Below are 54,583 nucleotides of genomic sequence, written 5' to 3'. Positions count from 1 at the left end.
GGGCCGGTGCGGTGGGTGCGTTTTGCGCCGAACAGCCGGTGTTGCTGGACCTGGTAGTCGAGGATCAGGACGTCGGCCTCAAGCGCATGCGCGCCGGTGAGGTTGCGGCTTGCCTGTGTGGCAGCGAGCGCCCGGTGGCCGGCGCGCGCAGCCAGCCACTGGGCGCCATGCGCTATCGCGCCTTGGCAAGCCCGGCATTCATGGCCCGGCATTTCCCGCAGGGCTTCGACGCCAGCCGGCTGGCGCGGACCCCGGCGATCGTGTTCGGCCCGGATGACTTCCTCCAGCACCGTTATCTCGCATCGCTAGGCATTGCCGATGGTTTTTTGCATCACCTGTGCCCGTCCTCGGAGGGCTTTCTGCGCATGACCGAAGCCGGCCTGGGCTGGGGCCTGGTGCCGGAGCGGCAGGTGACTGCGCAGCTGCAGTGTGGCGAACTGGTGGAAATCTGCGCCGATACTCCCATCGATGTGCCGCTGTACTGGCATCATTGGCGCAATGGCGGGCAACTGCTCGCCCAATTGACCGAGCACCTGCGCCAAATGGCGCCAGGTTGGCTAGTGCCGTTGTAGCCGGCCGCGACGTCAACTGCATCTGAAATCTGGCAAGGCGGAGTGTTACATGCGAATTCTGGTCACCGGCGCGAGCGGCTTTATCGGCGGGCGCTTTGCGCGTTTTGCCCTGGAGCAGGGTCTTGAGGTCCGGGTCAACGGGCGGCGTGCCGAAGGCGTGGAGCATTTGGTCAAGCGCGGCGCGCAGTTCATCCCGGGTGACCTCGGTGATGCCGAGCTGGCCCGGCGTCTGTGCCAGGGCGTCGATGCCGTGGTGCATTGCGCGGGCATGACCGGCGCCTGGGGGCGCTACCAGGATTTCCATCAGGGCAATGTGGTGGTCACCGAAAACGTCGTTGAAGGCTGCCTCAAGGAACATGTGCGCCGGCTGGTACACCTGTCGTCGCCGTCGATCTACTTCAATGGCCGCTCCCGCCTGAATGTGCAGGAACAGCAGCTGCCCCGGCGCATGCATGACCATTACGCCACGACCAAATTTCTCGCCGAGCAGAAGGTCTTCGGCGCGCAGGAGTTCGGCCTCGAAGTGCTCGCCCTGCGCCCACGGCTGGTCACCGGGGCCGGCGATGCGAACATCTTCCCGCGCTTGCTGCAGATGCAGCGCAAGCGCCGCCTGGCGATCATCGGCAACGGCCTGAACATGGCCGACTTCACCAGTGTGCACAACCTCAACGAAGCGTTGCTCAGCGCACTCTTTGCAGATGATGAGGCGCTCGGCCAGGCCTATAACATCAGTAACGGCCAGCCGCTGCCGCTGTGGGATGTGGTCAATTACGTCATGCGTCAGATGCAGTTGCCGCAGGTCACCCGCTACCGCTCCTACGGCCTGGGTTACAGCCTGGCAGCACTCAACGAAGCGGCGTGCATGCTCTGGCCTGGCCGCCCGCAGCCAACCTTGTCACGCCTGGGTATGCAGGTCATGAGCAAGGACTTCACCCTCGACATCAGTCGGGCCCGGCAGCATCTGGATTACCGACCTCAGGTCAGCCTGTGGAGCGCGCTCGACGAGTTCTGCGGCTGGTGGAAGAACGTCCCGCACAACCGCTGAAGCGCGCGCCTTGATGATGGTCATCAACGTAACGCGCTGGCGGTTTATACTGTGTCTCTTTGCTATGACTGTGGTTGAAAGCCCCCATGCGTAACGATCTTCGCGACGACTTCGACGACGTGCCAACATTGCGTGCCGGCACCCGAGATGACGATGAACTGCTCCCCGAGCACGTGGCGCGCAGCCGCCAGAAAGCCGCACGGCCGACCAACACCGCGCCGCTCTGGGCTTTGCTGGTGGCCTCGTTCATCGCCCTGGCCGGGCTCGGCTGGTGGAGCTTCCAGCAGATTTCGCTGATGGAGCAGCAACTGGTTGCGACCCAGGAGAGCTTTGCCCGCATCAGCGAGGAAGCCGCCGGCCGGCTGCAAGCGATCAGCGGCAAGGTCGAAGCCAGCGATGCCAGCGTCAACACCGGCAGCGAAGCCTTGAAACTGCAGATTCGCCAGTTGCAGGCCAGCCTGGCCGAGCAGGGCAAGCAGCAGCAGGGCGTGGCCGGTCAGGCCGGCGACCTCGGCAAGCGTCTGGAACAGGTGCTGGCCGATACCCGCGAGCAGCAAAAAGCTGTAACTGAATTGCAGACCCAATTGCAGGCGCAGTTGAAGGCGGTGAATGCCGAGTTGGCGGCGCTGAAGGCGGGCCAGCTGGATGGCGGCAAGCTCGACAACGAGCTCAAGAGCCTGAACAGCGAGATTGCCGCGCTGAAGAAGCAGGGCAACCCGAGCGCGGCGATCAGCAGTCTGGAGCAGGACGTGCTGGTGCTGAAGAGCCAGATCGACAATCGCCCCGCAGCAGCGGCCAGCAGCGGCGCCTCGGTGCAGGAATTCGACGCTTTCAGGGGGCAGACCACGCGCAGCCTGAACACCCTGCAGAACCAGGTGCAGAACCTGCAACAGCAGATCAACGCCCGGCCATAGCCGTAATGCTATGGGGGCCGCGCAAGGCGGCCCCATTCATCTGTTTACAGCCGTGGATAGTCGATGTAGCCCACCGCGCCACCGCCATAGAACCCCTCCGGCCGCGCCTCGTTCAACGGCGCATCGGCGGCCAAACGTGCTGGCAGGTCCGGGTTGGCAATGAACGGCACGCCAAACGCCACGGCATCGGCCAGGCCGCTGCCAAGGGCAGCGTTGGCGCTGGCCTTGTCGAAGCGTTCGTTGACGATGTACGGCCCGCCGAATGCTTGCTTGATCTGCGCGCCGAGGCTGTCGTCGGCGAGTTTTTCCCGCGAGCAGATAAACGCGATACCGCGTTTGCCCAGTTCGCGGGCGACGTAGGTGAAGGTCTCGGCGCGGTCAGCATCGCCCATGTCATGGGCATCGGCGCGTGGCGCCAGGTGCATGCCGACGCGCTGGGCGCCCCACACTTCGATCACCGCATCGGTCACCTCCAGCAGCAGCCGGGCACGATTCTCCAGTGAACCGCCGTAGTTGTCGTTGCGCTGGTTGGTGCTGCTTTGCAGAAACTGATCCAGCAGGTAGCCGTTGGCGCCATGAATCTCGACGCCATCAAAGCCCGCCGCCTTGGCGTTCTCGGCACCGATCCGATAGGCCTCGACAATGTCGGCGATCTCTTCGCTTTCCAGTGCCCGCGGGGTTGGGTAGTCGGCCAGCGGACGCACCAGGCTGACATGGCCCTTGGGCTGGATCGCGCTGGGCGCAACCGGCAGTTCACCGTTGAGGTAGCTGGGGTGGGAGATGCGCCCGACGTGCCACAGCTGCAGGAAGATCCGCCCGCCGGCAGCATGCACTGCCTTGGTCAGGCTGTGCCAGCCGCGCACCTGGTCGTTGGACCAGATGCCGGGGGTGTCCGGGTAGCCAACGCCCATTGGCGTCACCGAAGTCGCCTCACTGAGAATCAGCCCGGCGCTGGCGCGCTGCACGTAGTACTCGGTCATCAGCGCATTGGGCACGCGGCCTTCGTCGGCGCGGCAGCGGGTCAGCGGCGCCATGATGATGCGGTTGGGCAACTGCAGGTCACCCAGCAGCAGTGGATCGAATAGCGTAGTCATCGGTTCAGCCTCGCAAAGGTTCAGTTGCCAGCGGTGGCCAGCTCGGCATCGTTGCCGCGCTGGTTGAAAGTGATGAGGGTGACGATCAGGGCCAACAGCGCCAGGGCTGCGGCGGCCAGTGGTACGCGGGTCAGGCCCAGACCATGGGCGATCACGCTACCGCCGACCCAGGCGCCGAGGGCGTTGCCCAGGTTGAAGGCGCCGATGTTCAAGGTCGACACCAGGTTCGGTGCAGCCTTGCCGTAGGTGACCACGTTGACCTGTAGTGCCGGCACGGCGGCAAAGGCAGCTGTGGCCCACAGGAACAGGGTGATTTCAGCGGGGATCACGGCGCTGCTGGTCCAGCTGAACAACGTCGAGATCACCGCCATGGCCACAAACACGCCAATCAGAGTTGCGCCCAGACGGCGGTCGGCGAGCTTGCCGCCGATGATGTTGCCCAGGGTGAGGCCAAGGCCGATCAGCAGCAAGGTCCAGGTCACGCCGCTGGGCGAAACCCCGGTGACATCACCCAACAGCGGCGCGACGTAAGTGAACAGGGCGAACATCGAGGCCGAGAACAGCACGGTCATGCTCAGCGACAACCAGATACCGGCCCCTTTCAGCGCGGCCAGTTCAGCGCGCATGTCGACCGCCTCTTCGTCACCTTGCAGCGGCAGGTAGCGGATCAGGCCGATCAGCGCGATCACACCGATCACGGTCACTGCCCAGAAGGTCGAACGCCAGCCGGTGACCTGGCCCAGCGCAGTCCCCAGCGGCACGCCGAGCACGTTGGCCAGGGTCAGGCCGGTGAACATCAAGGCTACGGCGGAGGCACGACGATTGGCCGGTACCAGGCTGGCGGCGACCACGGAACCGATGCCGAAGAAGGCCCCATGGCACAGCGCGGTGACTACACGGGCGAACATCAACAGGTTGTAGTCAGCGGCGACGGCGCACAACAGGTTGCCGACGATGAACACGCCCATCAGCGTGACCAGCGCGGCCTTGCGTGGCAGGCGCGCGGTGGCCAGGGCCATGAACGGTGCGCCGATGGCGACGCCCAGGGCATAGCCGGTAACCAGCCAGCCAGCACCAGGGATGGACACGCCGAGGTCGCTCGCCACTTCGGGCAGCAGGCCCATGATGACGAATTCGGTGGTGCCGATGGCGAAGGCGCTCAGCGCCAGCATCAAGAGTGGAAGGGGCATCGCTGAATCCTCGTCAGAGCGTTTCGCTCAGTTGCTTTAGAAACGCCTGGATCGCGTCCTCGTTGCGTTTGAAAAAGTGCCACTGGCCGATTTTCTGGCTGCTGATCAGGCCTGCGCGTTGCAGGGTGGCCAGGTGGGCCGACACGGTGGATTGCGAGAGGTCGCAGCGTTGGTCGATCTGGCCGGCGCAGACACCGTGCTCGATGCTGTGCTGTTGATCGGGGAACTGGGTGGCCGGGTCCTTGAGCCAGCCGAGGATTTCGCGGCGGACTGGGTGGGACAGGGCTTTGATGGTTTCGTCGAGGTCCAGGGGCATGGGGGAGGCTCTTGGGGTAGGGCGCTATATCGCGATAGGACGAAATATAAATCGGTATTTCGCGATATACAAATATGATGTTGGTCTTAGCTCGGGTCGAATCGCTATATCGGGTTATAACGATATTGGTGGTCAGTAAAACACCACAAAAACCAGATAAGCCCGCAGCCAGCTATCCATCATCCCAAGCCGACCCACCCGCAGAAACCCTATACTGCCCCCATGAACTACCTAGCCCACCTCCACCTAGGCGGCCAACAGCCGCAACAACTACTCGGCAGCCTATACGGCGATTTCGTCAAAGGCACCCTGCACGGCCGTTTCCCGCCCACCCTGGAAGCTGCCATCCAGCTCCACCGCTGGATCGACAGCTACACCGACAGCCACCCCATAGTGCTAGCCGCACTGGCCCGTTTCCCGCAGGAGCGGCGGCGCTACGCCGGAATCGTGCTCGACGTATTTTTCGACCATTGCCTGGCGCACCACTGGCACGACTACGCCGCCCAGCCGCTGACCGAGTTTACCCAGCGCTTTTACCAGGTCCTGCTCGCCGAGCCCGAGCTGCCAGGCCGGCTCGCGCATATCGCTCCGATGATGGCCGCGGACGACTGGCTGTCCGCGTACGGCGATTTCGCTACGCTGGAGTACGTATTCCGAGGCATAGGCCGGCGCCTGTCGCGCCCCGAAGGCTTGGCGGGAGTAATGCCCGAACTGGAGGCGCTGTACCAGCCGTTGCTGGAAGACTTCAGAGCGTTTTATCCACAGCTGCAGGCGTTCGCCAGCGCCCGCTGGCCCCGCTGATCAAGCCGCTCGCGCTTGCCGGCGTGGGGCCAACTCGGCTTGCTCGTGGCCGAACAGGGCGCCATGAATGGCTTGTTGTGCCTGAAACGCCAGCTGCGCGCGCTCCTTGCCGACGCTGCTGATCGGCGCCAGCAACTGAATGCGTACCTGCCCACGCGGTTGGGCAAACAAGCGCAGCAGGTGTGAAACCAGGTCGTCATCGCCAACGAAAGGTGCAATTGGATCAACCTCACCACTGCGCCAGTACTGAATCGCCACCGGTTGCAGTGGGGTAGCGCCATCGATGGCGCCGGCCAGCAGGCGGCCGTGGAAGGTGCGCAGGCTGCGGCCATCGGTAGTGGTGCCTTCCGGGAAGATCAACAGCGGCAGGGCGTCGCCCAATTGCTGGCTGATCTGCTCGCGCAGGCCTTGGGCGTCACCGCCACCGCGGCGGATGAACAGCGTCCCGGCCTGCTCGGCAAGCCAGCCGGCCAGCGGCCAGTGACGGACTTCGGCCTTGGACAGAAACGATAGCGGGGTGAGCATGCCGAGCAGCGGAATGTCGGTCCATGACACATGATTGCCGACCCACAGCATCGGCCGCTGCGGCAGCTCGCCGAGCACCTCGACCTGAAATGGCAGCGCGCCGACCAGGCGCTGCATGTACCAGCGGCTCCAGCGCTGGCGCAGAGCCAGCGACACCGGCACACGCAGACGCTGGCCAAGCGCGGTAACGCTGGCCATGGTCACGCCGATCAGCAGCACCCACAGCAAACGTGCCAGGCGGGCGGCGACCCGCAGCCTCAGCATCACACCGCTGCCTTGAAGTGGCGGGCGTAGCGCGGGCAGAGGTCGTCGCGTTTGAGCAGGATGAACACGTCGGCGACCTGGAAGTCCTCGTCCCAGCACGGTTCGCCGCAGATCTTCGCGCCCAGGCGCATGTAGGCCTTGAGCAGCGGGGGCATTTCGGCAATCACGTTGTTCGGCAGGGCCAGAGTCGGCAGCGGTTTTTTCGGCTCGGCGCGCAGGTTTTCGGTGCACAGGTAGCGTTCACGCAGGCGCTGCATGATCGCGTGGGCCTGCACGCCGCCATCCTGCATGGGGATGCTCGCGCAGCCCATCAGGTAGCTGTAGCTGCCTTCGTTGAGCACCTCGGCCAGCTCGCCCCAGAGCACGGCGATGGTGCCGCCGTTGCGATAGGCCGGGTCGACGCAGGTGCGGCCCAGTTCAAGGATCGGCCCCTGCAATTGCAGCAGGCCGTGCAGGCTGAACTCTTCTTCGCTGTAGAAACGCCCGAGGCTGCTCGCGGCTTGGTGGTCGAGCAAGCGGGTGGTGGCAACCAGGCGGCCAGTGCTCAGGTCACGCACGCCGATATGGCGGCAGTGGATATCGAAATCGTCCATGTCCAGGCCCTGTTCGGCGCCCTTGAGCTTGGCCATGAGTTCACCGCTGAACACCTTGAAACGCAGGGCCTGAGCTTCTTGCAGGGCCGCAGCGCCTAGCAGGCGCTCGGCTTGCAGACGGCGTTCAGTGCTGGTGTCGCCTGAGCGAGCGATCTGGGTCATTGCGAGTCTCCATTGGCCAACCATGTGCGGGGCTGCCGGTCGGCTTTGTTGTGCAGGGTCAGCCTAGGTAGGGGGGGTGTCACCTCGGTGAATCTTTGGTGATGCTTGCGTGACAGCCACCGCTGGCCGTACCTGAGGGGCCGCGAGACTGCTGCTTGCTGCACCGAAGGCGGGCGGGTAATGTTCACGGCTTTGTTTCACGGAATTTCCCATGCCCATGCTTGCCCGTCTGCTTCCCGCCCTGTTCCTGGCGTTGTGCCTGCCCGCTCATGCCAATTGGCACCTGGACGGTGAGTCTTCGCGCTTGTCGTTCGTCACCGGCAAAAACGGCGAGATCACCGAAGTGCATCGCTTTCTGGTGCTGCACGGCAGCGTCGATCGCAAGGGCGCAGCCGGCCTGCGGATCGAGATGGATTCGGTCAGCAGTGGTATCCCGCTGCGTGACGAGCGCATGCGCGATGGCCTGTTCGAGGTCGACCAGTTCCCCGAAGCCAAGGTCAAGGCGCAGATCGACCTGCGCCCGATCGACAACCTCGCCAACGGCGCGCAGATCGAATTGCGCCTGCCGCTGACCGTCACCCTGCACGGCCACTCGCACAGCTACAACGCATTGCTGATGGCCACGCGCCTGGACGAGCGGCGCTTTCAGGTGGTTACCCTTGAACCGTTGATCCTGCGCGCCGCTGACTATGGCTTGCTGCCTGGGCTCGAGAGCCTGCGCAAGTTCGCCAAGCTGAAGTCCATCAACCCCTCGGTACCGGTCAATGCGGTGCTGATCTTCAACGCCCGCTGATATGCCAGGGCCGGTCTTTCCTTGGCGCGACGGTAATCATTTCGAGCTGCTGATCGACGGCCCCGATTTCTTCCCGCGGATGTTGCACCTGATTGCCGAGGCCGAGCGCCAGGTCGATCTGGAGCTGTATCTGGTCGAGGCCGGCACGTGCGCCGAGGCAGTGGTCACTGTGCTGGAGCAGGCCGCCCGGCGCGGTGTGCAGGTGCGCTGCCTGTTTGATGACTACGGCTCGCTGGCCTTCACCACGGCGCTGCGCCAGCGCTTGCTTGGCGCCGGTGTGCAGTTGAGCTGGTACAACCGCCTGCACTGGCGCCGCGGCGTGCGCAATCTGTACCGCGATCACCGCAAGATTCTCCTGGTCGACAGCCGCTGGGCGGTAGTCGGCGGCACGGGCGTCACCGATGAGTTCTGGCAGCCGCAGGCCGAGCGCAGCGAATGGCATGAAGTGATGGTGCAGATCCAGGGACCGGTGGTCAGCGACTGGCAGCTGTTGTTCGATCGCCAATGGCATGCCAATGACCGTCGCACCGCCTGGCGACCGCCAGCTGGGTTCGGTCTGCCACGCCTGCCCAAAGTGCCGGTGCAAGGGCAGGGCATGGGCCGGGTGGCTTACGCCGATGCCCGGCAACACCGCGACATCCTGCATTCGCTGGTGCGTGCCCTGAACAGCGGGCAGCAGCGCATCTGGCTGGCGACGCCGTATTTTTTGCCGACCTGGAGTGTGCGCCGTTCTCTGCGTCGGGCTGCTTCGCGCGGCATCGACGTGCGCCTGCTGCTGACCGGGCCGCGCACCGACCACCCCTCGGTGCGCTACGCCGGGCACCGCTATTACCCACGCTTGCTGCGCGCTGGCGTGCGCATCTTTGAATACCAGCCGTGCTTCCTGCACCTGAAGATGGTCGTGGTCGATGACTGGGTCAGCGTCGGTTCGTGCAACTTCGACCACTGGAACCTGCGCTTCAACCTGGAGGCCAACATCGAAGCGCTCGACCCCAGCCTGACCGCAGCAGTCAGCGCCAGTTTCGAGCGCGACTTTGCCCTCAGCGAAGAGGTCGATCTGGCCCACTGGAACGCGCGGCCGTTGTGGCGGCGAGTCAAGCAACGGATCTGGGGCTGGATGGACCGGCTGGTGGCCAACCTGCTGGATCGGCGCAATTGAGATGAACGGCGCATATCGGTAAGCGCCGAAGCGGTCTATCGTGCTCTGATTGATTCCAGGCTAGGCAAGGAGCGGTGGCGATGACAGGCAAGAAGATTCTAATGCTGGTGGGCGACTATGTCGAAGACTACGAAGCGATGGTGCCGTTCCAGGCGCTGAGCATGGTCGGCCACACCGTGCATGCGGTGTGCCCGGAGAAAATCGCGGGGCAGACGGTGCGTACCGCTATCCACGACTTCGAAGGCGAGCAGACCTACAGCGAAAAACCCGGGCACAACTTTGCCCTCAACTTCGACTTCGTCCAGGCCCGCGCCGAAAGCTACGACGCCTTGCTGATCCCGGGCGGCCGCGCACCTGAGTACCTGCGCCTGAACGAGCAGGTGCTGGCGCTGGTGCGGGCTTTCGACGAGGCGCGCAAGCCGATTGCCGCGGTGTGCCATGGCGCCCAGCTGCTGGCAGCGGCAGGCGTGCTGCGTGGCCGCGAGTGCAGCGCGTACCCTGCCTGCGCGCCGGAAGTGCGTCTGGCCGGAGGTACTTTCATCGATATCGCGGTGGATCAGGCCCACGTCGAGGGCAACTTGATTACCGCACCGGCATGGCCGGCGCATCCCGCCTGGCTGGCAGCGTTTCTGAAAGTGCTGGGCACTCGGATTTCTTGAATCGGCCGCTGTGCAGGGGGCGAGGCTGACAGCAAAAAGCGGCAGTTATGTAGGAAATATCCTTTTAGCAGTGGCTATTGTCCGCAAAACCCAGCGCCTGGCGTATCATTAGCCCCCTAACGGCAACCCCAAAACCAGGACCGCTCGCGCATGCTCGCCCTTCTTATCCAGACGCTGAACATCACTGCACCGGTGTTCGCCATGCTGTTCATGGGCGTATTGCTCAAACGTTTGCACCTGATCGACGACAACTTCACCAAGGTTGCCTCGACGCTGGTGTTCAACGTGTGCATGCCGGCGCTGCTGTTCCTTGGCATCTACCATGCCGATCTGGATGCAGCGATCAAACCCGGTGTGCTGGTCTACTTCACCGCAATTACCCTGATCGGCTTCGCCTTGTCCTGGGGCCTGGCGATCTGGCGCGCGCCGCTGGCCGAGCGCGGCATCTACACCCAGGGGGCTTTTCGCGGCAACAACGGCGTTATTGGCCTGGCCCTGGCGGCCAGCCTTTACGGTGATTACGGCATTTCGCTGGGCGCGGTGCTCGCCGGCCTGGTGATCCTCCTGTACAACTCGCTGTCGGCGGTGGTGCTGGCGGTGTACAGCCCGGACCTCAAGTCCGATCCGTGGAGCATCTGCAAAAGTGTTTTCAGCAACCCGCTGATCATCAGCGTGCTGCTCGCCACACCCATGGCCTACGCCCAGGTGCCGCTGCCGAACTGGCTGCTGACCTCGGGCGACTATCTGGCGCAGATGACCCTGCCACTGGCGCTGATCTGCATTGGCGGCACCTTGTCGCTGGCGGCGCTGCGCGACAGCGGCAAGCTGGCGGTGGATGTCAGCCTGGTGAAGATGGTCTGGTTGCCGCTGGTCGGCACCCTCGGCGCCTGGCTATGTGGTTTCCGCGGTGCCGAGCTGGGCATCCTGTTCCTGTACATCGGCAGCCCTACCGCTGCCGCCAGCTATGTCATGGCCCGCGCGGCCAATGCCAATCATCAGTTAGCGGCGGCGATCATCGTCATCACGACCCTGATGGCGGCGATTACCACCAATATCGGCATCTTCATCTTGCAGTGGGGCGGCTGGATCTAGATCCTTGCTGCCTGAACAGAACAACAACAGCAACAACGCTGCCACCTGACCTAAGGACACTCCATGCAAGACCAGAACTCGCCCGAGCGGTTACAGCGCGGCCTGAAAAATCGCCATATCCAGCTGATCGCGCTGGGCGGGGCCATCGGCACCGGGCTGTTCCTGGGCATTGCCCAGACCATCCAGATGGCCGGCCCATCGGTGTTGCTCGGTTATGCCATTGCCGGCCTGATGGCCTTCCTGATCATGCGTCAGCTTGGCGAAATGGTGGTGGAAGAGCCGGTTGCCGGCAGCTTCAGCCACTTCGCCCACAAATACTGGAGCGAGTTCGCCGGCTTTGTCTCGGGTTGGAACTACTGGGTGGTCTATGTGCTGGTAGGCATGGCCGAGCTGACCGCAGTCGGCATCTATGTGCAGTACTGGTGGCCGGACTTCCCGACCTGGGCCACGGCAGCGATCTTCTTTGTGGTGATCAACCTGATCAACCTGACTCAGGTCAAAGTCTACGGCGAGATGGAGTTCTGGTTCGCTCTGGTCAAAATAGTGGCGATTGTCAGCATGATCGGCTTTGGCGCCTGGTTGCTCACCAGCGGCCAGGGTGGCCCGGATGCCAGCGTCGCCAACCTGTGGCAATACGGTGGCTTCTTCCCCAATGGCGTCGGCGGTTTGATCATGGCTCTGGCGGTGATCATGTTCTCGTTCGGCGGCCTGGAGCTGGTCGGTATCACCGCCGCCGAGGCGGAAAACCCGCGGGTGAGCATTCCCAAGGCGACCAACCAGGTGGTGTACCGCATCCTGATCTTCTACATCGGTGCGCTGGCGATCTTGCTGTCGCTGTACCCGTGGCAGAAGGTGGTGCAGGGCGGCAGCCCGTTCGTGATGATCTTCCATGAGCTGGACAGCAACCTGGTCGCGACCATCCTCAACGTAGTGGTACTGACCGCCGCGCTGTCGGTCTACAACAGCTGCGTTTACGCCAACAGCCGCATGCTGTTCGGCCTGGCCAGCCAGGGCGATGCACCGCGTCAATTGCTAAAGGTCAGCCGTCGCGGCGTGCCGCTGACCGCGCTGGGTGTGTCGGCTACGGCCACCGGCCTGTGCGTGGTGATCAACTACCTGATGCCGGGCGAAGCCTTCGGCCTGTTGATGGCGCTGGCGGTATCAGCGCTGGTGATCAACTGGGCAAGCATCAGCATCACCCACCTGAAATTCCGCAAGGCCAAGATCGCTGCCGGCGAAACGCCGTTCTACCGCAGCTGGGGTCATCCGATCACCAACTACCTGTGCCTGGCGTTCATCGTGCTGATCCTGGTGGTGATGTACCTGACTCCGCCGATCCGCATCTCGGTGATGCTGATCCCGCTGTGGATTGCCGCACTGGGCATTGCGTTCAAGCTCAAGAAGCAGCGCCAGGCCAAGCGCTGAGGTGTTTGCTGCAAGGCCTGCGCGGCTAAACCTGCGCAGGCCTCAGTGCTGGCGCCGCCAGGCGCGCACGGTGGTGTAGAGCAGCGTCAGGGCGAGCAGCGGCAGCACGTAGAACAGCATCAGTTTCTCCAGCTTGCCCGCCAACGGCATGCCGGTGGTGAAGGTCACCACATGCAGGCCGTAGGCCAGGTACAGGCAGAGAAATACCAGTCCCTCGGCGCGGGTGACGCGGTAGCCGGAGTAGAACACCGGCAGGCTCAGGCAGGCGACGCCGAGCATTACCGGCAAATCAAAGGCCAACGCATTCGGTGAGATCGACAGCGGGGCAGGGGTGACCAGCGCGGTCGCACCCAGCACCGCCAGCAAATTGAACAGGTTGCTGCCGATCACCGTACCTACCGCCACTTCGCGCTCACCGCGCAGCGCCGCAACCAGCGCAGCGGCAAGCTCCGGCAACGAGGTGCAGACGGCGACTACGGTCAGCCCAATGATCCGTTCCGACAGGCCAAGGTCAGTGGCCACTTCCACTGCGGCTTCCAGCAGCAGATGGCCGCCAATGCTGAGCAATACCAGGCCCAACGCGGTCTGCCCCACAGCACCGCTCCAGAAGCGCAGGCGGCTGACCTCGAGGGCATTCGGTGCCGGATAAGTACGCGCGTAGTGGCGCGATTGGTGCCAGAGGATCAACAGATAACCGAGCAGCCCGAGCAGTAACAGCGCGCCTTCGAAGCGGCCCAGCTGGCCGTTGGCCGCGAGCAGGTAGACCAAGGCGCTGGCGGCCACCATCAACGGGATGTCCAGACGCACCAGTTGGCGCGACACGCGCAGCGGGATGATCAGCGCGGTAAAGCCGAGAATCACCAGCACATTGAAGATGTTGCTGCCGATCACGCTGCCGACAGCGACGTCAGGCGCACCTTGATAGGCCGCTTGCAGGCTGACAGTCAATTGCGGCGCGGTACTGCCGAAGGCAACCAGGCTCAAACCGATTATCAGCGGCCGCACATGCAGGCGCGTGGCCAGGCGCAGGGCGGCGCGCACCAGCAGTTCGGCGCCGAGCACCAGCAGAACAAGGCCCACAGCCAATTGCAGTAGGCTGAAGGTGGGTAGGGTGGCGAGGTCGAAAATGGTCAGGCTCCCGTTGGCTCAGTCGCTCAGACCTTGTACCCGCACTCGCGCGGTTCCGCTACGGATCATGCCGATTTTTTCTGCGGCCGCGCGGGACAGATCGATCAAACGGCCACGGCTGTGTGGTCCGCGGTCATTGATGCGCACCACGACGCTGCGCTGGTTGGCCAGGTTGGTGACCAGCACCCGGCTGCCAAAAGCGAGGCTGCGGTGGGCGGCGGTAAGGCCGTGCTGGTTGAAGGGCTCGCCACTGGCGGTCCGTTTGCCATGGTGGCGCGAACCGTAATAGGAGGCGGTGCCGGTCTTGTCGTAACCGCTAGGGTCGATATCGTGACTGGCGCAGCCGGCCAGCAGGGAGATAAGCGCAAGTGCGCCAAGGGTATGCCGCATGCTCGCGTACGCTCCGCAAAGAATGAGTTGCGCGGTGCACGGCCATGGCTGGCCGCGCACCGCGCAGGGCTTAGCCTTCGAGCTTGGCCTTGAGCAGTTGGTTCACCTGCCCCGGGTTGGCCTTGCCTTTGGAGGCTTTCATCGCCTGGCCGACGAAGAAGCCGAACATCTTGCCGCGCTTGGCTTCATCGGCAGCGCGGTACTGTTCGACCTGCTCGGCATTGGCTGCCAGCATTTCGTCGAGCATGGTCTCGATTGCACCACTGTCGGTGACCTGCTTGAGGCCCTTGCTGTCGATGATGCTGTCGGCGTCGCCTTCGCCTGCGGCCATCGCTTCGAACACGGTCTTGGCAATCTTGCCGCTGATGGTGTTGTCGCGAATACGCAGGAGCATGCCGCCCAGTTGCTCGGCGCTGACCGGCGCCTGGTCGATCTCGACACCGAGCTTGTTGAGCAGGCTGCCCAGCTCGACCATGACCCAGTTGGCGGCGAGCTTGGCGTCGCCACCAATGCGCACCACGGCCTCGAAGTAGTCGGCCTGTTCGCGGCTGGCGGCCAGCACGTTGGCGTCGTAGGCCGACAGGCCGTACTGGCTCTGGAAGCGTTCGACCTTTTGCGGTGGCAGCTCTGGCAGGCTGGCGCGGATGCTCTCGAGCAGGCTGCTCTCGATCACCACCGGCAGCAGGTCAGGGTCGGGGAAGTAACGGTAGTCGTTGGCTTCCTCCTTGCTGCGCATGGAGCGGGTCTCATCCTTGTTCGGGTCGTACAGGCGGGTTTCCTGGATGACCCGGCCGCCGTCTTCGATCAGCTCGATCTGGCGCTGGATTTCGCTGTTGATGGCGCGCTCGATGAAGCGGAACGAGTTGACGTTCTTGATCTCGCAGCGAGTGCCGAACTCGACCTGTCCCTTCGGCCGGATCGACACGTTGCAGTCGCAACGCAGCGAACCTTCGGCCATGTTGCCGTCGCAGATGCCCAGGTAACGCACCAGCGCGTGGATCGCCTTGACGTAGGCCACGGCTTCCTTGGCACTGCGCATGTCCGGCTCGGAGACGATCTCCAGCAGCGGCGTGCCGGCTCGGTTGAGGTCGATGCCGCTGGCGCCATTGAAGTCTTCGTGCAGGCTTTTGCCGGCGTCTTCTTCAAGGTGCGCACGGGTGATGCCGACGCGCTTGATGGTGCCGTCTTCAAGGGCGATGTCGAGGTGCCCCTTGCCGACGATCGGCAGGTCCATCTGGCTGATCTGATAGCCCTTGGGCAGGTCAGGGTAGAAGTAGTTCTTGCGCGCGAACACGTTGCGCGGGCCGATCTCGGCTTCGATGGCCAGGCCGAACATGCACGCCATGCGCACGGCTTCCTGGTTGAGCACCGGCAGTACGCCAGGCATGCCCAGGTCGATCAGGCTGGCCTGGGTGTTCGGCTCGGAGCCGAAGGTGGTAGCGCTGCCGGAGAAAATCTTCGACTGGGTGGCGAGCTGGGTATGAATCTCCAGCCCGATCACAACTTCCCATTGCATGTGTGAATTCCTCAGAAGCCGGTAGGGGCGCGGGTGTGCCAGTCGGTGACTTGCTGGTAGCGGTGCGCGACGTTGAGCAGGCGGCCTTCCTGGAAGTACGGCGCCAGCAGTTGCACGCCGACGGGCAGGCCGTCGACGAAACCGGCTGGCATCGACAAGCCGGGCAGGCCGGCCAGGTTGGCGGTGATCGTGTAGACGTCTTCGAGGTAGGCGGAGACCGGGTCGTTGCTCTTGGCGCCAAGTTTCCAGGCCGGGTTGGGCGTGGTTGGGCCGAGAATCAGGTCGACGTCTTCGAACGCTGCCATGAAGTCGTTCTTGATCAGGCGGCGAATCTTCTGCGCCTGCAGGTAGTAGGCGTCGTAGTAACCGGCCGACAGCGCGTAGGCGCCAACCATGATCCGGCGCTGTACTTCAACGCCGAAACCTTCACCGCGCGAGCGCTTGTAGAGGTCGGTGAGATCCTTCGGATCTTCGCAGCGATAGCCAAAGCGCACGCCATCAAAACGCGACAGGTTGGACGAGGCTTCAGCGGGGGCGATCACGTAGTACGCCGGGATGGCGTGTTGCATGTTCGGCAGGCTGATCTGCTTGACCACCGCGCCGAGCTGCTCCAGTTCCTTGACGCTGGCATGCACCAGGTCGGCGATGCGCGAGTCGAGGCCGGCACCGAAGTACTCCTTCGGCAGGCCGATGCGCAGGCCTTGCAGCGGCGCGTTGAGGTTGGCGCTGTAATCAGGCACTGGCTCGTCGATGCAGGTCGAGTCCTTGGCGTCGAAGCCCGCCATGCCTTGCAGGAGCAGGGCGCAGTCTTCGGCAGTACGGGCCATCGGGCCGCCCTGATCGAGGCTCGATGCATAGGCGATCATGCCCCAGCGCGAAACACGACCGTAGGTCGGTTTCAGGCCAGTCAGGTTGGTCAGCGCCGCCGGCTGGCGGATCGAGCCGCCGGTGTCGGTGCCGGTTGCCACCGGCAGCAGGCGTGCCGCCACGGCTGCCGCCGAACCACCGGACGAACCGCCCGGCACGTGTTCGAGGTTCCACGGGTTCTTCACCGGGCCGTAGTGGCTGGATTCGTTGGCTGAACCCATGGCGAATTCGTCCATGTTGGTCTTGCCCAGAGTGACCATGCCGGCCTCGGCCAGCTTGCTGACCACGGTGGCGTCATACGGCGCGGTGAAGTTGTCGAGCATCTTCGAGCCGCAGCTGGTGCGTACGCCCTGGGTGCAGAACAGGTCCTTGTGGGCGATCGGCGCGCCCAGCAGAGGGCCGGTTTCGCCAGCGGCGCGACGGGCGTCGGCAGCGCGCGCCTGATCCAGCGCGCGTTCTTCGGTGACGCTGATGAAGCTGTTCAGTTGCGGATCGAGTTGCTTGATCCGGCCCAGCAGGCTCTGGGTCAGCTCTTCGGATGAAAACGACTTGTCGGCGAGTCCGCGGGCGATCTCGGCCAGGGTCAATTGATGCATGGCAGGTGCTTTCCCTTACTCGATGACTTTTGGAACCAGGTACAGACCGTTCTCGGTCGACGGGGCGATGGCTTGATACGCGTCGCGCTGGTTGCTTTCGGTAACCTGGTCGGGGCGCAGACGTTGGCTGGCCTCCAGGGGGTGGGCGAGCGGTTCGATACCGCTGGTGTCGACAGCTTGCATCTGGTCGACCAACCCGAGGATGCTGTTCAAGGCATCGGTGATGCGCGGCAGTTCGCCTTCATTCAGCCCCAGTCGGGCCAGATGGGCGATCTTTTCCACGTCGGAGCGTTGCAGCGCCATGGGGAATCTCCAGAAAAACCAAACGGAATTAGTTCCGCGATGAGGAACATGCCGGCATTTTGGCGGTCATACAGCCGCGATCATCTGCAGGCTTGCTCGGAAAAACTGCCAATTTAACATATTGGCTCCTTGCCCAAAATCCCTGCCATTGTTAGAGTTTGCCGCACTTTTTTACCCACGCTTTCCCCAGGGTCACTTTCCCATGTTCAAGAAACTGCGTGGCATGTTTTCCAGCGATCTGTCTATCGACCTGGGTACTGCCAACACCCTTATTTACGTGCGTGAGCGCGGTATCGTCCTGAATGAGCCCTCGGTTGTTGCCATCCGTACCCACGGCAACCAGAAAAGCGTCGTCGCCGTCGGGACTGAAGCCAAACGTATGCTGGGCCGAACGCCCGGCAACATTGCAGCCATTCGTCCGATGAAAGACGGCGTCATCGCCGACTTCAGCGTTTGTGAAAAAATGTTGCAGTACTTCATCAACAAGGTTCACGAAAACAGCTTCCTGCAGCCCAGCCCACGTGTGCTGATCTGCGTGCCGTGCAAATCGACCCAGGTCGAGCGCCGCGCCATCCGTGAATCGGCGCTGGGCGCCGGTGCACGTGAAGTGTTCCTGATCGAGGAGCCAATGGCTGCGGCCATCGGTGCCGGCCTGCCGGTCGAAGAAGCGCGTGGCTCGATGGTCGTCGATATCGGTGGTGGTACCACTGAAATCGCGCTGATCTCGCTCAACGGTGTGGTCTACGCCGAATCGGTACGGGTTGGCGGCGATCGCTTCGACGAAGCTATCGTTACCTACGTGCGCCGCAACTACGGCAGCCTGATCGGTGAATCCACTGCCGAGCGCATCAAACAGGAAATCGGCACCGCCTACCCAGGTGGTGAAGTACGTGAAGTCGACGTACGTGGCCGTAACCTGGCCGAGGGCGTGCCGCGTGCCTTTACCCTGAACTCCAACGAAGTGCTCGAAGCGCTGCAGGAATCCCTGGCGACCATCGTCCAGGCGGTCAAGAGCGCCCTTGAGCAGTCGCCGCCGGAACTGGCCTCGGACATCGCTGAGCGCGGTCTGGTGCTGACCGGTGGTGGCGCGCTGCTGCGCGACCTCGACAAGCTGCTGGCGCAGGAAACCGGCCTGCCGGTGATCGTCGCCGAAGACCCGCTGACCTGTGTGGCTCGTGGCGGTGGTCGTGCGTTGGAAATGATGGACAAACACGCAATGGATCTGCTCTCGAGCGAGTGATTCACGGCGCTATTCAACGTCCGGTAATGATCGCCTGGTTTACAGGTAGCACTCGCAGTGCTACCTGTATGCGCTGGGTTGGCGTCCGTGGGGCGCTGTTTCCGTCAATTCGCAGCAGGCCGGTGCTCCGCTTCATGTCCAGTCACCTCCTGAATCGTCGTCCACGAGGAACGGCCCATTAAACCGCTTTTCTCCAAGGGCCCTTCGCTGGGCGTTCGTCTGCTGGTACTGGTGGTGCTCTCGGTTGCCTTGATGGTGGTCGACTCGCGCTTCGCCCTGCTCAAACCAGTGCGTAGCCAGATGGGCCTGGTGCTGATGGAGTCGTATTGGCTCACAGACCTCCCGCAGCGCGTATTTCAGGGTGTCGCCAGCCAGTTCGGCAGCCGCACCGAGCTTGCCGCCGAGAACGAAAAACTCAAGACCGAAGCCCTGCTGTTGCAGGGGCGCCTGCAGAAGCTGGCGGCCCTGACCGAGCAGAACGTGCGCCTGCGCGAGTTGCTCAACTCGTCGGCGCTGGTCAACGAGAAGGTTGAAGTGGCCGAGCTGATCGGCGTCGACCCCAATCCGTTCACCCACCGTATCCTGATCAACAAGGGCGAGCGCGACGGCGTCTTCCTCGGCCAGCCGGTGCTCGATGCCCGCGGCCTGATGGGCCAGGTGGTCGAGCTGATGCCTTACACCTCGCGGGTACTGCTGCTCACCGACTCCACCCACAGCATTCCGGTGCAGGTCAACCGCAACGGCTTGCGCGCCATCGCCAGTGGTACCGGTAACCCGGAGCGGCTTGAGCTGCGCCATGTTGCCGACACTGCCGATGTCAAAGAGGGCGACTTGCTGGTGAGCTCGGGCATGGGTCAGCGCTTCCCGGCCGGTTACCCGGTGGCCACGGTCAATGAAGTGATCCACGATTCCGGTCAGCCGTTCGCGATCGTGCGCGCCATCCCTACTGCGGCGCTCAACCGCAGCCGCTATATGCTGCTTGTGTTCAGCGACCGCCGCACCCCGGAGCAGCGTGCGACCGAGGCAGCCATGGCCCAGGAGGAAGCTGATCGGCAGGGTACGGCGCAGCCGCCAGCCGCAGCTGCTACCGAGCAAGCCACGCCTGCTGCCAGCGCGCCAGCAAGCACTGTGCCCGCCACCCCGGCTGCTCCTGCGGCAACGCCAGCGGCACCCGTCAATCCGGCTGCGACGCCTGCTGCGTCGCCCAGCCAACCGCGGAGGCAATGATGGCCAGTTCGCGCAGTAGAAACGGTTGGGTCATCTGGCTCAGCTTCGCCATCGGCCTGTTGCTCAGCGTCTCGCCGATGCCGCAGTTCATGGAAGTGTTCCGGCCGATGTGGCTGGCCCTGCTGGTGTCATTCTGGGTACTCAACGTACCGAACAAGGTCGGCATGACCACCGCCTTCGTGCTGGGCCTGGCAGAGGATGTGCTGTACGGCACCCTGCTGGGGCAGAACGCGCTGATCCTGACCCTGATCGCCTTCCTGGTGCTGTCGTTGCAGCAGCGCCTGCGCATGTTCCCGCTGTGGCAGCAGAGCCTGGTGATCCTGGTGATCTTCGGCATCGCTCAGTTGATCCAGTTGTGGCTCAGTGCCCTGACCGGCAATCGCCTGCCGACCCTGGCGCTGGTGTGGTCGGCAGTCATCAGTGCGCTGCTCTGGCCGTGGATCAGCTTTGCCTTGCGCGACCTGCGCCGCCGCCTGCACATCAACTGACCGGCATCGCCGCGCCTGACAGGGATATGTCCACATGAAGCCACTCTATCTCGCCTCTGGCTCGCCGCGTCGTCGTGAACTGTTGACCCAGATTGGCGTGCCGTTCACCACCGTCAGCGCACCCATCGATGAAACCCCGCTTGCCGAGGAAAACGCCGAGGCTTATGTCGAGCGCCTGGCTCGCGCCAAGGCAGCTGCCGGACTGGCCCATGTCACGGGTGCTGGTGTGGTACTCGGCGCCGATACTGCGGTGGTGCTTGATGGGCGCATTCTCGGCAAGCCTGAAAACCGCGAACACGGCCTGGCTATGCTCGCTGAGCTGGCTGGGCGCGAGCATCAGGTACTTACCGCAGTTGCTCTGGATGATGGCCAGCAGGTCCGCAGCCTGTGCGTCGCCAGCACCGTACGTTTTCGCTCGATCGGCCCTGACGAGGCCAGCCGCTATTGGGCCAGCGGAGAGCCGCTGGACAAAGCCGGCGGCTATGCCATCCAGGGTTTGGCCGCGATTTTTGTCACCGCACTGAGCGGCAGCTATTCGGCCGTGGTCGGCCTGCCGCTCAGCGAAACCGCCGATTTGCTCGGCCAGTTCGGCATCCCCTGCTGGCAACTGCCAGCAGCTCAGGCAGAGGGTTGAACGCAGCGCTAGCCAGGGATCGGTCAGCGATCCATCATAACCCCAGACCTTTGATGAGAACCTGCCATGAGTGAAGAGATCCTGATCAACATCACGCCGATGGAATCGCGCGTGGCAGTGGTTGAAAACGGTGTTCTGCAGGAGGTGCATGTCGAGCGCACCCTGCGCCGCGGTATCGTTGGCAATATCTACAAAGGCAAGGTGGTGCGGGTTCTGCCGGGCATGCAGGCAGCCTTCGTCGATATCGGCCTGGACCGCGCGGCGTTCATTCATGCCTCGGAGATTTCCCAGCGCGAAGGCTCGGCGGTCGAGACCATCACTGCGCTGGTGCATGAAGGCCAGTCACTGGTGGTGCAGGTCACCAAGGATCCGATCGGCACCAAGGGCGCGCGGCTGACTACTCAGCTGTCGATTCCGTCGCGCTATCTGGTGTACATGCCGCGTAGCAGTCACGTCGGTATTTCGCTGAAGATCGAGGACGAAGCCGAACGCGAGCGCCTCAAGCAGGTGGTCAACAGCTGCATCGAGCAGGAAAACGTCAAGGACGCCGGCGGCTTCATCCTGCGTACCGCTGCCGAAGGCGCTCGCCAGGACGACATCCTCCAGGACATCCGCTACCTGCGCCGGCTGTGGGAGCAGATCGCCAGCCAGATCCAGACCTGCGGTGCACCGACAGTCATTTACGAAGACCTCGGCCTGGCGCTGCGGACCTTGCGTGACCTGGTCAACCACAAGATCGAGAAAATCCGCATCGACTCGCGGGAAACCTTCCAGAAAACCACGCAGTTCGTCGGTGAACTGATGCCGGAGATTGCCGACCGCCTCGAACACTATCCGGGCGAGCGGCCGATCTTCGACCTGTATGGTGTCGAAGACGAAATCCAGCGTGCGCTCGAGCGCAAGGTGCCGCTCAAGTCTGGTGGCTACCTGGTGGTCGATCCGGCCGAGGCGATGACCACCATCGACGTCAATACTGGCGCCTTCGTCGGCCATCGCAACCTCGAAGAAACCATCTTCAAGACCAACCTCGAGGCGGCCACGGCGATCGCCCGCCAGCTGCGCCTGCGCAACATCGGCGGGATCATCATCATCGACTTCATCGACATGGAAGACCAGGAGCACCAACGCCAGGTGCTGCGCACCCTGGAAAAACAGCTCGAACGTGATCACGCCAAGACCAACATCATCGGCATCACCGAGCTGGGTCTGGTGCAGATGACCCGCAAGCGCACCCGCGAGAGCCTTGAGCAAGTCTTGTGCGAGCCGTGCGCCGGCTGCCAGGGCCGCGGCAAGCTGAAAACCGCCGAAACCATCTGCTACGAAATCTTCCGCGAGATCCTCCGTGAAGCGCGGGCTTATCAGGCCGAGGGCTACCGTGTGCTGGCCAACCAGAAGGTGGTCGATCGTCTGCTCGATGAAGAGTCCGGTAACGTTGCTGAGCTGGAAGCGTTCATCGGCCGCACCATCCGCTTCCAGGTCGAGACCATGTACTCCCAGGAACAATACGATGTGGTGCTCCTCTGACGCGTCCTGAAAACCATCGCCGGTTGGCGAAAGTCGCGCTTGCAGCCATAGTTAAAGCACGTTTTGGAGGGCCATGGCCATGGAGCGTCTGACCCGCGTTCTGAGCGCCTTGACCCGTTGGGGGCTGGGCTTGTGTGCCTTGCTGGCGGTGCTGGTGGCGCTGTATGTGAGCATCGGCCGGCAACTGGTGCCGCTGGTGGCAGAGTATCGCGCCGACGTTGAGAGCAAGGCTGAGCAGGCCCTCGGCCTGCCGGTACATATCGGCGCACTGGAAGGCCGCTGGAGTGGCCTGGCACCGGTGCTGCGTGTGCGTGATCTGCAGCTGGGCGAGGGCGCCGATGCGCTGCGCCTGGATGACGTCAAGGCCGTGCCTGATCTGTGGGGCAGCCTCAAGGCCCGCGAAGTGCGCCTGGCGCGCATCCAGCTGGGCGGCCTGCAGTTGATTCTGCGCGAGGACGAGCAGGGCTCCTGGGCGCTGGAAGGCCTGCCCAAGCAGGACGACACCCCGCTCGACCCGGTGCAGTTGCTGCAGCGCTTGCAGCAGCTGGGGCGGATCGACGTATTCGATAGCCAGGTCACACTGCACCCCTGGCAGCGCGATCCCCTGACCCTGACTTACGTCAGCGTTGGCTTGCAGGCCGGCGCCTCGCGCCAGGCGCTGGATGCACGGGCGACCCTGCCCGATGGGCAGCCACTGGCGCTCAATCTGCGTAGCCGGGCCACGGCTGATAACTGGCGCGATGGCTCCCTGGACGGCTACCTGAGCCTGCCGCAAAGCGACTGGTCGCACTGGCTGCCACCCAAGCTGCTTGGCCAGTGGCGCGCCGAAGCACTGCGCGCGGGCGGCGAATTCTGGGTAGGTGTGCGCAAGGGCCAGTTGCAGCACGCAAGCGTGCGCCTCAACGCGCCGCACCTGCGCGGTGCCTACAGCAGCCGCAAGCCCGTCAGCCTGGATGACCTTGCCTTGTCCGCCTGGCTGCAGCGTGGTGAGGACGGTTACCAGCTAGTGCTCGACTCGCTGGCGGCCAGCATCGGCAAGCAGCGTTGGGAAACCCACCTGCAAGCCCGACAGCACAGCGCTTCGACACCTCTCGAAGAATCCTGGCAGGTCCAGGCCGACACCCTCGACCTGACCCCTCTGACCCCCTTGATCAATGCTTTGGCGCCGTTGCCGGACAACCTCATGGCGGTGGTCGACGGGCTCAAGGTGACCGGCGCGCTGCATAACGTGAAGCTGGATATCCGGCCCAAGGCCGAAGGTGATCAGCGCCTGCAGTTTGCCGCCAACCTGGACCGCGTCGGCTTCAACGCCTACCACGGTGCGCCGGCGGCGGGGAACGTCAGCGGCAGCATCAGCGGCGACCTCGGTCATGGCGAATTGCGCCTGGATACCGATGCGTTCATGCTGCATCTGTATCCGATCTTCGCCAAACCCTGGCATTACCAGAAAGCCAATGCTTTGCTCACCTGGCGCCTGGATCAGGAGGGCTTCACCCTGATCGCACCGTACCTCAAGGTACTTGGCGAAGAAGGCAAGATCGCCGGCGACTTCCTGATCCGCCTGCTGTTCGAGGAAGGCCGCGAAGACTACATGGACCTTCGCGTCGGCCTGACCGAAGGCGATGGTCGCTACACCGCCAAATATCTGCCCGAAGTCCTTAGCCCGGCCCTCGATGAATGGCTGCGCAGTGCCATCGTCAAGGGCACTGTGGATGAGGGCTACTTCCAGTATCAGGGTTCGCTGAACCACGATGCCACCCCCGAAGCGCGCAGTATCAGCCTGTTCTTCAAGGTGCGTGACGCGGCGCTGGACTTCCAGCCCGGCTGGCCTCAGGTGCAGCAGGTGGCCGGCGATGTGCTGATCGAAGACAGCGGCGTGCGCATCAAGGCCCGGCAAGGCCTGTTGCTCGACACCAAGGTCAGCGATGTCACGGTGAACATCCCCCACGTTGACGCTGGCCAGGACAGCCATCTGTACCTGACCGGCAACTTCGCCGGCCCGCTCGGCGATGGCCTGAAGATCCTCCAAGAGGCGCCGATCGGCACTGCTGATATTTTCGCTGGCTGGGAAGGTGAAGGCCCGCTCAACGGCAAGCTCAACCTCGATATCCCAATGGCACACCGCAAGCTACCCAAGGTCAAGGTCGACTTCAGCACCGCTGATGCGCGCCTCAAGGTCGAGCCGCCGGAGCTGCAACTGAGCAAGCTCAAGGGCGATTTCACCTTCGACCTGGACAAGGGCCTGAGCGGCAACAACATCAGCCTGCAGGCCTTTGGCAAACCGGTCACCGCGCAAATCGTCGCCGAGGGCCAGCCCGGTCAGATGCAGACCCGCATCAATGCCTCTGGCCAGGTCGCGTTGAAGACCTTGACCGACTGGCTGCAGGTCAAGCAGGCCTTGCCTGCCAGCGGCGAGATTCCCTATCAGCTGCAGCTGAGCCTGGGCAGCCGGGACAATCGCCTGACCGTCGATTCTTCGCTCAAAGGCCTCAGCATCGACTTGCCGGCGCCCTTTGCCAAGGCTGCCCAGGATACCCGTGACAGCCGCTTCAGCATGACCCTGCAAGGTAACGAGCGACGCTTCGATGCCCGTTATGGGGACAGCACACGCTTCGCCTACGCAGCGCCCGGCGGCAAGCTTGACCAAGGCCTCGGCGAGCTGCTGCTGGGCGCGGGCGAGCCACAGCTGCCTGGTGGCAAGGGCCTGCGCGTGCGTGGCCGGCTCGACACGCTCGATCTTGAAGCGTGGCAGCAGCAGGCACAGCGCCTGGCCGGCGATGACCCCGGTGGCAGTGCCCGGCAGACCCTGCAAAGCGTCGATCTGAGCATCGGCCAGATACAAGCTTTCGGCACCCAACTGAACCAGGCCGTGGTCCGCCTGGCCCGTGTCGCCAGTGCCTGGGACCTGCGCCTGGACAGCCGCGAGGTGATCGGCAACGCACGCATTCCGGATGCCAAGGCGCAGCCCATGGTGGTCAAACTGCAGAGCCTGCGCCTGCCACCGGCCGATCCAGCGCAAGCGCAGGACGACAATGCCCCCGACCCGCTGGCCAGTTTCGACCCGCGCAAGGTCCCTGCGCTGGACCTGAGCATCGACAAGCTGTATCGCGGTGATGACCTGTTCGGTTCGGTAGCGCTGAAATTGCGACCGACCCCGCGCGGCGTGTCTTTCAATGGCGTCGACCTGCTGATCAAGGGCCTGCACATCGACGGTAATGGCGCCTGGGAAGGTCCGCCGGGCAGCACTGCGAGCTGGTACAAGGGCCGCCTGGATGGCAAGAACCTGGCCGATGTGCTGCAGGGCTTTGGCTTTGCGCCAACGGTAACCAGCCGCGACTTCCATCTGGATGTCGATGGCCGCTGGCCTGGCTCGCCGGCCTGGATCGACACCAAGCGCTTCTCCGGCAGCCTCGATGCGTCGTTGCGCAGTGGTCAGTTCGTCGAGGTCGAGGGCGGCGCCCAGGCGTTGCGCGTGTTCGGTCTACTCAACTTCAACTCGATCGGTCGGCGCCTGCGCCTGGACTTCTCCGACCTGTTCGAGAAGGGTCTTGGCTATGACCGGGTCAAGGGCCTGCTGGTGGCTAGTGAAGGCGTTTACGTGACCCGTGAGCCGATTACCGTCACCGGGCCGTCCAGCAACTTCGAGCTCGATGGCACCATGGACATGGTGCGTGATCGCATCGCTGCCAACCTCCAGGTCACCCTGCCGGTCACCAACAACCTGCCGTTGGCGGCGTTGATCGTCGGCGCGCCGGCCATTGGTGGTGCGCTGTTTCTGGTCGATCAATTGATTGGTGATCGAATTTCGCGCTTTGCCAGCGTGCACTATCGCGTCGATGGCTCGTGGAAAGAGCCTAAGATCACCTTTGTGAAACCTTTCGAAAAGTCTCGCTAGGAGTGCCGATGAAAGCAGCGGTGATTCAGATGGTCAGCCAGGACGATGTGATGGCCAACCTGCAGCGGGCCGGTGTATTGCTCGAGCAAGCCGCTGCCGCCGGCGCTCGGCTCGCGGTGCTGCCGGAAAACTTCGCTGCCATGGGCCGGCGCGATGCCGCTGCGATCGGCCTGGCCGAGGCGCGTGGCGAAGGGCCGATCCTGCCATGGTTGAAACGCACCGCTCGCGCCCTCAAGTTATGGATAGTTGCCGGCACCTTGCCGTTGCCCCCGCTCGGCCAGCCGGACGCCAAGGCGCATGCCTGTTCGCTGCTGATCGACGAGCACGGTGAGGTGGTCGCACGCTACGACAAGCTGCACCTGTTCGATGTCGATGTGGCCGACAACCGCGGTCGTTACCGTGAATCGGATGACTATGCCCACGGCAGCCAGGTGGTGGTGGCCGACACGCCGCTGGGCAAGGTAGGCCTGTCGGTCTGTTATGACCTGCGCTTCCCTGAACTGTACAGTGCACTGAGGGCGGCCGGCGCGGAGTTGATCACGGCCCCCGCAGCATTTACTGCGGTGACCGGTGCGGCGCATTGGGAGGTACTGATTCGCGCCCGAGCCATCGAAACCCAATGCTATCTGTTGGCGGCGGCCCAGGGCGGAATCCACCCCGGCCCCCGCGAAACCCACGGTCAGGCGGCGATCGTCGACCCCTGGGGGCGCATCATCGCCCAGCAGGCTCGCGGTGAAGCGGTGCTGCTGGCCGAGCGCGACATAGATCAACAAGCGTCCATCCGGGCGCGGATGCCGGTGATTACGCACCGGCGCTTTTTCTCGCAGGACGCTTTGCGGCCTGCGCACACCTCGGAGTGACTATGAGCCAGATGTTAACCACCGTCAGCGACCAGCTGCTTGCCCCGGGCGGACTGACCCTGGACAGCCTGCAGGCTGTACTGGGCGAGTTGGCCGGGCCCGGCATCGATGCTGCCGATCTGTACTTCCAGGGCCAGATTTCTGAAACCTGGGCGCTGGAAGACGGCATCGTCAAAGAAGGCAGCTTCAACCTCGACCAAGGCGTTGGCGTGCGCGCCCTGTCTGGTGAGAAAACCGGCTTCGCCTACAGCAATGCGATCAACCTCGAAGCCCTGACCTCGGCCGCACGCGCCGCCCGGTCGATCTCGCGTGCCGGCCAGAACGGCACGGTGCAGGCGTTTCGCAGCCAGGATGTGACCCAGCTGTACACCCCGAACAACCCGCTGGATGTGCTCAGCCGTGCCGACAAGGTCGAACTGCTCAAGCGCGTCGACGTCGCCACGCGGGCCCTTGACCCGCGCATCCAGCAGGTCAGCGTGAGCATGGCCGGGGTCTGGGAGCGGATTCTGGTGGCCGCTGCCGATGGCGGCCTGGCTGCCGACGTGCGTCCGCTGGTGCGCTTCAATGTCAGTGTGATCGTCGAGAAGGACGGCCGCCGTGAACGTGGCGGGCAGGGCGGTGGTGGGCGGACCGACTACCGCTTCTTCACCGAGGAGCGGGTCATGGGCTATGCCCGTGAAGCCCTGCGCCAGGCGCTGGTCAACCTCGAAGCCAAGCCGGCGCCGGCCGGCACCTTGCCAGTGGTGCTTGGCCCGGGCTGGTCCGGCGTGCTTCTGCACGAGGCGGTCGGCCATGGCCTGGAAGGCGATTTCAACCGCAAGGGCAGTTCCGCCTACAGCGGGCAGATCGGCCAGAAGGTTGCCTCCAGCCTGTGCACCATCGTCGATGACGGCACTCTGCAGGATCGTCGCGGCTCGCTCAGCGTCGACGACGAAGGTACGCCAACCGAGTGCACCACGCTGATCGAGAACGGCATCCTCAAAGGCTACATGCAGGACAAGCTCAACGCGCGCCTGATGGGCATGGCAGTGACCGGTAACGGCCGCCGCGAATCTTACGCGCACCTGCCGATGCCGCGTATGACCAACACCTACATGCGCGCAGGCGAGAGCGATCCCGAAGAGATCATCGCTTCGGTCAAGAAGGGCATCTACTGTGCCAACCTGGGCGGTGGCCAGGTCGATATCACCAGCGGCAAGTTCGTCTTCTCCACCAGTGAGGCGTATCTGATCGAAGACGGCAAGATCACCGCGCCGGTCAAGGGGGCGACGTTGATTGGCAATGGGCCGGAGGCGATGAGCCGGGTATCGATGGTCGGTAACGACCTGGCGCTGGACAGCGGCGTCGGTACCTGTGGCAAGGATGGTCAGTCGGTGCCGGTGGGCGTTGGCCAGCCGACCCTGAAGCTGGATGCGATCACCGTCGGCGGTACCGGCGGGTGAGCGTAGTGCGCAGCAAGCGCGCCTCCACCACGGTGGGGGCGGGCTTGCCGCGCACGAGGCATTACCTAGCGCAGGCCGCGCTGAGCTTCGTCAAGTTCGCGGATGTACTTGAACACCTTGCGCGCAGCAGCCGGCGGCTTGTCCCGGGCTTTTTCGTGCTGGGCATGGCGGATCAACGAGCGCAGTTGCTGACGGTCGGTTTCAGGGTATTCCTGAACAAACCGCTCAAGGTCCTCGTCGTTGCCGTCGACCAGCCGATCGCGCCAGCGCTCAAGGCCGTGAAAGCGTTCGTTGTACTGGCGGGTAGAGCTGTCGAGTTGCTCGATCACCGCAAGAATTGCGTCGGTGTCCTGGTCGCGCATCAGCTTGCCGACGAACGACATATGGCGTTTGCGGGCGATGTGCGCGGTGTGCTTGCTGGCATCGGCCAAGGCCTTGCGCAGCGGGTCGGTCAAGGGCAGGCGCGCCAGGGTGTCAGGCTTGAGCGTCGTCAGGCGCTCGCCGAGTTCAACCAGTGCATGTAGCTCGCGCTTGATCTGGGTTTTGCTTTTTTCGCCATCGAAGGCGTCGTCGTATGAATCAACCATGGTGGCCGTCCGCTAGAAATCGCCGCCATGATAACCAGTCGGGGGCCAATTGTCCGGCCCGGTCGTAGAATGACCCTAGCCGTAAGCAGAATTTGAGTGGAGAAGACCATGAGTGCAGTCCAGAGCATAGGCCCGAAGGACCTGCCGGCCTTGCAGGAGCAAGTCGAGGCGATTGTTGCCGAAGCGCGCCGCCAGGGTGCCAGCGCCTGCGAGGTGGCGGTGTCGCTGGAGCAGGGTTTGTCGACCACGGTGCGTCAGCGCGAGGTCGAGACGGTCGAGTTCAACCGTGACCAGGGCTTTGGCATCACCCTCTATGTCGGCCAGCGCAAGGGCTCGGCGAGTACCTCGGCCAGCGGCCATGAGGCCATTCGCGAAACCGTTGCTGCAGCCCTGGCGATTGCCAAGCACACCTCGGAAGACGAATGCGCCGGGCTGGCCGATGCCGCCCTGATGGCCCGCGATATCCCTGAGCTTGACCTGTATCACGATTGGGACATCAGCCCCGAGCAGGCCATCGAGCAGGCACTGGCCTGTGAGGCCGCTGCTTTTGATGCCGATCCGCGGATCAAGAATGCCGACGGCACCACCCTCAACACCCATCAGGGCTGCCGTGTTTACGGCAACAGCCATGGCTTTATCGGCGGCTATGCCTCGACCCGGCACAGCCTCAGTTGCGTGATGATTGCCGAAGCCGACGGGCAGATGCAGCGCGACTACTGGTATGACGTCAACCGCCAGGGCGAACTGCTGGCCGACCCGCGCAGCATTGGCCTGCGTGCAGCGCAACGTGCTGCAAGCCGCCTGGGTGCGCGCCCGGTGCCGACCTGCGAAGTGCCGGTACTGTTCTCTGCCGAGCTTGCCGGTGGCCTGTTCGGCAGCTTCCTTGGGGCGATCTCGGGCGGCAACCTGTACCGCAAGTCGTCGTTCCTCGAAGGCTCGCTGGGGCAGCGCCTGTTCCCCAGCTGGCTGACCCTGGATGAACGCCCGCACTTGCCGCGGGCACTGGGCAGCGCGGGGTTCGACGGCGATGGCCTGGCCACCTACGCCAAGCCGTTCGTCGAAAACGGCGAACTGGTGGCGTACCTGCTCGGTACCTATTCGGGGCGCAAGCTGGGCTTGCCAAGCACCGCCAACTCGGGGGGCGTGCACAACCTGTTCGTCACCCATGGCGTCGAAGATCAAGCTGCATTGATTCGGCGCATGGGCCGTGGCCTGTTGGTAACCGAGCTGATGGGACATGGTCTGAACATGGTCACGGGTGATTACTCTCGTGGCGCAGCGGGCTACTGGGTCGAGAACGGCGAGATTCAGTTCGCTGTGCAGGAAGTGACCATTGCCGGCAACATGAAGGACATGTTTCAGCAGATTGTGGCGATTGGCAGCGATCTTGAAACCCGCAGCAATATCCACAGCGGCTCTGTGCTGATCGAGCGCATGACGGTCGCGGGCAGCTAAAACCCTCCGTTGTGCCAGTTGCACATCCCGGACCCGGCCATCGCGCCGGGTCTTTTGTTTTTGCCTTCGGGGTTGAAGTGATTCTATTTATCACTTAATAATGAGTATCATTACACCGTCCAGCAGTGATGATATTCATGAATACCGTACTCCATGAGTTGCCCTACCTGGAAAACTGGCGTTGGCTGAGCCGACGCATTCGCTGCGCGCTCGACCCCGACGAGCCGCGACTGATCGAGCATTACCTGGCCGAAGGTCGCTACCTGGTGTGCTGCACCGCGACCTCGCCATGGACCGTCGCCCTGACTTCCCTGCGCCTGCTGCTGGATACCGCCAGCGACCGCATGCTGCCCTGGCACTGGCGCGCGCAGTGCCTGGACCAGGCCTGGCGGCCGCTGCTGGACCTGCGCAGCCTCGATCGCCTCGAGCAGAACCAGCGCTGGCAGCCCTATGCCATGCAGCTCGCCAATTGCGTGCTGCTGCCTTCGATTTCCCCCGACGAACTGTTGCAAGGAATTGACCATGAGTAATACCCGTATCGAGCGTGACAGCATGGGTGAACTGCAGGTGCCGGCCCAGGCCCTGTATGGCGCTCAGACCCAGCGCGCGGTCGATAACTTCCCGATCAGCGGCCAGCGCATGCCGGTGCAGTTCATCCGTGCACTGTTGCTGGCCAAGGCGGCAGCGGCCAAGGCCAACGTCGAACTCGAGCAGATCTCGCCGGCGCAAGGCCAGGCCATCGTCCAGGCGGTCGAGCAGTTGCTGGCCGAGGATTTCATTCAGCACTTCCCGGTCGACGTTTATCAGACGGGTTCTGGTACCAGCTCGAACATGAACGCCAACGAGGTGATTGCCACCTTGGCCAGCCGCGTCCAGGGCGAGCCAGTCAACGCTAATGACCACGTCAACTGTGGCCAGAGCAGCAACGACATCATCCCCACTACCATCCATGTCAGCGCTGCGCTGGCCATGCACGAGCAGTTGCTGCCGTCACTGCGCCACCTGGTGCAGGTGATCGATGCCAAGGCCGTCGAGGTGCATCAGTACGTCAAGACCGGCCGCACTCACCTGATGGATGCCATGCCGGTGCGCATGAGCCAGGTATTGGCTGGCTGGGCGGCACAGATCCGCGCTGCCTTGAGCCATCTTGAAGCGACCCTGCCGAGCCTGCAGGCGCTGGCCCAAGGCGGCACTGCGGTAGGTACCGGGATCAACGCTCACCCGCAGTTCGCCGCCGGTTTCGCCCGCCAGCTGAGCGGCCTGACCGCGATCGAATTCACCCCCGGTGACAATCTGTTTGCCCTGATCGGTTCGCAGGACACTGCCGTGGCGCTGTCTGGCCAGCTGAAAACCACCGCCGTTGCCCTGACCAAGATCGCCAACGACCTGCGCTGGATGAACTCCGGCCCGCTGGCGGGCCTGGGCGAGATCGAACTGCAGGCCCTGCAGCCTGGCTCTTCGATCATGCCGGGCAAGGTCAACCCGGTAATTCCCGAGGCGACCGCCATGGTGGCTGCACAAGTCATCGGCAACGACGCCACCATCGCCGTGGCCGGACAGTCGGGCAACTTCGAACTCAACGTGATGCTGCCGCTAATCGCTCGCAACCTGCTGGAGAGCATCGAGCTGATGGCCAACGCCAGCCGCTTGCTGGCCGACAAGGCCATCGCGACCTTCAAGGTCAATGAAAGCAAGCTCAAGGAAGCCCTGGCGCGCAACCCGATTCTGGTCACCGCGCTGAACCCGATCATCGGCTACCTGAAGGCCGCCGAGATCGCCAAGACCGCTTACAAGCAAGGCCGGCCGATCATCGACGTGGCGTTGGAGCACACCGACCTCTCGCGTGACCAGCTCGAAGCCTTGCTTGACCCGGAAAAACTCACCGCTGGCGGTATCTGACCGTCCAGGAGGCACGTCATGCAGCACTGGAAACGCACCACCGATCACGCCAATCGGCTGTTTGCCCAAGGCGACTGGGTCGACGCTCGGGAGTATTACCTGCAAGCGCTGGCCCTGGCCCAGGTGCTGCTCGAGCGCTGGCATGACGTTGACGAGGCGGTTGCCGCACTGGTCATCGCCCATCACAACCTGGCCGATCTGCACCTGCGCCTGAACCAACCCCACGAAAGCGCGGATTACCTCTGCGCTGCCCATCAGCGCCTGCTGCAGGCCAGCCACGAGCCACGACTGCCGCAGCCGCTACGCGAGGCGGCACTGCGCCACAGCGCACGTACCTACACCGAGCTGCTCAATTTCATTGCCGAGTACGGCCAGTACCCGCGCACCGCGCGCTTGCTCAACCGCCAGGCTGGCGCGGCGAGCGAGCTGATTGCTGCGCCGGAAGTTGCACCTCACTCACATAATTACGGAATCCACTGACATGCCGCATACCTTGCCTGCACTGCCGTACGCCTACGATGCGCTGGAACCGCACATCGATGCCCAGACCATGGAAATCCACCACAGCAAGCATCACCAGACCTACATCAACAACCTCAACGCGGCCATCGAGGGCACCGAGTGGGCTGAGTGGCCGGTGGAAAAACTGGTTGGCGCGGTCAAGCAATTGCCTGAAAAGTTGCAGGCAGCGGTGATCAACCAGGGCGGTGGCCACGCCAACCACAGCTTGTTCTGGACTGTTATGGCGCCCAATGGCGGCGGCGTGCCGCAAGGCGAGGTGGCCAAGGCCATCGAGCAGCAATTAGGTGGCTTTGATGCTTTCAAGGAGGCTTTCACCAAGGCTGCGCTGAGCCGCTTCGGCAGTGGCTGGGCCTGGCTCAGCGTGACCCCGACCAAGCAACTGGTGGTCGAGAGCAGCGGCAACCAGGACAGCCCGCTGATGCACGGCAACACGCCGATCCTCGGTCTGGACGTGTGGGAGCACGCCTACTACCTGAAGTACCAGAACCGCCGGCCTGAATACATTGGCGCGTTCTACAACGTGGTCGATTGGGCCGAAGTGGAACGCCGCTATCAGCAAGCCTTGAAGTGAGCCTAACCGGTATGCGCTCGCAGGTGATGTCTGTCAGCAGTGTGCGCCTGTTTCGTCTGGCGCTTGGGACTGTGCTGTTGCTGGTCGGGACTGCGCTGCTGGTGGCACGCGGGATCGATTGGCTGGGCCTGGAGCCGCGCATGCTGCGGGCTCTGGAGGGCGGTGCACTGTGCGCTCTGGGTACTGCGCTGGGCGCGGTGCCGGTGTTGGTGATCCGCAATATGCCGGTGGCGGTGGCTGACACCTTGCTCGGCTTCGGCGCTGGAGTGATGCTGGCAGCGACTGCGTTCTCGCTGATCATGCCGGGCCTGGCCGCTGCAGAGGCGATCGGTTTCAGCCCATGGGGCGCCGGTGGGCTGATCAGTTTTGGCCTGCTGTTCGGCGCGCTTTGCCTGTTTCTGGTCGACCTCAAGGTCTCGGGTGCTTCACCCGAAGCCTTGGTCGGTAACGGCAATCAGCCGGTTATCGCGGCGCGGATCTGGTTGTTCGTGATTGCCATCATTGCCCATAACATTCCTGAAGGGATGGCCATTGGCGTATCGGCCGGTGGCGGCATGCCGGACGCCGACAGCCTGGCCATGGGCATCGCCCTGCAGGATGTGCCGGAAGGTCTGGTGATCGCTTTGGTGCTGGCCGGGGCGGGGATGTCGCGCCTCAAGGCTTTCTTGATCGGCGCGGCCTCGGGCCTGGTCGAGCCGCTGGCAGCAGTGATCTGCGCGTGGCTAGTGAATGTTGCCGAACTGCTGTTACCGTTGGGCCTGGCCTGCGCGGCGGGAGCGATGTTGCTGGTGGTGACGCAGGAGATCATTCCGGAATCACGCAGCAACGGCAACTATCGCCTGGCAAGCCTGGGGCTGTGCGTGGGCTTCTGCCTGATGATGGTGATGGACACGGCCATGTCGTGACCGTTTGCTGGTCCAGCGCTGCGGCAGCGCTGGGCCTGGCAGCGGCGGGGCGTTATTCGCCTTCGTCGAAGTAGTTGTTGATCAAATCCACCACGGCCTGGAGTGCCTCGTCTTCCTGCTCGCCCTCGGTGAACAGGTGCACCTGAGTGCCCTTGCCCGCTGCGAGCATCATCACCGCCATGATGCTTTTGCCATCGACCAGCTTGTCTGGCGCCCGGCCGACCCTCACCTGGCAAGGAAAGCGCCCGGCCACGCCGACGAACTTGGCGGCCGCTCGGGCGTGCAGGCCCAGCTTGTTGATGATGGTGATTTCGCGGGCGGGCATGTTCGGGTAAATCCTGTGGGCTAGAGGTCGCGGTGGCGGACCTGGACGTTTTTCAAGGATTGCTGCAGAACCTGGCCGAGGCGCTCGGTCAGGTACACCGAGCGATGGTGGCCGCCGGTGCAGCCGATGGCGATGGTGACATAGGCACGGTTGCTGGCGGCGAAGCGCGGCAGCCATTTGAGCAGATAGCTGGAGATGTCCTGGAACATCTCTTCGACATCCGGCTGCGCAGCCAGGTAATCGATGACTGGCTGATCCAGGCCTGAGTGCTCGCGGATTTCCGGCTTCCAGTACGGATTGGGCAGGCAGCGCACGTCGAACACCAGGTCGGCGTCTACCGGCATGCCCCGCTTGAAGCCAAACGACTCAACTAAAAACGCCGTACCCGGCTCGGGTTGGTTGAGCAGGCGCAGCTTGATCGAATCGCGTAGCTGGTAAAGGTTGAGGTTGGTGGTATCGATCTTCAGGTCGGCAAGGTCGGCAATCGGCCCGAGCATATCGCTCTCGACCCGAATGGCTTCGGCCAGCGAGCGATTGGCGTTGGTCAGTGGGTGACGGCGGCGCGTTTCGGAGAAGCGCTTGAGCAGGGTGTCTTCGTCAGCGTCCAGGTACAGCACATCGCACTGGATGTGCCGTGCGCGGGCATCCTCGAGCAGCTCGGGGAAGCGTGACAGATGGCCTGGCAGGTTGCGCGCATCAATCGAGACAGCAACCTTGGGCTGCATCAGCTCGGTATTGATCAACGCGTTTTCAGCCAGCTGCGGCAGCAACCCGGCGGGCAGGTTGTCGATGCAGTAGAAGCCATTGTCTTCCAGCACGGCAAGTGCAGTGCTCTTGCCGGAGCCAGAGCGGCCGCTGACGATGATCAGGCGCATGCTCAGCTCCCGTTTTGCACGTCCAGGACGACCTGGTACAAGGCCTTGTTGTCTCTCGCAGCGCGCAGACGCTTACGCACATCTTCGCGATCGAGCATGCTGGCAATCTGGCGCAACAGCTCAAGGTGAGCATCGGTGGCAGCTTCGGGCACCAGCAGGACGAACAGCAGGTCCACGGGGGCGCCATCGATGGCGTCGAAATCGATTGGATGATCCAGGTGGAGCAGGGCGCTGACCGGATTGGCGCAGCCCTTGAGGCGGCAGTGCGGAATGGCGATGCCATTGCCGAACCCGGTGGAGCCCAGTTTTTCGCGGGCGATCAGCTTCTCGAAGACTTCTTGCTGGTCGAGCTCGCTGACTTCGCTGGCTACGACCTTGGCGATTTCTTCGAGGGCGCGTTTCTTACTGCTGACGCCCGGCACGTTCACCAGGGAACGGCCGGGGGTCAGGATGGTTTCAAGTCGGATCATGGATGAGGGGGATCAGCGAGCAGCTGCACCTTGCAGGAGACTTTGCTGTTTTTCCTTGTGTTTTTTCAGTTGGCGGTCGAGCTTGTCAGCCAAATTGTCGATGGCTGCATACATGTCTAGATCTTCGGCATTGGCAACCACTTCGCCGCCCGGAATCTGCAGAGTCGCTTCGATCTTCTGCTGCAGTTTCTCGACTTTCATGATCACCGTAACGTTGGTGATCTTGTCAAAGTGCCCTGCGAGTCTCTTCAGCTTCTGCTCGACGTAGTCGCGCAGTGGTGGGGTTACTTCTACATGGTGTCCACTGATGTTGACTTGCATACAGCTTCTCCTTTGTTGCCCGTGCATAAAGAGGCAGGTCTTGCACCTGCCACAAAAACGCTGTGGCACATCCCGGGGCTACATCAGTCGCTTGCGTTCACTCGACGGTGCTATGCCGAGCGACTCGCGGTACTTGGCGACGGTGCGACGGGCTACCTGGATGCCTTGTGCCTCCAGTAAACCAGCGATCTTGCTGTCACTCAATGGCTTTTTCTGATTTTCCGCTGCAACCAGTTTCTTGATGATCGCGCGGATCGCCGTGGACGAGCATTCACCGCCTTCGGAGGTGCTGACGTGGCTCGAGAAAAAGTATTTCAACTCAAAGATGCCACGCGGAGTGTGCATGTACTTCTGGGTGGTGACGCGGGAGATGGTCGACTCATGCATGCCCACTGCTTCGGCGATGTCATGCAGCACCAACGGTTTCATCGCCTCGTCGCCGTACTCGAGAAAATCGCGCTGGTGCTCGACGATCTGCGTGGCGACCTTCATCAAGGTCTCGTTGCGGCTCTGCAGGCTCTTGATGAACCAGCGCGCTTCCTGCAACTGGTTGCGCATGAAGGTGTTGTCGGCGCTGGTATCGGCGCGGCGGACAAAGCCTGCATATTGCGGGTTGACCCGCAGGCGCGGCATGGCTTCCTGGTTCAGCTCGACCAGCCAGCGGTCGGTGTCCTTGCGCACGATCACGTCAGGCACCACGTACTCCGGCTCGCTCGACTCGATCTGCGAACCAGGCCGCGGATTGAGGCTCTGCACCAGCTCGATGACTTGCCGCAGCTCGTCTTCCTTGAGCTTCATACGGCGCATCAGCTGGCTGTAGTCGCGGCTGCCGAGCATATCGATGAAGTCGCTGACCAGGCGCTTGGCCTCGGTCAACCAAGGCGTATTGGCCGGCAACTGACGCAGCTGCAGCAGCAGGCACTCGCCCAGGTTGCGTGCGGCAACGCCGGCGGGTTCGAACTGTTGAATACGGTGCAGCACGGCCTCGACTTCATCGAGCTCTATGTCGAGCTCCGGGTCAAAGCCTGCGCAGATTTCTTCGAGGGTGTCTTCCAGATAGCCTTGCTGGTTGATGCTGTCGATCAGCGTTACTGCAATCAGGCGATCAGTATCGGACATCGGCGCCAGGTTCAGCTGCCACAGCAAGTGGCTTTGCAGGCTCTCGCCAGCAGAGGTGCGGGTGGTGAAGTCCCACTCGTCATCGTCGTTGCTGGGCAGGCTGCTGGCGCTGGTCTGGTAGACATCTTCCCAGGCGGTGTCGACCGGTAGTTCGTTGGGAATGCGCTCGTTCCAGTCGCCTTCTTCAAGGTTCTGACTGGCGGCGCTGCCTTCCTGCAGGCTGCCATCCTGAAAACCGCTGTCCTGGAAGCTGTTCTCCAGGTTTTCGGCGCTTGGCTTGCTTTCGGCACTGTCGGCCAGCGGGTCGCTGTTGTCGAAGTCTTCGCCGTCTTCCTGGCGTTCGAGCATCGGGTTGGATTCCAGCGCTTCCTGAATTTCCTGTTGGAGGTCCAGGGTCGAGAGCTGAAGCAGACGAATGGCCTGTTGCAACTGCGGGGTCATCGTCAGTTGCTGGCCCATTTTTAGGACGAGCGATGGTTTCATAGCTTGGGCTTATTACCTTGTCCGCCGGCGCATCTGCGCCATCCACTACACGAAGGGCGCCGCGGCGCCAATTTCAAGCAAGTTATATGCCTTAATTTGTAGCGTTTGCCTAGAGCACTGTAACACTTAAGCTGTTTTAGCTTGCTGCTGCCAGTGCCCAGGCAAGGGCCTCAGAGCCGGAACTCGTGGCCCAGGTAGACTTCCTTGACCAGATCGTTGGCCAGAATGGTCTCGGCATCGCCTTCGGCAATCAGTTGACCATCGTTGACGATGTAGGCTGTCTCACAGATATCCAGCGTCTCGCGGACGTTGTGGTCGGTGATCAACACACCGATACCCTTGGCCTTGAGGTGATGAATGATCTGCTTGATGTCACCTACCGAGATCGGGTCGACGCCAGCGAACGGTTCATCCAGCAGAATGAACTTGGGTGCGGTGGCCAGGGCGCGGGCAATCTCGACACGGCGGCGTTCGCCACCGGAAAGGCTCATGCCGAGGTTGTCGCGGATGTGGCTGATATGGAATTCCTGCAGCAGGCTTTCCAGCTCCTTGCGACGGCCGTCACGGTCGAGTTCCTTGCGCGTTTCGAGGATCGCCATGATGTTGTCGGCAACCGACAGCTTGCGGAAAATCGACGCTTCCTGCGGCAGGTAGCCAATCCCGGCACGGGCGCGGCCGTGCATGGGTTGGTGGCTGACGTCATTGTTGTCGATCAGCACGCGGCCTTGATCGGCCTGAACCAGGCCGACGATCATGTAGAAGCAGGTGGTCTTGCCGGCACCGTTGGGGCCGAGCAAGCCGACGATCTGGCCGCTGTCGATCGACAGGCTGACGTCGCGAACCACCTGGCGGCCCTTGTAGCTCTTGGCCAGATGCTGGGCTTTGAGAGTCGCCATTTACTCGGCCTTCTTCTTCGGCTGGATCACCATGTCGATGCGCGGACGCTTGGTCGTGGCAGCGCCACCGGCATTGCCTGCGGTTGCGACCTGCGACTTGGTGTTGTAGACGATCTTCTCGCCTTCGGTGGTGTTGCTTTCATTCTCGACCTTGGCGCGGTCGGTCAGAATCACCGTGTCTTTTTGCGCCTGGTATTGAATCGTCACGGCCCAGCCTTTCATCTTGTCGGGCTTGGCGGCATCCTGCTGTTGCTCGAAGTAGGCCAGGTTGCCCACCGAAGTCACCACGTCGATGTCGCCATTGGCGGCACGGGTCATGGTCACGGTGTTGCCTTTGATCATCATCGAACCTTGGGTGATGATCACGTCGCCGCGGTAGGTAGCTACGCCTTGTTTGTCATCCAGGTGAGCGTCGTCGGCCTGGATACGAATTGGCTGGTCACGATCGTTCGGCAGGGCCAAGGCGCTCGCGCTTCCCAGTGCTGCGCTCAGGCTGAGCAAAAAAGGGAGGGTTTTAACGAGCCTCATACTGTCCTCTTACGTTGGACAGCAGGTCCATCCTGCCGTCTTTCAAATACGCTTTCATGCCAACGCCGGTGGTGGTGCCGCCGGCGCCGTCGATTCTAACGGCTTGCTCGGTCTGCGCATATTGCTTCTGCGGGAACACCGTCATGCGCGTGCTGGTAATGATGGTTTCGCGTTGTTTTTCGTCGGTGCGAGCAACCCGTACCTTGTCGATCAGCTCGACCTCGGTGCCATCCGGGTTGACCTCGGCACGCACGCTCTGGACATGCCAGGGGTACGCGGTGCCGCGATACATGTGCAGGTCTGGCGTGGTCAGCAGTGTGACTTCGCTGGCCTTGAGGTGCTCGACCTTGTCGGCGGTCATTTCATATTGCATCTTGCCGTCAGGCAAGAACTGCACGCTGTGGGCATTGATCGCATAGTAGTCGATGGCGCTTTCGTCGGCCTGGGCCTGTGGCTTGTCGAGGAAGCTCTCGGGGCTGACGTTCCAGTAGCCGACCGCTACCAGCAGGGCAGCGATCAGCCCCAGCAGCGCGATGTTTTTAGCTTTTTTGCTGAACATGTGCGGCCTTACAGGTAGTTGGCGTTGGCAGCGTCCAGGGTACCCTGGGCCTGCATGATCAGTTCACAGAACTCGCGGGCAGCACCTTCGCCGCCGCGGGCCTGGGTTACCCCGTGGGCGTTCTGGCGGACGAACACGGCAGCGTTGGCTACGGCCATGCCCAGGCCGACCCGGCGAATCACTGGCAGGTCGGGCAGGTCGTCGCCCAGGTAGGCGACCTGCTCATAGCTTAGGCCCAGTTCAGCGAGCAGGCCGTCCAGAACCACCAGTTTATCCTCGCGGCCCTGAAACAGGTGCGGGATGCCGAGGTTCTTCGCCCGACGCTCGACCACCGGGGTCTTGCGCCCGCTGATGATTGCCGTGGTCACACCCGAGGCCATGAGCATCTTGATGCCCTGGCCGTCGAGGGTGTTGAAGGTCTTGAATTCGCTGCCGTCTTCAAGGAAGCACAGGCGGCCGTCGGTGAGCACACCGTCGACGTCGAAAACGGCCAGCTTGATGGCTTTGCCGCGTTGCAGGATGTCTTCGCTCATGGCATCTCCGTTCATCACATGACTCCGGCGCGGAGCAGGTCGTGCATGTTCAGCGCGCCGGTCGGGCGATCGTGCTGATCGACCACGACGAGGGCGCCGATCTTGTGGTCTTCCATGATCTTCAAGGCTTCAGCGGCGAGCATCTCGGCGCGGGCAGTCTTGCCGTGCACGGTCATCACCTCATCGATCAGGGTGGTGTGTACATCGATATTGCGGTCCAGGCTGCGGCGCAGGTCGCCGTCAGTGAACACGCCAGCCAGGGTACCGTCGTTTTCCAGCACGACGGTCATGCCCAAACCTTTACGGGACATTTCCAGCAGCGCTTCCTTGAGCAGGGTGCCACGTCGCACCTGCGGCAGCTCGTCGCCCGAGTGCATGACGTTTTCGACCTTGAGCAGCAAGCGTCGGCCAAGGGCGCCGCCGGGGTGCGAGAAGGCGAAATCCTCGGCCGAGAAGCCGCGGGCCTCAAGCAGGGCGATCGCGAGGGCGTCGCCGAGCACCAGCGCTGCGGTGGTCGAGGAAGTTGGTGCCAGGTTCAGCGGACAGGCTTCCTGCGCCACGCGCGCATCGAGGTTGGCCTCGGCCGCTTGCGCCAGCTGTGAATCGGGGTTGCCGGTGAGGCTGATCAGCTGAATGCCAAGGCGCTTGATCAATGGCAGCAGGGTAACGATCTCGGCAGTGCTGCCGGAGTTGGACAGCGCCAGGATCACGTCATCACGGGTGATCATGCCCATGTCACCGTGGCTGGCTTCGGCCGGATGGACAAAAAATGACGGCGTACCGGTACTGGCCAGGGTCGCCGCGATCTTGTTGCCGATATGCCCGGACTTGCCCATGCCAACCACGACCACACGGCCTTTGCTGGCCAGAATCAGTTCGCAGGCCTTGACGAAATTGTCGTCGATACGCGGCAACAGGCCCTCAACAGCCTCGAGTTCCAGGCGCAAAGTGCGCTGGGCAGATTGGATCAGCTCGCTGGATTGGCTCATGTCGAAAAGCAATGCCTGATGAAAAGGCGCCGATTATAGCCGCAATGTGCGAAAGGCTCATCACTGGATTGTCATAAGCCTGCCGCGGCCGCCTGTCATTCGCCTGAATGACGCTGCGATAGCCTTGGGGCGGGCTCGCCTGCGGTGCTATAGTTCGCCGCTGATTCGGCCCGGGTGGGGCGTGTGTGCCTTCACGATGAGGGCAGGCGTCCATTGGACGAGGCTGTATTGCAAGGAGTCTAGATGAGTGTGGATAGCGCCTACGCGGTCGAGTTGAAGGGGGTTACCTTCAAGCGCGGTTCGCGCAGCATTTTCAGTAATGTCGACATCCGCATTCCGCGCGGAAAGGTCACTGGCATCATGGGGCCATCGGGGTGCGGCAAGACCACCCTGTTGCGCCTGATGGGCGCCCAGCTGCGCCCCGCCAGCGGCGAAGTGTGGGTGGCCGGGCAGAATTTGCCGACGCTGTCGCGCAGTGATCTGTTCGATGCACGCAAGCAGATGGGCGTGCTGTTTCAGAGCGGTGCATTGTTCACCGACCTCGACGTGTTCGAGAACGTTGCCTTCCCGCTGCGGGTGCACACCGAGCTGTCGGAAGAGATGATCCGCGACATCGTCCTGATGAAACTGCAGGCCGTTGGCCTGCGCGGCGCCATCGACCTGATGCCCGACGAACTCTCCGGCGGCATGAAGCGGCGGGTAGCGTTGGCGCGGGCAATTGCCCTGGACCCGCAGATTCTCATGTACGACGAGCCATTCGTCGGCCAGGATCCTATCGCGATGGGTGTTCTGGTGCGTTTGATCCGTCTGCTCAACGATGCCCTTGGCATTACCAGTATCGTCGTGTCGCACGACCTGGCGGAAACCGCGAGCATCGCCGACTACATCTACGTAGTGGGTGATGGCCAGGTGCTGGGTCAGGGCACTCCGGACGAGCTGATGGGCTCGGACAATCCGCGCATCCGCCAATTCATGAAGGGCGATCCGGACGGACCGGTACCTTTCCATTTTCCTGCGCCTGACTACCGCGCCGATCTGCTGGGGACGCGTTGATGCGCCGAAGATCCTTACTTGAACGCGTACGCCTGCTCGGTCGCTCGGCCATCGATGTAGTGGCAGTACTGGGTCGTTCGTGCCTGTTCCTGGGCCATGCCCTGGTCGGCCGGGGCGGGCTTGGCGGTGGCTTCCAGCTGCTGGTCAAGCAGCTTTATTCAGTCGGCGTGCTGTCGCTGGCGATCATTGTCGTCTCCGGCATGTTCATCGGCATGGTGCTGGCCCTGCAGGGCTACAGCATCCTCACCAAATACGGCTCCGAGCAAGCGGTCGGGCAGATGGTTGCCCTGACGCTGTTGCGCGAACTCGGCCCGGTCGTCACTGCGCTGCTGTTTGCCGGTCGCGCCGGCTCTGCGCTGACTGCCGAAATCGGCAACATGAAGTCGACCGAGCAGTTGTCGAGCCTGGAAATGATCGGCGTCGACCCACTCAAGTACATCGTTGCACCGCGGCTGTGGGCCGGCTTCATTTCGCTGCCGCTGCTGGCGCTGATGTTCAGCGTGGTAGGGATCTGGGGTGGCTCGTGGGTGGCAGTCGACTGGCTGGGTGTCTACGAAGGCTCGTTCTGGGCCAACATGCAGAACAGTGTTTCATTCACCGATGACGTGCTCAACGGCCTGGTCAAAAGCCTGGTGTTTGCCTTCGTCGTGACCTGGATTGCCGTTTTCCAGGGGTATGACTGTGAGCCCACTTCAGAGGGGATCAGCCGTGCCACCACCAAGACCGTGGTCTATGCCTCGTTGGCAGTGCTGGGTCTGGACTTTATTCTGACCGCCTTGATGTTTGGAGATTTCTGATGCAAAACCGCACCCTGGAAATCGGTGTCGGCCTGTTCCTCCTGGCCGGGATCCTGGCGTTGCTGCTGCTGGCCCTGCGTGTCAGCGGGCTGTCGGCCAGCCCGACCAGCGATACCTATAAAGTTTACGCGTACTTCGACAATATCGCCGGTTTGACGGTCAGAGCTAAAGTGACCATGGCCGGTGTGACCATCGGCAAGGTCACGGCCATCGATCTGGATCGCGATTCCTACACCGGTCGGGTCACGCTGCAGCTGGACAAGAACGTCGATAATCTGCCGGTCGACTCCACTGCATCGATCCTGACCGCCGGGTTGCTCGGCGAGAAGTACATCGGTATCAGCGTGGGTGGTGAGGATCAGGTGCTCAAAGATGACAGCACCATCCATGACACCCAGTCTGCCCTGGTACTGGAAGATCTGATTGGCAAGTTCCTGCTCAATACCGTTGGCAAAGAACCGAAAGAAGCCAACCCAGCTAATTAAGGAGTTTCCATGATCTCGATCCTGCGACGCGGTTTGCTGGTCCTGCTGGCGGCTTTCCCCCTGCTGACCACCGCTGCACCTGGGCAAACCGCCCGAGAAGTGATTCAGACCACTACCGATCAGTTGCTCAGCGACCTCAAGGCCAACAAGCAGCAATACAAGGCTGACCCGCAGGCGTTCTACGATGCTCTCAACAGCAACCTCGGCCCGGTGGTCGACGCTGATGGCATCTCCAAGAGCATCATGACCGTCAAGTATTCGCGCAAGGCTACGCCTGCGCAGATGCAGCGCTTCCAGGAGAACTTCAAGCGCAGCTTGATGCAGTTCTATGGCAATGCCTTGCTCGAGTACAACAACCAGGGCATCACCCTCGACCCTGCCAAGGGCGATGAAGGTGACCGCACCAGCGTGGGCATGAAGGTCACTGGTACCAACGGTTCGGTTTACCCGGTGCAATACACCATGGTCAAACTGGATGGCGAGTGGAAGGTGCGTAACGTCATTGTCAACGGCATCAACATCGGCAAGCTGTTCCGTGACCAGTTCGCCGACGCCATGTCGCGAAATGGCAATGACCTGGACAAGACCATCGACGGCTGGGCAGGTGAAGTGGCCAAGGCCAAGCAAACCGCCGACAGTTCGCCGGAGAAGGCAGTCAAATGAGTGAAACCAGCGTAAGCATGGCCGAGCCGGGCGTGCTGCGTCTGGCTGGCGTGCTGGACTTTCGCACGGGCCCCGCCCTACGCAAGCAGGGCAAGGCACTGATTGCCGCCTGTGGTGAGCAGCAGGTAATGCTGGACTGCTCGGCGGTAGTCAAGTCGAGCAGTGTCGGCTTGTCGTTACTGCTGGCATTCATGCGTGATGCGCAGGCCGCAGGCAAGTCCTGGGCGCTGCGTGGCATGCCTGATGACATGCGTGAAATCGCCGAGGTCTATGACCTCGACGAAGTGTTGGCGGGCTGATTGCCCGGCAAGGTGAAAAGGCCCCTCGGTCAGCGTGCCCATTCATGGGCTTCGCAGGCGAGGGGCTTTTTTGTATGATGGCCGACCCGCGCGCACAGGGCGCCGATTGAGGTTGAGCATGCAGGCCGTAGAAGTTAAGAGCTTCCTTGAAGCGAAATTGCCCGGAACCCGGGTCGAAGTTGAAGGCGAAGGCTGCAACTTCCAGTTGAACGTGATCAGCGACGAGCTGGCGGGGCAGAGCCCGGTAAAGCGTCAACAGGCGATCTATGCTCACCTGAATCCGTGGATTGCCGATGGCAGTATCCACGCGGTAACCATGAAATTTTTCAGCAGCGCAGCCTGGGCTGAGCGCACCTGAGCCAACTTGGCGGCGAGATCCTAATGGACAAACTGATTATTACTGGCGGCCCTCGTCTCGATGGCGAGATCCGCATTTCCGGGGCAAAGAACGCTGCCCTGCCGATCCTTGCAGCAACGCTGCTGTGCGATGGTCCAGTGACCGTCGGCAACCTGCCGCACCTGCACGACATCACCACCATGATCGAGCTGTTCGGGCGCATGGGCATCGAGCCTGTGATCGACGAGAAGCTGGCAGTCGAAATCGATCCGCGTGCAATCAAGACACTGGTTGCGCCGTACGAGCTGGTCAAGACCATGCGCGCCTCGATTCTGGTACTGGGGCCGATGGTTGCCCGCTTCGGCGAGGCTGAAGTTGCCCTGCCTGGCGGTTGCGCGATCGGTTCGCGTCCGGTTGACCTGCACATCCGCGGCCTGGAGGCCATGGGTGCAAAAATTGAAGTCGAAGGCGGCTACATCAAGGCCAAGGCGCCTGAAGGCGGCCTGCGCGGTGCGCACTTCTTCTTCGACACGGTGAGCGTGACCGGCACCGAAAACATCATGATGGCTGCTGCTCTGGCCCGCGGCCGCAGCGTTCTGCAGAACGCCGCACGCGAACCGGAAGTGGTCGACTTGGCCAACTTCCTGATCGCCATGGGCGCCAACGTCCAGGGCGCGGGCACCGACACCATCACCATCGATGGCGTCGAGCGTCTGCACTCGGCCCACTACCGGGTCATGCCTGACCGTATCGAGACTGGCACCTACCTGGTGGCGGCTGCCGTCACTGGCGGTCGGGTCAAGGTCAAGGACACCGATCCGACCATCCTTGAAGCAGTCCTCGAGAAGCTCAAGGAAGCCGGCGCCGATATCACCACCGGCGAAGACTGGATCGAGCTGAACATGCACGGCAAGCGGCCCAAAGCCGTCAACCTGCGCACCGCTCCGTATCCGGCGTTCCCGACCGACATGCAGGCGCAGTTCATCTCGCTCAACGCCATTGCCGAAGGCACTGGTGCAGTGATCGAGACGATCTTCGAAAACCGCTTCATGCATGTTTACGAAATGCACCGCATGGGCGCGCACATCCAGGTTGAAGGCAACACTGCCATCGTTACCGGGGTCAAGACCCTCAAGGGCGCGCCAGTGATGGCCACCGACCTGCGTGCCTCGGCGAGCCTGGTGTTGTCGGCTCTGGTTGCCGAGGGCGACACCCTGATCGATCGCATCTACCACATCGACCGTGGTTACGAGTGCATCGAAGAGAAGCTGCAAATGCTCGGCGCGAAGATCCGCCGCGTACCGGGCTAACCTGCCCAGGCGCATGGACGCGCCAACGAATTCAATGCAGCCGGGCTTTGCTCCCGGCTGCTGTAGCCGCTTAAGGACCGACGTTTGCCATGTTGACCATCGCGCTATCCAAAGGCCGCATTCTCGACGATACCCTGCCGTTGCTGGCCGAAGCCGGTATCGTGCCCACCGAGAACCCGGACAAGAGCCGCAAGCTGATCATCCCCACGACTCAGGATGACGTGCGCCTGCTGATCGTGCGCGCCACCGACGTGCCGACCTATGTCGAGCATGGGGCGGCCGACCTCGGTGTGGCTGGTAAGGACGTGCTCATGGAGTACGGCGGCCAGGGCCTGTATGAGCCGCTGGACCTGCAGATCGCCTGCTGCAAGCTGATGACCGCCGGTGTTGTCGGCGCACCCGAGCCTAAGGGCCGTCTGCGTGTGGCCACCAAGTTCGTCAATGTTGCCAAGCGTTACTATGCCGAACAGGGCCGTCAGGTCGACATCATCAAGCTGTACGGCTCGATGGAGCTGGCGCCTCTGATCAACCTCGCCGACAAGATCATCGACGTGGTCGACACCGGCAATACCCTGCGTGCCAACGGCCTCGAGCCGCAAGAGCTGATCGCCATGGTCAGCTCGCGTCTGGTAGTGAACAAGGCTTCGATGAAGATGCAGCATGCGCGCATCCAGAACCTGATCGACACCCTGCGCCAAGCGGTCGAGTCGCGACACCGCGGTTGACTCCTGCGCACGACCTTCGCTGTCGTGCCCGTCTATCCGCGTCATAGCCAATTTTCTCAGGTGCCCGCGCGGATCGACTGGTAGCCTAGGGCGCCTGAGCATTCGCTACTATTCGAGGCCCTCGCCATGACCGTGTCCACTGCAATTGCCCGTCTCAACGCCGCTGATCCGGATTTCGCCCGACATCTGGATCATCTGCTGAGCTGGGAGAGTGTGTCCGATGACGCGGTCAACCAGCGCGTGCTCGACATCATCAAAGCCGTCCGTGAGCGCGGTGATGCCGCCTTGGTCGAGTTCACCCAGCGTTTCGATGGCGTGCAGGCGACCTCCATCAACGATCTGATTCTTGACCGTGCCCGGCTGGAGCTTGCGCTTACGCGGATTACCGCGAGCCAGCGTGAAGCCCTGGAAAAAGCCGCCGAGCGTGTGCGCAGCTACCACCAGCGGCAGAAGCAGGACTCCTGGCAGTACACCGAAGCCGACGGCACCGTGCTTGGCCAGAAGGTCACGCCACTGGACCGCGCTGGCTTGTACGTTCCCGGCGGCAAAGCGTCCTATCCGTCGTCGGTGTTGATGAACGCGATTCCGGCCAAGGTTGCCGGTGTTGGCGAAGTAGTTATGGTGGTGCCGACGCCGCGTGGCGAGCTCAACGAGCTGGTGCTCGCGGCGGCCTGCATCGCTGGGGTTGACCGGGTGTTCACGGTCGGCGGCGCTCAGGCCGTGGCTGCGCTTGCCTACGGTACCGAGAGCGTGCCGCAGGTCGACAAGATCGTCGGCCCGGGCAATATCTATGTGGCCACCGCCAAGCGCCATGTGTTCGGTCAGGTCGGCATCGACATGATCGCCGGCCCGTCGGAAATCCTGGTGGTCTGCGACGGCCAGACCGATCCGGACTGGATCGCCATGGACCTGTTCTCCCAGGCCGAGCACGATGAAGATGCCCAAGCCATTCTGGTCAGCCCGGATGCGGAGTTTCTGGATCGGGTGGCGGCCAGTATCGACAAACTGATGCCGACCCTGGAGCGCGCCGAGATCATCGAGAAGTCGATCAATGGCCGTGGTGCACTGATCCACGTGCGCGACATGCAGCAGGCCATCGAAGTGGCCAACCGGATTGCTCCGGAGCACCTTGAACTGTCGGTTGCCGACCCGCAGGCGTGGCTGCCGCAGATCCGCCACGCCGGTGCGATCTTCATGGGCCGCCACACCAGCGAGGCGCTGGGCGATTACTGCGCAGGCCCCAACCACGTCCTGCCAACCTCCGGCACCGCGCGCTTCTCGTCGCCGTTGGGCGTGTATGACTTCCAGAAGCGCTCGTCGATCATCTTCTGTTCCGAGCAGGGCGCTTCCGAGCTCGGCCACACCGCATCGGTGCTGGCCCGTGGCGAATCGCTGACGGCCCACGCCCGCAGCGCCGAATACCGTATCCGCACCACTGCCGAGGGCAACTGAACATGAGTCGATTCTGGAGCCCATTCGTCAAGGACCTGGTGCCTTACGTACCCGGCGAGCAGCCCAAGCTGACCCGCCTGATCAAGCTCAACACCAATGAAAACCCCTATGGCCCGTCGCCCAAGGCGCTGGAGGCCATGCGTGGGGAGCTGAACGACAACCTGCGGCTGTACCCGGACCCTAACAGTGACCGGCTCAAGCAGGCCGTGGCCGAGTATTACGGTGTGAGCAGCGGCCAGGTGTTTGTCGGCAACGGCTCGGACGAGGTGCTTGCGCACATTTTCCATGGCCTGTTCCAGCACGGCGCGCCGCTGCTGTTCCCTGATGTGAGCTACAGCTTCTATCCGGTGTACTGCGGTCTGTACGGCATTGCGTTCGAGCAGATCGCCCTGGACGAGCAGTTCCAGATCCGCGTCGAAGATTATGCCAAGCCCAACGGCGGCATCATCTTCCCCAACCCGAACGCGCCTACGGGCTGCCTGTTGGCGCTGGAGGCGATCGAGCAGTTGCTGCAGGCCAACCCTGACTCGGTGGTGGTGGTAGACGAAGCCTACATCGACTTCGGCGGCCAGACGGCGATCAGCCTGGTCGACCGTTACGACAACCTGCTGGTCACCCAGACCTTGTCCAAGTCGCGCTCGCTGGCCGGCCTGCGGGTAGGCTTGGCGGTGGGCCACCCGGACCTGATCGATGCGCTGGAGCGGATCAAGAACAGCTTCAACTCCTATCCGCTCGACCGCATGGCGATCGTCGGCGCCGCGGTAGCGTTCGAGGACCGCGAGTACTTCAACGAGACCTGTCGCCAGGTCATCGACAGCCGCGAGGCCTTGGTCGCGCAGCTGCAGGCCAAGGGTTTCGAGGTGCTGCCGTCAGCGGCCAACTTCATCTTTGCCCGCCACCCGCAGCACGACGCTGCCGAGCTTGCGGCGCGCCTGCGCGAGCAAGGGGTGATCGTGCGTCACTTCAAACAAGCGCGAGTTGCCCAGTTCCTGCGCATCACCATCGGTACGCCGCAGATGAACCAGGCGCTGGTCGATGCCCTGGGCTGAGTAAGCCAGGCGGCCCGGCCCTCACTTGCGAGGGCCGGCTTTGCTCATCGGACTTGATGACGATCGCCAACAGCAACAGCGTCAGTACCACCAGCCCGATGACGATACCCATGGCTACGTGGTTACGCATTCACGTTCAGCCCTGTAAAAAAGCGCTACAGCCTCCCAAAGCCGCACCGCAGCCGCAACTGACAAAAATGCCAAGTGGCGGCAGGCCAGCTTTCAGTTACAATCCGATAATTCGTAGGATGATTGGTTGAGTTGGCTGCGACATGGGAAATGAACTGATCAAGCGTTCGCTGGTGGAGCTGGCGGTCGAGCAATTGCGCCGGCGGATCGTCGAGGGCAGTTGGAAAGTAGGTGAGCGCCTGCCGACCGAGCCAGAGCTGGCCGCCGAGCTCGGCATCAGCCGCAATACCGTACGCGAGGCCATGCGCGTGCTTGCTTTCAGCGGTCTGGTCGAAGTCCGCCAGGGTGATGGCAGCTACCTGCGTACCGCGCAGGATCCGCTCCACGCGATACAGGCCATGGCCCGCTGCACGCCCGAACAGGCGCGCGAGACCCGCCACATTCTCGAGGCTGAAGCGATTGGTCTGGCAGCCCTGCGGCGCACCGAGCAGGACCTGCTGGAGCTGCGCGCAGCCCTTGCCGGCAGCGCCGAGCACTATCACGCCGACCTCGATACCTATGTGCACTGCGATCTGCTGTTCCACCAGCGCCTGGTCGATGCCGCGCACAACCCTGCCTTGAGCGAGCTGTACCGATACTTCTCCGGTGTCGTGGCCGCTGCCCTGGAACGCAACATGAGCGCGCTGCCGCGCTGCCAGGCGGTGTTCGATCTGCACGGAGAGATTCTCGATGCGGTTGAACAACGCGATCCGGAACGGGCCAAGCGTCTGTGCCGGGCCCTTATCGAATCCTGACTGCGAGACCATCATGGCTGACCAACTGACCCGCTCTGCGCCTGTGCGTGAGACCGAACTGGATGAACTGCTGATCGATGCCGAGGCCGATGACGAACAGGTGCAACAGCAGCCGCCAGCCATTCACCGGCCCTGGCTGTTGCTGTTGGGGCTGGTGCTGGTTGCGCTGAATCTGCGGCCGGCCTTGTCGAGCATGGCGCCAGTACTCGGCCAGGTTGCCGAGAGCCTGGGCCTGAGTGCTGCGCAGTCGGGCCTGCTGACGACCTTGCCGGTGCTGTGCCTGGGTTTGTTTGCGCCACTGGCGCCGTTGCTGGCACGCCGCTTCGGCAGTGAGCGGGTGGTATTGGGCATTCTCTTCACGTTGGCCCTGGGGATTGTCCTGCGCAGTACCTTCGGCGCGACCGGAGTATTTCTCGGCAGCCTGCTGGCGGGGGCGAGTATCGGCGTCATTGGCGTGCTCTTGCCCGGTATCGTCAAGCGCGACTTTCCCAAGCATGCCGGGACCTTGACCGGTGTCTACACCATGGCCTTGTGTCTGGGTGCAGCGCTGGCCGCTGGCGCCACCGTTCCGCTGAGCCACGCCCTGGGCGACAGCTGGTCGCTCGGGCTGGGCTTCTGGATGCTGCCGGCGCTGCTGGCGATGCTGGTGTGGTTGCCGCAGGCGAAGCAGCGGCATGCCGGGCACAAGGTCGCTTATCGCGTGCGTGGCCTGTGGCGTGACCCGCTGGCGTGGCAAGTGACGCTGTACATGGGCTTGCAGTCGTCGCTGGCGTATATCGTGTTTGGCTGGCTGCCGTCGATTCTGATCGGCCGTGGCCTGAGCCCCACCGAAGCAGGGCTGGTGTTGTCCGGTTCGGTCATCGTGCAGCTGATCAGCGCGCTGGGTGCGCCGTGGCTGGCGACCCGCGGCAAGGATCAGCGGCTGGCGATTGTGCTGGTCATGCTGGTAACACTGGTGGGTTTGTTTGGCTGCTTGTACGCGCCGTTGGGCGGGCTGTGGGGCTGGGCGGTGTTGCTTGGGCTGGGGCAGGGCGGCACTTTCGCCCTGGCGCTGACCCTGATCGTGCTGCGCTCCAAAGATGCCCACGTGGCCGCCAATCTGTCGAGCATGGCTCAAGGCGTCGGTTACACCCTGGCGTCGATGGGACCCTTTGCCGTTGGCGTGGTGCATGATCTGACGGGCGGCTGGGCTGCCTTGGGGTGGATCTTTGCCGTGATCGGTGGCGGTGCCATCCTGTTTGGCCTCAAGGCCGGCCGGGCCCTGCATGTACAGGTGACCTGTGAGCGTATCCAAGGCTGAGCAGGGCCTGGCATTCACCTGGCAAATGAGCGTGGCAATCCTTGGCGTCTGGCTTTATCGTGCCGCTGTTGACCCGGACCATGGATGCCACGCATGAGCGACACCTCACACGCCCTGATTACCCGCTTCTACCAGGCGTTCCAGCGCCTGGATGCCGAGGCCATGATCGCCTGTTACAGCGCGGACATCGTCTTCACTGACCCGGTCTTCGGTACTTTGCGCGGTCAGGAGGCGGGCGCCATGTGGCGCATGCTCACCTCGCGCGCGCAAGACTTCAGCCTGACCTTCGATCAAGTGCGTGGCGAGCCAGGCGGCGCCAGCGCGCATTGGGTGGCAACCTATCTGTTCAGCCAGACCGGGCGTACCGTGATCAACGATATCCGCGCACGGTTCGTGATCGAGGACGGTCTGATCACAGAGCACCATGACAACTTCGACCTGTGGCGCTGGTCGCGCCAGGCATTGGGCATGCCTGGCGTGCTGCTGGGTTGGACGCCGCTGCTGCAGAACAAGGTGCGTCAGCAAGCGCGCAAGGGCTTGCAGGCGTTTACCCGAGCCCGTTGAGCTGGTCTAGTCTGCACCAACCGCCTGTTCCTCCGGGGACTCGGCCTTATCCCACGCTGCGACGATCACCTCGTTCCACGGAAACGACAGCGTTGCGGCGAAGATTTTCTTGGACATGATGAAGCCCCGTTGATGTGGGGCTCATCAAGCTAATGCCGGGCAGGAGCAAAGTCGTGAGTGAACAAGTTCCGCCTCTGGCGGAAAAACCCTGGTACGTATACCTGGTGCGCGCGCTGAATGGCTCGCTGTACTGCGGTATCAGTGATGATCCGCAGCGCCGCTTCAAGGTGCACCAGCAGGGGCGTGGTGCGCGCTATTTCAAGACCAGCCCGGCGCAGGCGCTGGTCTATGTCGAAGCCTGGCCAGACCGCTCCGAGGCTTTGCGTCAGGAGCGGCTGGTGAAGAAGCTGCGCAAGTCGGCCAAGGAAGCCTTGGTCGCGTCCTGGTCTGGTTTTACTCAGCCCGACGCTTGAGCTGATCGATCAGCTGGGTTGGCAGGCCCTTGATGATCAAAGTGCCGGCTTCTTCGTCATACTCCACTTTTGACCCGAGCAAGTGCGCCTCGAAGCTGATCGACAAGCCTTCGGCACGGCCGGTGAAACGGCGGAACTGGTTCAGTGTGCGTTTATCCGCCGGGATCTCTGGCGACAGGCCGTAGTCCTTGTTGCGGATGTGATCGTAGAACGCCTTGGGCCGCTCTTCGTCGATCAGGCTGGAGAGCTCTTCAAGGCCGACCGGCTCGCCCATCTTGGTCTGGCTGGTGGCGTAGTCGACAAGGGTCTGGGTCTTCTCGCGCGCGGACTCTTCCGGCAGGTCTTCGCTCTCGACGAAATCACTGAAGGCCTTGAGCAGCGTGCGCGTTTCGCCGGGACCGTCGACGCCTTCCTGGCAGCCGATGAAGTCGCGGAAATACTCCGAGACCTTCTTGCCGTTCTTGCCCTTGATGAACGAGATGTACTGTTTGGAATTGAGGTTGTTCTTCCACTCCGACAGGTTGATCCGTGCGGCCAGGTGCAACTGCCCCAGGTCCAGGTGGCGCGAGGGCGTTACGTCGAGCTCGGCGTTCACGGCCACGCCGTCACTGTGGTGCAGCAGGGCAATCGCCAGGTACTCGGTCATGCCTTGCTGGTAATGGGCGAACAGCACGTGGCCGCCGGTGGAGAGGTTGGACTCTTCCATCAGCTTTTGCAGGTGCTCGACGGCGGTGCGACTGAAGGCGGTAAAGCCTTGCTCGTCGTTCAGGTACTGCTTGAGCCAGCCACTGAACGGGTAGGCACCGGACTCACCATGGAAGAAACCCCAGGCCTTGCCCTGCTTGGCGTTGTAGTTGTCGTTGAGGTCGGCCAGGAGGTTTTCGATGGCATCCGATGCAGCCAGCTCGTTATCCCGTGCGTGGAGCACGGCGGGGCTGCCATCGGGCTTCTTGTCGATCAGGTGGACGATGCAATGACGGATAGGCATGGAAAATCTCGGCAGTAGCTGGAGCGCGGTTTGCGAGTACTCGCGGGGCGCTGGGCAAAGTGGCTAAGTTTAACCCAGACCACCAGTGATGCAGTGGCCAGAAGTTGGCGCAAATAGCGGTTGCTGGTTTTTTGCTCAATTTTTGCCGATTTATGTGAAAAGCCCCGAATTAGCTGCATTAAATCGGCCTCGACAGCGGATATTTATCCAGTCCTGTGGTACTTTTCGCGGTCTTGCGCTGCATCAATGGCGCATCGCTGGCAGATCACTTGCGTTATGTCGAACCAAACGCCGATTTGTGTATCTACATACGCAATTGGCGCGGCCCGCCGGAATTACCGGGCTGGCCCGATACCGACGTAGCATGCTGCATAACCTCTGAATTTTTTAGGGAAGGAACACCACCATGGCATT

At 62.7% G+C, this 54,583-nt stretch carries 60 protein-coding genes (2 of these 60 cut by a window edge); 38 read left to right on the top strand and 22 right to left on the bottom strand.

The features are described 5' to 3' along the window. The 3 genes from M2396_RS15065 to M2396_RS15055 form a co-directional block, all read left to right on the top strand. Positions 1-572 carry the 3' portion of a LysR family transcriptional regulator ArgP gene (locus tag M2396_RS15065; protein WP_101316783.1) on the top strand. Its footprint begins 319 nt before the window's first position, so only the last 572 of its 891 coding nucleotides appear in the window; its start codon lies off the left edge, out of view; it ends in the stop codon at positions 570-572. 49 nt (positions 573-621) lie between these two features. Next, positions 622-1,617 (top strand): NAD(P)-dependent oxidoreductase, encoded by a 996-nt coding sequence (locus tag M2396_RS15060; RefSeq protein ID WP_101316785.1) that lies wholly within the window; start codon positions 622-624, stop codon positions 1,615-1,617. Positions 1,618-1,703: 86 nt separating this feature from the next. Beyond that, positions 1,704-2,531, top strand: a complete 828-nt coding sequence (locus M2396_RS15055) for an ATPase (RefSeq protein WP_181089309.1) — start codon at positions 1,704-1,706, stop codon at positions 2,529-2,531. A gap of 44 nt (positions 2,532-2,575) precedes the next feature. Here the strand turns inward: M2396_RS15055 and M2396_RS15050 are convergent, their stop codons facing one another. The 3 genes from M2396_RS15050 to M2396_RS15040 are packed head-to-tail and all read right to left on the bottom strand — an operon-like array spanning position 2,576 to position 5,131. After that, positions 2,576-3,625, bottom strand: a complete 1,050-nt coding sequence (locus tag M2396_RS15050) for an alkene reductase (protein WP_259075770.1) — start codon at positions 3,623-3,625, stop codon at positions 2,576-2,578. Between the two features lie 20 nt (positions 3,626-3,645). After that, positions 3,646-4,815, bottom strand: coding sequence for an MFS transporter (locus tag M2396_RS15045; protein WP_259075768.1), 1,170 nt, complete (start codon positions 4,813-4,815; stop codon positions 3,646-3,648). A 13-nt stretch (positions 4,816-4,828) separates the two neighbouring features. Further along, positions 4,829-5,131, bottom strand: a complete 303-nt coding sequence (locus M2396_RS15040) for a helix-turn-helix transcriptional regulator (protein ID WP_259075766.1) — start codon at positions 5,129-5,131, stop codon at positions 4,829-4,831. Between the two features lie 222 nt (positions 5,132-5,353). On the opposite strand from M2396_RS15040, the gene M2396_RS15035 reads away from it, so the two are divergent. Next, a complete protein-coding gene (locus tag M2396_RS15035) occupies positions 5,354-5,932 on the top strand; it encodes an ACP phosphodiesterase (protein ID WP_150570812.1) in 579 nt (192 codons plus the stop codon). Here M2396_RS15035 and M2396_RS15030 read toward each other — a convergent pair whose 3' ends face one another. Next, a complete protein-coding gene (locus M2396_RS15030) occupies positions 5,933-6,721 on the bottom strand; it encodes a 1-acyl-sn-glycerol-3-phosphate acyltransferase (RefSeq protein ID WP_259075846.1) in 789 nt (262 codons plus the stop codon). Beyond that, on the bottom strand, positions 6,721-7,476 hold the full coding sequence (gene olsB, locus M2396_RS15025) for an L-ornithine N(alpha)-acyltransferase (protein ID WP_101316799.1): 756 nt from the start codon (positions 7,474-7,476) through the stop codon (positions 6,721-6,723). The genes M2396_RS15030 and olsB overlap by 1 nt, the downstream gene beginning before the upstream one ends. 211 nt (positions 7,477-7,687) lie before the next feature. Between olsB and M2396_RS15020 the strand changes: the two genes are divergently transcribed. The 5 genes from M2396_RS15020 to M2396_RS15000 all read left to right on the top strand — a co-directional run bounded on the left by M2396_RS15020 (position 7,688) and on the right by M2396_RS15000 (position 12,604). Next, a complete protein-coding gene (locus M2396_RS15020; RefSeq protein WP_101316802.1) occupies positions 7,688-8,269 on the top strand; it encodes a YceI family protein in 582 nt (193 codons plus the stop codon). A gap of 1 nt (position 8,270) precedes the next feature. Then, positions 8,271-9,428 (top strand): phosphatidylserine/phosphatidylglycerophosphate/cardiolipin synthase family protein, encoded by a 1,158-nt coding sequence (locus tag M2396_RS15015; protein WP_150570814.1) that lies wholly within the window; start codon positions 8,271-8,273, stop codon positions 9,426-9,428. An 80-nt stretch (positions 9,429-9,508) separates the two neighbouring features. Further along, the gene (locus M2396_RS15010; protein ID WP_150572068.1) at positions 9,509-10,087 is read left to right on the top strand and encodes a DJ-1/PfpI family protein; all 579 of its coding nucleotides are present in this window, start codon (positions 9,509-9,511) and stop codon (positions 10,085-10,087) included. Positions 10,088-10,237: 150 nt separating this feature from the next. Then, complete coding sequence (locus M2396_RS15005) at positions 10,238-11,179, top strand: AEC family transporter (RefSeq protein ID WP_259075763.1); 942 nt, start codon at positions 10,238-10,240, stop codon at positions 11,177-11,179. Between the two features lie 63 nt (positions 11,180-11,242). Further along, entirely contained in the window at positions 11,243-12,604 is a 1,362-nt protein-coding gene (locus tag M2396_RS15000; RefSeq protein WP_259075761.1) for an amino acid permease, read from the top strand. Between the two features lie 42 nt (positions 12,605-12,646). Here M2396_RS15000 and M2396_RS14995 read toward each other — a convergent pair whose 3' ends face one another. From M2396_RS14995 to gatC, 5 genes are all read right to left on the bottom strand, one after another. After that, the gene (locus tag M2396_RS14995; RefSeq protein WP_101316812.1) at positions 12,647-13,690 is read right to left on the bottom strand and encodes a calcium/sodium antiporter; all 1,044 of its coding nucleotides are present in this window, start codon (positions 13,688-13,690) and stop codon (positions 12,647-12,649) included. 60 nt (positions 13,691-13,750) lie between these two features. Further along, positions 13,751-14,122, bottom strand: coding sequence for a septal ring lytic transglycosylase RlpA family protein (locus tag M2396_RS14990; RefSeq protein ID WP_259075759.1), 372 nt, complete (start codon positions 14,120-14,122; stop codon positions 13,751-13,753). Positions 14,123-14,192: 70 nt separating this feature from the next. Beyond that, positions 14,193-15,638, bottom strand: a complete 1,446-nt coding sequence (gene gatB / locus M2396_RS14985) for an Asp-tRNA(Asn)/Glu-tRNA(Gln) amidotransferase subunit GatB (protein WP_103436164.1) — start codon at positions 15,636-15,638, stop codon at positions 14,193-14,195. Positions 15,639-15,649: 11 nt separating this feature from the next. Beyond that, the gene (gene gatA, locus M2396_RS14980) at positions 15,650-17,101 is read right to left on the bottom strand and encodes an Asp-tRNA(Asn)/Glu-tRNA(Gln) amidotransferase subunit GatA (RefSeq protein ID WP_150570818.1); all 1,452 of its coding nucleotides are present in this window, start codon (positions 17,099-17,101) and stop codon (positions 15,650-15,652) included. Between the two features lie 15 nt (positions 17,102-17,116). Beyond that, the gene (gene gatC, locus M2396_RS14975) at positions 17,117-17,404 is read right to left on the bottom strand and encodes an Asp-tRNA(Asn)/Glu-tRNA(Gln) amidotransferase subunit GatC (protein WP_101316820.1); all 288 of its coding nucleotides are present in this window, start codon (positions 17,402-17,404) and stop codon (positions 17,117-17,119) included. Positions 17,405-17,606: 202 nt separating this feature from the next. Between gatC and mreB the strand changes: the two genes are divergently transcribed. From mreB to tldD, 8 genes are all read left to right on the top strand, one after another. After that, positions 17,607-18,644 carry a rod shape-determining protein MreB gene (gene mreB / locus M2396_RS14970; protein WP_003255163.1) on the top strand — a complete coding sequence of 346 codons (1,038 nt, stop codon included), beginning with the start codon at positions 17,607-17,609 and terminating at the stop codon, positions 18,642-18,644. A 177-nt stretch (positions 18,645-18,821) separates the two neighbouring features. Further along, positions 18,822-19,871, top strand: coding sequence for a rod shape-determining protein MreC (gene mreC / locus M2396_RS14965; protein WP_150570819.1), 1,050 nt, complete (start codon positions 18,822-18,824; stop codon positions 19,869-19,871). Next, a complete protein-coding gene (gene mreD, locus M2396_RS14960) occupies positions 19,871-20,359 on the top strand; it encodes a rod shape-determining protein MreD (RefSeq protein ID WP_101316824.1) in 489 nt (162 codons plus the stop codon). Before mreC ends, mreD begins: the two co-directional genes overlap by 1 nt. A 34-nt stretch (positions 20,360-20,393) precedes the next feature. Beyond that, a complete protein-coding gene (locus M2396_RS14955) occupies positions 20,394-20,993 on the top strand; it encodes a nucleoside triphosphate pyrophosphatase (RefSeq protein ID WP_150570820.1) in 600 nt (199 codons plus the stop codon). A gap of 66 nt (positions 20,994-21,059) precedes the next feature. Continuing rightward, positions 21,060-22,517 (top strand): ribonuclease G, encoded by a 1,458-nt coding sequence (gene rng, locus M2396_RS14950; protein ID WP_101316828.1) that lies wholly within the window; start codon positions 21,060-21,062, stop codon positions 22,515-22,517. Positions 22,518-22,590: 73 nt separating this feature from the next. Then, entirely contained in the window at positions 22,591-26,412 is a 3,822-nt protein-coding gene (locus M2396_RS14945) for a YhdP family protein (protein ID WP_259075742.1), read from the top strand. An 8-nt stretch (positions 26,413-26,420) separates the two neighbouring features. Then, positions 26,421-27,272 (top strand): carbon-nitrogen hydrolase family protein, encoded by an 852-nt coding sequence (locus tag M2396_RS14940; protein ID WP_101316832.1) that lies wholly within the window; start codon positions 26,421-26,423, stop codon positions 27,270-27,272. A 2-nt stretch (positions 27,273-27,274) separates the two neighbouring features. Further along, positions 27,275-28,714 (top strand): metalloprotease TldD, encoded by a 1,440-nt coding sequence (gene tldD, locus M2396_RS14935; protein ID WP_103436172.1) that lies wholly within the window; start codon positions 27,275-27,277, stop codon positions 28,712-28,714. A 65-nt stretch (positions 28,715-28,779) separates the two neighbouring features. Here tldD and yjgA read toward each other — a convergent pair whose 3' ends face one another. Continuing rightward, positions 28,780-29,301 (bottom strand): ribosome biogenesis factor YjgA, encoded by a 522-nt coding sequence (gene yjgA, locus M2396_RS14930; protein ID WP_101316835.1) that lies wholly within the window; start codon positions 29,299-29,301, stop codon positions 28,780-28,782. A gap of 108 nt (positions 29,302-29,409) precedes the next feature. Here yjgA and pmbA point away from each other — a divergent pair, with 108 nt between their 5' ends. From pmbA to M2396_RS14900, 6 genes are all read left to right on the top strand, one after another. Then, positions 29,410-30,756 (top strand): metalloprotease PmbA, encoded by a 1,347-nt coding sequence (gene pmbA, locus M2396_RS14925; protein WP_150570822.1) that lies wholly within the window; start codon positions 29,410-29,412, stop codon positions 30,754-30,756. 128 nt (positions 30,757-30,884) lie between these two features. Next, positions 30,885-31,286 carry a FagA protein gene (locus M2396_RS14920; protein ID WP_178080747.1) on the top strand — a complete coding sequence of 134 codons (402 nt, stop codon included), beginning with the start codon at positions 30,885-30,887 and terminating at the stop codon, positions 31,284-31,286. Continuing rightward, positions 31,279-32,655, top strand: coding sequence for a lyase family protein (locus M2396_RS14915; protein ID WP_150570823.1), 1,377 nt, complete (start codon positions 31,279-31,281; stop codon positions 32,653-32,655). The genes M2396_RS14920 and M2396_RS14915 overlap by 8 nt, the downstream gene beginning before the upstream one ends. Before the next feature lie 18 nt (positions 32,656-32,673). Then, positions 32,674-33,135: a hypothetical protein gene (locus tag M2396_RS14910; protein WP_101316843.1), complete on the top strand. Its 462-nt coding sequence runs from the start codon at positions 32,674-32,676 to the stop codon at positions 33,133-33,135. A 1-nt stretch (position 33,136) separates the two neighbouring features. Beyond that, complete coding sequence (locus tag M2396_RS14905) at positions 33,137-33,748, top strand: superoxide dismutase (protein WP_150572060.1); 612 nt, start codon at positions 33,137-33,139, stop codon at positions 33,746-33,748. Positions 33,749-33,759: 11 nt separating this feature from the next. After that, positions 33,760-34,653: a ZIP family metal transporter gene (locus tag M2396_RS14900; protein ID WP_188035470.1), complete on the top strand. Its 894-nt coding sequence runs from the start codon at positions 33,760-33,762 to the stop codon at positions 34,651-34,653. Positions 34,654-34,705: 52 nt separating this feature from the next. Here the strand turns inward: M2396_RS14900 and M2396_RS14895 are convergent, their stop codons facing one another. From M2396_RS14895 to M2396_RS14850, 10 genes are all read right to left on the bottom strand, one after another. Further along, positions 34,706-34,978: an HPr family phosphocarrier protein gene (locus M2396_RS14895; RefSeq protein WP_101316850.1), complete on the bottom strand. Its 273-nt coding sequence runs from the start codon at positions 34,976-34,978 to the stop codon at positions 34,706-34,708. Between the two features lie 20 nt (positions 34,979-34,998). After that, entirely contained in the window at positions 34,999-35,853 is an 855-nt protein-coding gene (gene rapZ / locus M2396_RS14890; RefSeq protein WP_101316852.1) for an RNase adapter RapZ, read from the bottom strand. A 2-nt stretch (positions 35,854-35,855) separates the two neighbouring features. Then, entirely contained in the window at positions 35,856-36,323 is a 468-nt protein-coding gene (gene ptsN, locus M2396_RS14885) for a PTS IIA-like nitrogen regulatory protein PtsN (RefSeq protein ID WP_101316854.1), read from the bottom strand. Positions 36,324-36,335: 12 nt separating this feature from the next. Then, entirely contained in the window at positions 36,336-36,644 is a 309-nt protein-coding gene (gene hpf / locus M2396_RS14880) for a ribosome hibernation-promoting factor, HPF/YfiA family (protein ID WP_101316856.1), read from the bottom strand. 78 nt (positions 36,645-36,722) lie between these two features. Beyond that, positions 36,723-38,246 carry an RNA polymerase factor sigma-54 gene (locus tag M2396_RS14875; RefSeq protein WP_101316858.1) on the bottom strand — a complete coding sequence of 508 codons (1,524 nt, stop codon included), beginning with the start codon at positions 38,244-38,246 and terminating at the stop codon, positions 36,723-36,725. A gap of 170 nt (positions 38,247-38,416) precedes the next feature. Next, a complete protein-coding gene (gene lptB, locus M2396_RS14870; RefSeq protein WP_101316860.1) occupies positions 38,417-39,142 on the bottom strand; it encodes an LPS export ABC transporter ATP-binding protein in 726 nt (241 codons plus the stop codon). Continuing rightward, positions 39,143-39,670, bottom strand: coding sequence for a lipopolysaccharide transport periplasmic protein LptA (gene lptA, locus M2396_RS14865; RefSeq protein WP_101316862.1), 528 nt, complete (start codon positions 39,668-39,670; stop codon positions 39,143-39,145). Next, a complete protein-coding gene (gene lptC / locus M2396_RS14860) occupies positions 39,657-40,229 on the bottom strand; it encodes an LPS export ABC transporter periplasmic protein LptC (protein ID WP_101316864.1) in 573 nt (190 codons plus the stop codon). Before lptC ends, lptA begins: the two co-directional genes overlap by 14 nt. Positions 40,230-40,237: 8 nt before the next feature. Next, a complete protein-coding gene (locus M2396_RS14855) occupies positions 40,238-40,762 on the bottom strand; it encodes an HAD family hydrolase (RefSeq protein WP_259075736.1) in 525 nt (174 codons plus the stop codon). Positions 40,763-40,776: 14 nt separating this feature from the next. After that, a complete protein-coding gene (locus M2396_RS14850; protein WP_101316866.1) occupies positions 40,777-41,751 on the bottom strand; it encodes an SIS domain-containing protein in 975 nt (324 codons plus the stop codon). 243 nt (positions 41,752-41,994) lie between these two features. On the opposite strand from M2396_RS14850, the gene M2396_RS14845 reads away from it, so the two are divergent. From M2396_RS14845 to M2396_RS14780, 14 genes are all read left to right on the top strand, one after another. After that, positions 41,995-42,804, top strand: coding sequence for an ATP-binding cassette domain-containing protein (locus M2396_RS14845; protein ID WP_101316869.1), 810 nt, complete (start codon positions 41,995-41,997; stop codon positions 42,802-42,804). After that, the gene (mlaE, locus tag M2396_RS14840; RefSeq protein ID WP_101316871.1) at positions 42,804-43,601 is read left to right on the top strand and encodes a lipid asymmetry maintenance ABC transporter permease subunit MlaE; all 798 of its coding nucleotides are present in this window, start codon (positions 42,804-42,806) and stop codon (positions 43,599-43,601) included. Before M2396_RS14845 ends, mlaE begins: the two co-directional genes overlap by 1 nt. Beyond that, on the top strand, positions 43,601-44,086 hold the full coding sequence (gene mlaD / locus M2396_RS14835) for an outer membrane lipid asymmetry maintenance protein MlaD (protein ID WP_101316874.1): 486 nt from the start codon (positions 43,601-43,603) through the stop codon (positions 44,084-44,086). The genes mlaE and mlaD overlap by 1 nt, the downstream gene beginning before the upstream one ends. Positions 44,087-44,095: 9 nt before the next feature. Next, on the top strand, positions 44,096-44,749 hold the full coding sequence (locus M2396_RS14830; RefSeq protein WP_150572059.1) for a phospholipid-binding protein MlaC: 654 nt from the start codon (positions 44,096-44,098) through the stop codon (positions 44,747-44,749). Beyond that, positions 44,746-45,048: a lipid asymmetry maintenance protein MlaB gene (locus M2396_RS14825; RefSeq protein ID WP_101316878.1), complete on the top strand. Its 303-nt coding sequence runs from the start codon at positions 44,746-44,748 to the stop codon at positions 45,046-45,048. The genes M2396_RS14830 and M2396_RS14825 overlap by 4 nt, the downstream gene beginning before the upstream one ends. 118 nt (positions 45,049-45,166) lie before the next feature. Continuing rightward, positions 45,167-45,406, top strand: coding sequence for a BolA family protein (locus M2396_RS14820; protein ID WP_101316880.1), 240 nt, complete (start codon positions 45,167-45,169; stop codon positions 45,404-45,406). 23 nt (positions 45,407-45,429) lie between these two features. Beyond that, on the top strand, positions 45,430-46,695 hold the full coding sequence (gene murA, locus M2396_RS14815) for a UDP-N-acetylglucosamine 1-carboxyvinyltransferase (protein WP_101316882.1): 1,266 nt from the start codon (positions 45,430-45,432) through the stop codon (positions 46,693-46,695). Positions 46,696-46,784: 89 nt separating this feature from the next. After that, positions 46,785-47,420, top strand: coding sequence for an ATP phosphoribosyltransferase (hisG, locus tag M2396_RS14810; protein WP_259075726.1), 636 nt, complete (start codon positions 46,785-46,787; stop codon positions 47,418-47,420). Between the two features lie 126 nt (positions 47,421-47,546). Then, a complete protein-coding gene (hisD, locus tag M2396_RS14805; RefSeq protein ID WP_101316886.1) occupies positions 47,547-48,872 on the top strand; it encodes a histidinol dehydrogenase in 1,326 nt (441 codons plus the stop codon). A gap of 2 nt (positions 48,873-48,874) precedes the next feature. Continuing rightward, the gene (gene hisC / locus M2396_RS14800) at positions 48,875-49,921 is read left to right on the top strand and encodes a histidinol-phosphate transaminase (RefSeq protein WP_101316888.1); all 1,047 of its coding nucleotides are present in this window, start codon (positions 48,875-48,877) and stop codon (positions 49,919-49,921) included. 272 nt (positions 49,922-50,193) lie between these two features. Next, on the top strand, positions 50,194-50,844 hold the full coding sequence (locus M2396_RS14795; RefSeq protein WP_101316890.1) for a FadR/GntR family transcriptional regulator: 651 nt from the start codon (positions 50,194-50,196) through the stop codon (positions 50,842-50,844). A 13-nt stretch (positions 50,845-50,857) separates the two neighbouring features. Continuing rightward, positions 50,858-52,144 (top strand): MFS transporter, encoded by a 1,287-nt coding sequence (locus M2396_RS14790; protein WP_259075722.1) that lies wholly within the window; start codon positions 50,858-50,860, stop codon positions 52,142-52,144. Between the two features lie 93 nt (positions 52,145-52,237). Continuing rightward, on the top strand, positions 52,238-52,708 hold the full coding sequence (locus tag M2396_RS14785) for a nuclear transport factor 2 family protein (RefSeq protein WP_150570828.1): 471 nt from the start codon (positions 52,238-52,240) through the stop codon (positions 52,706-52,708). A 173-nt stretch (positions 52,709-52,881) separates the two neighbouring features. Beyond that, on the top strand, positions 52,882-53,181 hold the full coding sequence (locus M2396_RS14780) for a GIY-YIG nuclease family protein (protein ID WP_259075721.1): 300 nt from the start codon (positions 52,882-52,884) through the stop codon (positions 53,179-53,181). On the opposite strand, the gene yejK is transcribed toward M2396_RS14780, so the two are convergent. Continuing rightward, on the bottom strand, positions 53,162-54,169 hold the full coding sequence (gene yejK, locus M2396_RS14775; RefSeq protein WP_101316898.1) for a nucleoid-associated protein YejK: 1,008 nt from the start codon (positions 54,167-54,169) through the stop codon (positions 53,162-53,164). The genes M2396_RS14780 and yejK overlap by 20 nt on opposite strands. Before the next feature lie 406 nt (positions 54,170-54,575). Here yejK and M2396_RS14770 point away from each other — a divergent pair, with 406 nt between their 5' ends. Beyond that, a protein-coding gene (locus tag M2396_RS14770; RefSeq protein WP_029613585.1) for an HU family DNA-binding protein crosses the window boundary here: on the top strand, positions 54,576-54,583 show its 5' end (the start). 274 nt of this gene lie beyond the right edge of the window; the window shows 8 of its 282 coding nt (coding positions 1-8); the start codon lies at positions 54,576-54,578; its stop codon lies beyond the right edge, outside the window.

The organism is Pseudomonas sp. BIGb0278 (genome assembly GCF_024809895.1).
Taxonomy (GTDB): domain Bacteria; phylum Pseudomonadota; class Gammaproteobacteria; order Pseudomonadales; family Pseudomonadaceae; genus Aquipseudomonas; species Aquipseudomonas shirazensis.
This window is presented reverse-complemented; position numbering and strand designations above follow the sequence as displayed.

Coding starts and splice junctions, on each gene's coding strand:
- M2396_RS15060 (WP_101316785.1), top strand. CDS start 622: ATGCGAATTCTGGTCACCGGCGCGAGCGGCTTTATCGGCGGGCGCTTT.
- M2396_RS15055 (WP_181089309.1), top strand. CDS start 1,704: ATGCGTAACGATCTTCGCGACGACTTCGACGACGTGCCAACATTGCGT.
- M2396_RS15050 (WP_259075770.1), bottom strand. CDS start 3,625: ATGACTACGCTATTCGATCCACTGCTGCTGGGTGACCTGCAGTTGCCC.
- M2396_RS15045 (WP_259075768.1), bottom strand. CDS start 4,815: ATGCCCCTTCCACTCTTGATGCTGGCGCTGAGCGCCTTCGCCATCGGC.
- M2396_RS15040 (WP_259075766.1), bottom strand. CDS start 5,131: ATGCCCCTGGACCTCGACGAAACCATCAAAGCCCTGTCCCACCCAGTC.
- M2396_RS15035 (WP_150570812.1), top strand. CDS start 5,354: ATGAACTACCTAGCCCACCTCCACCTAGGCGGCCAACAGCCGCAACAA.
- M2396_RS15030 (WP_259075846.1), bottom strand. CDS start 6,721: ATGCTGAGGCTGCGGGTCGCCGCCCGCCTGGCACGTTTGCTGTGGGTG.
- olsB (WP_101316799.1), bottom strand. CDS start 7,476: ATGACCCAGATCGCTCGCTCAGGCGACACCAGCACTGAACGCCGTCTG.
- M2396_RS15020 (WP_101316802.1), top strand. CDS start 7,688: ATGCCCATGCTTGCCCGTCTGCTTCCCGCCCTGTTCCTGGCGTTGTGC.
- M2396_RS15015 (WP_150570814.1), top strand. CDS start 8,271: ATGCCAGGGCCGGTCTTTCCTTGGCGCGACGGTAATCATTTCGAGCTG.
- M2396_RS15010 (WP_150572068.1), top strand. CDS start 9,509: ATGACAGGCAAGAAGATTCTAATGCTGGTGGGCGACTATGTCGAAGAC.
- M2396_RS15005 (WP_259075763.1), top strand. CDS start 10,238: ATGCTCGCCCTTCTTATCCAGACGCTGAACATCACTGCACCGGTGTTC.
- M2396_RS15000 (WP_259075761.1), top strand. CDS start 11,243: ATGCAAGACCAGAACTCGCCCGAGCGGTTACAGCGCGGCCTGAAAAAT.
- M2396_RS14990 (WP_259075759.1), bottom strand. CDS start 14,122: ATGCGGCATACCCTTGGCGCACTTGCGCTTATCTCCCTGCTGGCCGGC.
- gatB (WP_103436164.1), bottom strand. CDS start 15,638: ATGCAATGGGAAGTTGTGATCGGGCTGGAGATTCATACCCAGCTCGCC.
- gatA (WP_150570818.1), bottom strand. CDS start 17,101: ATGCATCAATTGACCCTGGCCGAGATCGCCCGCGGACTCGCCGACAAG.
- gatC (WP_101316820.1), bottom strand. CDS start 17,404: ATGGCGCTGCAACGCTCCGACGTGGAAAAGATCGCCCATCTGGCCCGA.
- mreB (WP_003255163.1), top strand. CDS start 17,607: ATGTTCAAGAAACTGCGTGGCATGTTTTCCAGCGATCTGTCTATCGAC.
- mreD (WP_101316824.1), top strand. CDS start 19,871: ATGGCCAGTTCGCGCAGTAGAAACGGTTGGGTCATCTGGCTCAGCTTC.
- M2396_RS14955 (WP_150570820.1), top strand. CDS start 20,394: ATGAAGCCACTCTATCTCGCCTCTGGCTCGCCGCGTCGTCGTGAACTG.
- rng (WP_101316828.1), top strand. CDS start 21,060: ATGAGTGAAGAGATCCTGATCAACATCACGCCGATGGAATCGCGCGTG.
- M2396_RS14945 (WP_259075742.1), top strand. CDS start 22,591: ATGGCCATGGAGCGTCTGACCCGCGTTCTGAGCGCCTTGACCCGTTGG.
- M2396_RS14940 (WP_101316832.1), top strand. CDS start 26,421: ATGAAAGCAGCGGTGATTCAGATGGTCAGCCAGGACGATGTGATGGCC.
- tldD (WP_103436172.1), top strand. CDS start 27,275: ATGAGCCAGATGTTAACCACCGTCAGCGACCAGCTGCTTGCCCCGGGC.
- yjgA (WP_101316835.1), bottom strand. CDS start 29,301: ATGGTTGATTCATACGACGACGCCTTCGATGGCGAAAAAAGCAAAACC.
- pmbA (WP_150570822.1), top strand. CDS start 29,410: ATGAGTGCAGTCCAGAGCATAGGCCCGAAGGACCTGCCGGCCTTGCAG.
- M2396_RS14920 (WP_178080747.1), top strand. CDS start 30,885: ATGATATTCATGAATACCGTACTCCATGAGTTGCCCTACCTGGAAAAC.
- M2396_RS14915 (WP_150570823.1), top strand. CDS start 31,279: ATGAGTAATACCCGTATCGAGCGTGACAGCATGGGTGAACTGCAGGTG.
- M2396_RS14910 (WP_101316843.1), top strand. CDS start 32,674: ATGCAGCACTGGAAACGCACCACCGATCACGCCAATCGGCTGTTTGCC.
- M2396_RS14905 (WP_150572060.1), top strand. CDS start 33,137: ATGCCGCATACCTTGCCTGCACTGCCGTACGCCTACGATGCGCTGGAA.
- M2396_RS14900 (WP_188035470.1), top strand. CDS start 33,760: ATGCGCTCGCAGGTGATGTCTGTCAGCAGTGTGCGCCTGTTTCGTCTG.
- M2396_RS14895 (WP_101316850.1), bottom strand. CDS start 34,978: ATGCCCGCCCGCGAAATCACCATCATCAACAAGCTGGGCCTGCACGCC.
- rapZ (WP_101316852.1), bottom strand. CDS start 35,853: ATGCGCCTGATCATCGTCAGCGGCCGCTCTGGCTCCGGCAAGAGCACT.
- ptsN (WP_101316854.1), bottom strand. CDS start 36,323: ATGATCCGACTTGAAACCATCCTGACCCCCGGCCGTTCCCTGGTGAAC.
- hpf (WP_101316856.1), bottom strand. CDS start 36,644: ATGCAAGTCAACATCAGTGGACACCATGTAGAAGTAACCCCACCACTG.
- M2396_RS14875 (WP_101316858.1), bottom strand. CDS start 38,246: ATGAAACCATCGCTCGTCCTAAAAATGGGCCAGCAACTGACGATGACC.
- lptB (WP_101316860.1), bottom strand. CDS start 39,142: ATGGCGACTCTCAAAGCCCAGCATCTGGCCAAGAGCTACAAGGGCCGC.
- lptA (WP_101316862.1), bottom strand. CDS start 39,670: ATGAGGCTCGTTAAAACCCTCCCTTTTTTGCTCAGCCTGAGCGCAGCA.
- lptC (WP_101316864.1), bottom strand. CDS start 40,229: ATGTTCAGCAAAAAAGCTAAAAACATCGCGCTGCTGGGGCTGATCGCT.
- M2396_RS14855 (WP_259075736.1), bottom strand. CDS start 40,762: ATGAGCGAAGACATCCTGCAACGCGGCAAAGCCATCAAGCTGGCCGTT.
- M2396_RS14850 (WP_101316866.1), bottom strand. CDS start 41,751: ATGAGCCAATCCAGCGAGCTGATCCAATCTGCCCAGCGCACTTTGCGC.
- M2396_RS14845 (WP_101316869.1), top strand. CDS start 41,995: ATGAGTGTGGATAGCGCCTACGCGGTCGAGTTGAAGGGGGTTACCTTC.
- mlaE (WP_101316871.1), top strand. CDS start 42,804: ATGCGCCGAAGATCCTTACTTGAACGCGTACGCCTGCTCGGTCGCTCG.
- mlaD (WP_101316874.1), top strand. CDS start 43,601: ATGCAAAACCGCACCCTGGAAATCGGTGTCGGCCTGTTCCTCCTGGCC.
- M2396_RS14830 (WP_150572059.1), top strand. CDS start 44,096: ATGATCTCGATCCTGCGACGCGGTTTGCTGGTCCTGCTGGCGGCTTTC.
- M2396_RS14825 (WP_101316878.1), top strand. CDS start 44,746: ATGAGTGAAACCAGCGTAAGCATGGCCGAGCCGGGCGTGCTGCGTCTG.
- M2396_RS14820 (WP_101316880.1), top strand. CDS start 45,167: ATGCAGGCCGTAGAAGTTAAGAGCTTCCTTGAAGCGAAATTGCCCGGA.
- murA (WP_101316882.1), top strand. CDS start 45,430: ATGGACAAACTGATTATTACTGGCGGCCCTCGTCTCGATGGCGAGATC.
- hisG (WP_259075726.1), top strand. CDS start 46,785: ATGTTGACCATCGCGCTATCCAAAGGCCGCATTCTCGACGATACCCTG.
- hisD (WP_101316886.1), top strand. CDS start 47,547: ATGACCGTGTCCACTGCAATTGCCCGTCTCAACGCCGCTGATCCGGAT.
- hisC (WP_101316888.1), top strand. CDS start 48,875: ATGAGTCGATTCTGGAGCCCATTCGTCAAGGACCTGGTGCCTTACGTA.
- M2396_RS14795 (WP_101316890.1), top strand. CDS start 50,194: ATGGGAAATGAACTGATCAAGCGTTCGCTGGTGGAGCTGGCGGTCGAG.
- M2396_RS14790 (WP_259075722.1), top strand. CDS start 50,858: ATGGCTGACCAACTGACCCGCTCTGCGCCTGTGCGTGAGACCGAACTG.
- M2396_RS14785 (WP_150570828.1), top strand. CDS start 52,238: ATGAGCGACACCTCACACGCCCTGATTACCCGCTTCTACCAGGCGTTC.
- yejK (WP_101316898.1), bottom strand. CDS start 54,169: ATGCCTATCCGTCATTGCATCGTCCACCTGATCGACAAGAAGCCCGAT.